Raw genomic sequence first — 57,345 nt, 5'->3', positions numbered from 1 at the left:
GATAAAGCGCTATCAAATCCTCATCCACTTCCACCACTTGATCCACTAAGGTTTCATGAGCGGTCTTGACATCTGAAATCAGTGTTGGTGTTTGATATTGAGGGGTGAAAAAACAGTCGATTACTTGGCTGCCATCGGCAGAGGGAAGATTGATAGGCAGGCAATGGCTGCCAAAATGTTCTTCAATTTGGCGCAGCAGACGGCTGAGCGCTTTGTCGTTGTGGTCGATTTTATTGATGATGATCATCTGGCATTTTTTCCGCTCACTTGCAAACTCAAATAGCCGATCGGAGATTTGAGTCAGCGGCGTGTGCGGATCCAACACCAGCGCAGTGGTTTCGACGGCCGGAAAGACGCTGAGCGTGCGCCCCAGCAGCTCGCCTTGTCCGGGGGTGTCGATAATATTAAGGCGGTGGTTCTGCCAGCGCAGTGTCACCGGAGTGGCTTCAATACTGTGCTGATATTGGATTGATTGAGTATCAAAGTCGGTGACGGTATCGCCTTTCTCGACGCTGCCTAAGTGCGTGGTAGCGTCACAGGTAAACAGCAGTTTTTCGATGAGCGTAGTTTTGCCGCTGCCCGTTTGGCCGATGAAAGCGATGTTGCGGATTTGGTTGATAGGCATAAGAGCTCCTTGCAATGAATGGAATAGACGTAACATCCTGAGCGGGCGGGGTTACCGCCTGCCCGTCTTCCAAGTCATTTTGCGCAGATCTCCATACATAGGCTGTCTCGACACGACATGAATACCAGCAAGAGTGTGTACCCATCGCCTCAAATTTTATGTGATTCAATTCATACTGAGCGACATCCACCCGGACGCGCACGACAACTTGCTCAATTTGTCGCACTGATCAACGCGTCAAGCCCTCAGATAGTCGCGCTGCAAAATGTACATGCGTTTCACATCCTGATATTGACCGTTGATAAAAAATTCTTCGACCAAGAGCCCCTCTTCGATGAAACCGCATTGCTGATACAGATGGATCGCTTTTTTGTTGCTCAGCGCCACTTGCAGATAAACTTTGTGCAGGTTGAGGATCGAGAATGAGTAGTCGAGTGCTTTGTGAATCGCTGTGGCGGCAAAACCTTGGCCTTGAAAAGCGGGAGCGATAATGATCTGAAATTCGGCGCTGCGATGGATGTAATTGATCTCAATTAGCTCGACCAAACCAATCAGTTGGCTTTTTTCGTCCACGACGACAAATCGGCGCTCGGTGTCGTCGTGGATGTGTTTCTGATAAAGCTCTTCGAGCTCATCATAAGACTCATACGGCTCTTCGAACCAGTAAGACATGATGTTGCGATTGTTGTTGAGCTGATGAATAAAACGCAAATCCGAGCGTTCCAGCGCCCGAATGGATAAGTGTTTGCTCATGGCAATACTCCCAAGTTTTGTTCTTTGAGTGTATCTCTCCTCTGTCTGGCGTCGAGTCTGGCAGCGATTGAATGTGCTCACGGCCAGACTTTTTACCCCGTTTCGGCTCTGATTTTGTGCTCAATTGCTCGCCGCGATCGAGACAATACGGCGGATCACCTCATCTTCAGAAATTGGCTGATTGCGGAAAAAACGGAAGATTTCCGAGTTGATCGCTTGCTGCGTGACCGGGTTGACCGCCATGGAATCGGTCATGCTCGGTATGGCAAGGCCATGGGCGGAGGCAAACAGAAAGTCGTGGTACGAGCGTTGCTGACACAGGTTGAACTGGCTAAGGTCGATATCGTTTCGCACCGGAATCGAGCCTTTGACTCGGTTGAACTCGGACTGAAAATCCTTATCGGCCAAGCGGTTGGCGACCCTTTCTGCTTGTTGGGCTGAGAAGGTTTTGCTCGCCATAAAGATCAGGCTATCCATATTGTAGAGGAAGGTTTGTCGCGACTGAGGCGCGGGCTGACAACTGATGTGTTCCGGCACCGCAACCTTGTGTGCAAGCAGATCGCCCAAAATCCAGTCGCCGCCAATTTGAAACAGTGCCTTGTCTTGTGCCAGAGCTTGGGTGGCGCTGTCCCAGTTTTGGTCGGGTAACGGATGCGAAGTGAGAAGGCTGATGTGGCGTAACTGGCTGAGCGCCAGACGCATCTCCGCCGAATCGATGTTGCGCTTATCGAGTTCAACCAAGGCGCTTTGATAGAAACTGACGCCTCCTGCGGCGATGACGAGACTTTCGAACAATTGCGCGATCTGCCAAGGTTGATCGCCAATCGCCAGCGGAATGAACCCTTGCTGATGTGCGATTTCCATCGCTTGAAAAAGTTCAGGCCAGGTTTTGGGTGGTGTGAGTTGCAACTGCGCTAGTAAGCGCTGGTTGGTCCACAGCCAGTTGAGGCGATGTAAGGTTAATGGCAGCGCCACATAGCCGTTGTCGGTTTTGTTGATCGCTTTGGCCAGTGGGTGCAGCACCTCGTCCCAATGATGTGTCGTGGCCGTTTTGTTGATGGGGTGCAAAATGCCAATCGCATCCCATGACTTGATGCTTGGCCCTTCAATCTGCGCAAAGCTCGGCGTGTTGCCGGCTAAAGCGCGTGCTTGCAAGACCGTCATTGCGCTGTCTCCACCGCCACCGATCACTGGGGCAGGCTTGAGCGGAATATCCGCTTTGGCCAGTTCATTCTCTAGCCTCTTGAGCGCGTTTTTCTCGCCAGCGGAAGTCCACCAGTGGAGAAATTCCACCTCGGCAGCTTGGCTGGCTCCGCTGCACAGCAGCAGCGACAAAAAGAAGGTTCTCATAACATTTCTCTTGGGAAGGATAAAGTGGCGATTAACCCGCCTCGCATTGACAAACGCAGCTTCAGTTCGCCGCCGTGTGCTTTGACAATGCTTTGCGAAATGGTCAGCCCGAGCCCGTTCCCCTCTGTCAGCGTGTCGGCGCGAAAATAGGGTTCACACAGGCGTTCCAACTGCAGCTCGCTAAGCCCGGCGCCGTTGTCTTCAACCGTCACGTAGAGATGGTCGCTATCGCTGTGGATGCGCACTAACGCGCGTTGACCGTATTTGAGCGCGTTGTCGATGAGATTTTGCAGACAGCGTTTGAGCGCCAGTGGTTTACCGGAAATTGTGCACTCCTCTTCGCTTTCGAGCTCGATGCGGCTGCCGTCAGGATCTAAACCGCTAGCGATGTGCTCCACCAATTTACTTAAATCAACCGACTCGATCTCTTCGTGAATGTCGGTGGCTTTGATGCATTGCAGTGCCCCTTTGACCATCAAATCGAGATCGTTGGCTATTTTGCTAAAGCGTTCGCGTTCGATTTCGTCATCCAACATATCGGCCCTCAGTTTTAAACAGGCAATCGGCGTTTTGAGATCGTGCGAAATTGCACTGAAAAGCATCTCACGCTCTTTGATGTGGCTATCGATACGTCGATTCATTTTGTTAAAAGCGCGAATGGCCGCTTTTAGTTCGGTGCTCCCGGCCTCTTTCACTTGCGGCACTTTGAGACGGCTCGACATCAAGGTTGCGGCTTTAGCCAGCTCGCGAATCGGGCGGATTTCGCGCCTGACCACCAACCAAGTGCACACCAGCAGCAAGAGCGCCGAAAGCAGTAAAGTGAACCATTCGCGAAGGGCAAAATAACTGGTTTCCAAATGGATGTAAGGCGCTGGCAGAACCGCCGCCAGATAGAACCACTCGTTTTGCGCCACTTCCACTTGCATCACTAGTATCGGCGGGTTGAGGTCACCGTAAGAGAGCGAATAGTGCGCCCACAACATTGGCAGTTCATCAATCGGTAGCTCGTTGTTAAACACCCGCAAATCGTCACGACGGGTAAAATCGACCAACATGGTTGGGCTGCCCGTCAGCTCACGATTGAGCACTGATGTCACTTCGTTAATAACCAGCGTTTTACGCGCGCTTTGTGGCAGCACATCGACGGTGATCGGGTGATTGTTGAGCGAGACAAAAAAGCGTGTGCCGCCCATGTTGCGCAGTTGATTGAGCACCAAATGGCGGTATTCCGCAGGCAAAGTTTGGAAGAAAGAGATGGTGGATGAGGCGCTCATGGCGAGGCTGCGCACTGTGGTGATGAGGCCCGTTTTGTCTTTGTCGCTGGCGTGTTGATACCAGATAAGCCCGGCGAGGATCTGCGCTGAGACAATCACCACTAACAAGAACAAACTGGTGCGCATCGCCAGTGACTGCAGCGGCAACCTAATTCTCATAACGCACTCCGGCGGTAAGCATGTAGCCTTTGTTGCGCACGGTGAGGATCAAGGAGCGATCTTTATCTTCCAGATGGTGCCGAAGGCGGCTGATCTGTACGTCAATTCCCCGTTCAAACGGGTCGGCATCTCGTCCCCAAATTTCGCGTGCGATGTCATCGCGCGACAGAATCGATTCGGCGCGAGAGAGAAATAGCCCAAGCAGTGATAGATCGGCGCCGCTGAGTTGCTTAATTTGCTCGCTCGGCAGGTGGGTGAGTTGACGTGTCACGGTATCCAGTTGCCAATCGGCGAAACGCACGCGGCGTGTCAGGCGGGCCTCGCTGCTGTTTTGACTACGGCGTAAAATAGTTTTAATGCGTGCGAGCAGCTCGCGCGGGCTGAAGGATTTGGTGATGTAGTCATCTGCGCCCATTTCCAACCCCGCCACGCGATCAGCTTCTTCTGCTACGGCGGTGAGCATAATGATGGGCACGTCGGAGTGGCGCCTGAGTTTTTGGCACAAGCTAAACCCATCTTCACCGGGCATCATGATGTCGAGCACAATCAGATCGGGCTGACACTGCTGCAACTTCTGCCACATTCGCTGGCCATTTTCCGCACCAACCACGGCAAATCCCGCTTTGCCCAGGTAATCCGATAAGGCTTCGCGCAAGTCGCGATTATCGTCCACTACCATGATGAGTTTACTGTCCATAGTTCACTACCACCGCTTATTTATCGTGCCAACATGATGCTACGGCCTTGCGGTGAACTCAATTCACGCTCTTGTAATTTGCTGCTTACAAACGTGGTTTTTTGTAAGTGTCTGCTTACAAACTGCTAGCGCTTTGTAACCTTGAGCGTTTGCAACTTGGTTAAGCTGACGGTGATGGTTATTGCCGGCTGCGCAACGCGGCAATGTGGAAGCTTAATCTCCAATGAGGAGGGAACATGTTAGGAACAGTTTTTGGACAACTGCAAAAAATTGGCCGCTCTTTGATGCTGCCAGTGGCGGTATTACCCGTTGCGGGTTTGATGCTCGGAATTGGTAACGCGGGGTTCGCTTTTATTCCCGAAGCGCTGAGCAAGGTGATGCTGGCCGCTGGGGAAGGGGTGTTTGGTAACATGCAATTGATGTTTGCTGTTGGTGTCGCACTGGGTCTGTCGAAGGGGAATGACGGTGCGGCAGCGTTGGCGGGGCTGGTAGGCCTGATCATTATGAACGCGTCTCTGGGGATTGTGACCGGGCTGCGCGGGCTGGAAACCGATGCCACCATTATGGGGGTGACAACTTTACAAACGGGCGTGTTTGGCGGGGTGATCATTGGCGCGGTCGCGGCGCTGATGTACAACCGCTTCTACGCGATCCGCTTGCCGGAATACCTCGGCTTTTTTGCGGGTAAACGCTTTGTGCCGATTGTCACCGGGCTTTCAGCCATCGTGGTTGGCGGCGTGTTAGCGTTCGTTTGGCCACCAGTGGGTCAAGCGCTCGACGCGTTTTCCCATTGGGCGGCGTACCAAAATCCGGTGTTGGCGTGGGCGGTGTATGGCGCAGGTGAGCGCTCACTGTTGCCTGTCGGTTTACACCACATCTGGAACGCGCCTTTCTTCTTCGAAGTAGGCAGTTACATTGACCCGCAAACGGGCAAAGAGTTTACCGGAGAACTGACGCGTTTCTTCGCTGGCGATAAAACCGCTGGGTATTTGTCCGGTGGCTTTATGTACTCGATGTGGGCTTTGCCTGCGGCGGCGTTGGCGATGTATCACTGCGCAACCCCTGAACGTAAGAAGCTGGTGGGCGGTTTGATGATGTCGGCAGCTCTGACTTCTTGGCTCACTGGTATCACAGAGCCGATTGAGTTCACTTTCCTGTTTGTTGCGCCAGTGCTGTATGTGATCCATGTCTTTTTAACCGGCATCGCTTTTGCTATCACCGCTTTTCTTGAGATCAAACACAGTACCGATTTTGCGCACGGCGCGATTCAGTTTTTCCTCTACTACCCGATGTCGACCAACGCTTGGATGTTCATCATCATAGGTCCTTTGTGGGCGGCGCTTTACTACGGTTTATTCCGCTTCTTGATCGTCAAATTGGATCTCAAAACACCGGGCCGAGAGAGCGATTTCAAGGAAGTGCAGATTGCTGGTCAGCCAGCCGAAATTGCGCTCGATGTGATTGCCGCGCTCGGTGGAAAGGAGAATATCAAATCGGTCGATGCGTGCATCACTCGCTTACGAGTCTCAGTCAAAGAGATTGCTCACGTAGACGCCAACCAGCTCAAAGCGCTAGGCGCAAGAGAAGTGTTGATCATTGGCGACAGTCTGCAAGCCATATTCGGTACGCAATCGGACAACATCAAAAGCGAGATCCACAGTGTGTTGGCGATAGCCTAGTCGAGATTCAATCTTTTACCAGCTCCTGATCCCCCCCGATTTGTCTGGTAAGTCAGCCAACCTCAAGCGAGGTTGGCTTTTTTAACTTCTGACCGACTAAATGGCAGAGCGTTCCGGTGCGCTGGACATCAACGTGGCGTGAGCGTTTCGGCGCAGCAGCCAAATCACCAGTGTTGCCACCGCCAGTACCAAGGCCGCAATGGCAAAGCCACTTTGGGTTGATTGATAGTGGTTGAGCATGGCAATCAACACGTAACTCAAACTTTGCACTAGTGTGGAGAACATACCTATTCCCCCATCCACCCGACCGCGCTGCTCAATTGGGATGGTGTGGTGCATCCAATTGATACGAGCGATTCGGTTTAACGCATTGAAGAAACCAAAACCAGCCGTAAAGAGCAGAATGAATGCGGGTGAAGCGGAAAAACTCATTCCAACCAAGGCTAAAGCGGCAGCGCCAAGTGAATATTGGATGATGGATAACGGGCTGGTTAAAGCCAAAATGCGGCTGACCAACAAGCCCGTAATAAGGGAGCCTAAGCCAAAAGCGATGTTGTACCCTGCAAACCAGTCACCGGAGATCTGTTGTTCGGCAAACCAAATCGGCACGAGTTTGCTAAGAAACGTCAGCACCGGATACGAGAGGCACGAGAGCAAAATGATGGCGTAAAAGCGTGGGCTGGCCGAAAAAATGGTTTTACTCTCAGCCATTTGTGTCCAAAATCGGCTTGGTTGATGCAAACGTAATTGACGTCGGTAAGGTGTGAAGCAATAACTGAGCGTGGCAAGGGCCGAAGCGAAGGCGGCAAACAAGGCAAATTCCACCACTCCCCAGCATTCCAGTAACACGACACCAAGCGCCCCTGCACCTAACGTGGTACCCTGCATCACCACTTCTTGTTGGCCTGAAATGGCCGCGTACTCGTGGGCATCGTAGTTTTCTTGAGTAAAGGCGTTGTTGGTACTCCAAGCGAGGTTGCTCGAAACCCAGAAGATCAATTGCGCGAGGGCGAGCAGCAGGTGAGAGCCCAAACCGAACAGGTACGCGAGCGCAACCAAAGCGGCAGTGCTGGCTTGAAGCACCTGATTGAACACTAGGATCTGCTTGCGCGAGTGGCGGTCAACCAGAGTGGAAAAAAACGGGGTGAGTACAAAGGAGATGGCAGTACAGGCCAGTGCTGTCATCGCCACAAAGGAGCCCATATCGGGCGTTTGCAGCATAATCCACGGCAGTGCCATCATAAAAAGACCGGAAGAGATCCCATCAAAAAAACGTCCGGATAAGTAAGGCAAGGTACGATTTTGCGTTCCAGTTCGCAAGTTCATGTTTTTTCTCCATCTAGATAACCAACTTGCGGTTACTGTAGAAGCTCAACTTAACTTGAGGTAAAGCACTTTTTATCGCCAGAGGAGAAATAAGATGGAAATGAGTGTCGGCGACGTGGCAAAGCGTGCCGGAGTCAAAGTCTCTGCATTGCATTTTTACGAGCAAAAAGGGTTGATCAGCAGTTGGCGCAATGCGGGCAATCAGCGCCGATATCATCGCAGTGTTTTACGTCGCATCGCGGTAATTAAAGCGGCGCAGCAAGTGGGTTTATCGCTGGAAGAAATCGCTGAAGCGCTGGCCGAGTTGCCCAAACACCAAGCGCCAACCAAGCAGCAGTGGGAAGTGATGGCAACCAGTTGGCATGACAAGCTAGAACTGCGCATCGCCCAGCTAAAAGCTCTGCAACAGGAACTTGGTGGGTGTATTGGCTGCGGCTGCCTATCGTTAGAAAGCTGCAATTTACGCAATCCGAAAGATGAAAAAGCGGCCCAGCATTGCGGAGAAAGCCTACTGACCAATCCGCAAGATGAAGATTTTCAGTAAAAAAGCGTACTCTACAAGCTCTCTAGATGGATCAAATAGTGCTTGGCCGTTTCCAGTATCGCTTGCTGTTCATGTTCGGGCTTGGTTAACCAGTTACGATACACCATGCCAAGACGAGGATGTTGGCTAAACAGCGCATCATGTTGATGAACAAAGTGCCAATAGAGGCTGTTGAACGGGCAAGAACCCGTGCCGCTGCGCTGCTTTACCTGATAGTGGCACTTTTTGCAATAATCACTCATCTTGTCGATGTATGCGCCGCTGGCAGTGTAGGGTTTAGTACCGACAATTCCGCCATCGGCAAACAGCGCCATGCCGCGAGTGTTGGGCATTTCTACCCACTCTAATGCGTCGATGTAGACGCCGAGATACCACGCATCCACTTCATCGGGGTGGCACTGGCTAAGCAGCGCAAAATTGCCAATCACCATCAAGCGCTGGATATGGTGCGCGTAGGCGTGTTGCAGAGATTGCGTCAGTGCGTGTTGCAGGCAGCGCATTTTGGTTTTGCCTGTCCAGAAATAACTCGGGAGCGGACGCGAAGCTTGCCAGTAATTGAGCGTCGCGTAGTGCGGCATATTGCTCCAGTAAACCCCGCGCACGTACTCGCGCCAGCCAAGGATCTGGCGAACAAAGCCTTCAATCTGCGCGATGTCGATGGCCCCTTTGGCTTGATGATAAGCGCGAATGGCCGCGTCAATCACCTCTCGGGGCGAGAGTATTTTGCTGTTAATCGCAAAGGAGAGTCGACTGTGGTATAGGCTCCACTGGCTCTCATGCTCGCCCGTCATCGCATCCTGAAAATAGCCAAATCTTGGCAGACAGACTTGGCAAAAATGCGCCAGCAAGGTAAGCGACTGGGCGCGGTTGATTGGCCAGAGCAGCCACGGGTCGGCTTGACCAAAATGGTCGACCTGATGTTTTTCGAGCAGCGATAAAATCGGCCGAACGTCGTTGCGAAACTCAAGCGGTTTGGGCAGTTCGGCAATATCTTTGGCGCTTAGTTTACGGCGATTTTTGCCGTCGTAATTCCATTTGCCGCCTTCGGGCTTTCCATCCGTATCGAGTAAAATGCCGCTTTGCTTGCGCATCTGACGGTAGAAATGCTCCATCAGTCGATGTTGACCGGGCTTAAAATGGTTTGAAATATCGCTAAACGGCAGCAAAAAGTGTTCGCTATCGATGCAGCGAAGGCTCTCTACCGGCAAAGCTAATGCAGCGAGCTGTTGATGCAGGCGGTACTCATCTGGCTGCTGATATTCAAAATAGCGAATGGAGTGCGAATCACAAAGGGCATGCAAGAGCGCAGGCAGATCGGCGTAAGCCGCCGATTCATCAAGAGTGAAATAGCAGACGTGGTGGCCAGCCTGTCGCAGCTCCTGCGCGAAGGCGCGCATCGCCGCGAAAAAGGCGCAGATTTTTTGCACGTGATGCTTCACGTAGCCCGTTTCCTGAGCAAGCTCAGCCATCACATATAAAGTGTTTTCATTGGGCTGCTGAAACCAGGAGTGTTCTCGATTGAGTTGATCACCCAAAATCAGGCGTAGCGTGTCAAATTTCATTGGGCGTGCGTCTCGGTTTTTAGCCTGCTTGTACGCGCTCTGCTGGGCAGAAGATCACTCGCTGCCACGCGGGTTTTCTGCCCGCGATGGCTGGATGAGCGATAACTATTTACCAATACGAGTGTAGAGACGAGATTTGCTTTTGGTTTTGGCAGGCGCAGACAGTTTGAGCACCCCTTTTTGTAAAATCAGGTTATTCGGGTAGGTGATGACGGTGCCCGATTCATGCTGGATCAACACATGGAACATGGTGATATCAATGATTTTGCCCCGCACATCTTCATCTTTTTCCACCACTTTAATCAAATCGCCGACGCGATAAGGAAAAACGAAAAAGATCAGAAAACTGGCGGTGATGTTGCTGAGAATCGACCACTGCGCCACCAAGGCCACGCCAAGCACGGCGAAGATCGAAGAGAGAAACAGCGACACATCGCCATAACCGACGCCGGTAGCGATAAGGTACAGCGAGGCAAAAACGAACAGTAAGGCGATATTGACGCTGCGCAGAATGAACGCGGTGCGTGAAGCATGCGCCTGTTTGGTGTTGGCGAGCGCGACAATCGTTTTGCCTATCAGGTGCTTGAACAGGCGGTAGATAAGATACATCACCACCGCCAATACCACTTTATGTATCAGAGATTCTGAGACGTTGAGGTCAAATATCTGCATGGTTTTCTTTTAACTTAGTTTGGGTGTACAGGAAATGTGATCATTAACCCAATCCAGTTGAACTGTCTAGTGCCAAGCGCAGTGGCCGCAGTGGGCGGCTAACTTGGCAGCGTTTTGAGGTATTCACGCGGCGTGAGACCAAAACGCTGACGAAAGCGTTGGGTGAAACGTTCGGTGGATTGATAACCACACATGAGAGCCAGTTCGCCACTAGAACGAACCCCGTTTTGCATCAGGTTAAGCGCGTGGCCAAGCCGGACGTTAGTCAGCACTTGGCGATACTGAGTACCTTCCTCTTTGAGTCGGCGAATCAAGGTGGCTTTACTCAGGGCAAAGTGGTGGCAGGCATCCTCAATCTGATGATTTTTTCCGGGTTCGGCAGCGATGAACTCACTGAGCTTTTGTTCAAAGCGCGCCGCGCCGAGTGGAAAGAGAAGGTGCAATTTCCCCGCTTCTGCAAGTTGCTGGTATAGCCCTAACAGCCAATAAGCCTGTGTGGCTAAAGTGAGTTCTTGGGTGTTGAGCGAGGCAAGGATATCCAAGCTGTGCAGAATACTCGGCGAAGTTTTGCGCACCGGTCCGTCTGATGTCGCCCGCGTTTGACTGAGCTCTAACATCGCCGGCTCGGGCAAAAGAGAAAAGCTAAACTGTCGTGAGGCAAATTGTCCGTGTGCGGGTAAATTTTCAAAAGTGAGCTTTTGCGACGCTGGGCAGTAGAGCAAATGGCGCTGGTTGAGCTCCAGCGTGCTTTCCTGCCAATACAGCCGTTTGCTGCCTGTGCGTACCTGAATGATGCTGGGAGAGAGAATGGCGACATTACGCAGCATTTGCAGTTTGTTGCCGCGGTAATGGGTGATAGCAAAGTGCGTGTTCATTCTCTCTCCCGATGTTAGGGTCTGTTTAGCGCACGTAAGTGGCGGTTAACGTGGCTTTGCCAAGTGTCATGCTATTGAGCATAAAACCAACTAACGCCGCAGAGCTGTTTTCATCTAGTGCCAGTTTCTCTTCAGGCAGTGCCCAAACGGTGAACTGGTAGCGATGCATTCCATGGCCTTTGGGTGGACAAGCGCCGCCGAAAGCGTGTTGGCCGTAATCATTTCGCATTTCGCGTGCCCCGAGTTTGGTCATATCCGCACCGCGAGGCAATGAAGCCAAACTGGCGGGCAGGTTGATCACCGACCAGTGCCACCAGCCACTGCCTGTTGGTGCATCGGGGTCGTAGGCGGTGATGGCGAAGCTTTTAGTCCCTTCTGGAACGTTTTGCCAGCTCAACTGAGGTGACAGGTTATCGCCTTGGCAGCCAAATCCGGCGTATTCGAAACTGCGGTGCATCTTGTGTCCTTCCGCAATATCTTGGCTGGTTAAGGTAAAGGTGGCTGCCATGGCACTGGCTGAACAAAAGGCGCTGACGGCTAGAGCGGTTGTAAGTAACGTTTTCATCATAGTGTTCTCCTTGAAGTGGTGAACACCATTCTAGGTTATCCTTGGGTGCCTATTTTGCCTGAAAGTTTCAATGTTGGCTGTATTTTTGAAGACTTTGAAACTTTCTGTTGCCTTGGGGGTTGTTGAAATAGCCCATGTTGCTGCAAGCGGATTAACTCTTGTAGCGCGGTGTTGTCGGCTTCGGTGTCGGCGGCTTGGTTATGTAAAGGAGTCCAGAATACCGATTCGGCCTCATGGCAGCTCAGTTCTCCTTGCCAGCCACGCACCACGTAGTAATGCAGCAGTTGCAGCTCAGAGGTCGGATGGTAGAGGCTGCAGAGATAATCGGCTTGCGTGACCTTGACGCCCAGCTCTTCGGTGACTTCACGCTCGAGCGTCTCGATTTGGCTTTCGCCCGCTTCCATATGCCCGCCGGGAATGGCGACCATGTTTGGATCGCAAGCTTTCTCTTTGGCGCGTTTCTCAAGCAAAATTTGATTATCTTTCAAAAGGATAAATGATACGCACGGGTGAACTTGCATGTTAAAGCCTCTAAGATTTATTCGATTTTCCAGCACGGCCAAACCGTGGAGCATAGTATGGCATCGCAGCTTGAGTCGTGAACAGATAAATGTGGTGAATTTTGGTCAATTTCACTGTTAGAACGCAGAGGTATTGTCGTGGTTTATTTGTAACTATATGTAAAATATAAATTTATTATGTGGCACTTAATTTGCTATCAGAACGCCAAACGAGTTAGGCAATATTTTTTACAGTGTTTTTTATTGGTCGGGGATATAAATTGTCGATTCTTGGTCTGAGTTTTATGAAAAATATTGATAGTTTGCGTGAGAACTGTTCGCGAAACATTAAATGAGCAGAGCCAGGTCGAAATCACGCTGGAAGCGTACATTACAATAAAGGATGCATATGTTACACAAATCCGTTCGTTGGCTAGTCCCAGTCGCTCTGCTGGGTAGCTCCTATCTTGGTTATCAGGCTATCGCGGCACATGGTCCGGTGGTTGAAGAGAAAAAAGTCGAATCAAAGCAACCGACGGTTGAAGTCGCAGGTTTGTTTCCCACCAATCATCGCGTGCTCATTACCAGCCATGGTGAGTTAGTGCCGTTTGAAGTTACTCGACTCTCGGCACAAGTGTCGGGCGAGGTGACCTCGTGGCATGCGAACTTTGTCAGCGGTGGCATCGTCAAGCGGGGCGAAGTGCTGTTCACCATCGAAAGTGACAACTACGAAGCGGCTGTGTTACAAGCCGAAGCGGCATTGGCCAGCGCACAGGCTACGCTGATTGAAGAGCGAGCCAAAGCGAAAGTTGCAGAGAAGCAAGCGAGTAAACTGAGTGATAAGCAAGTTTCCGACCTCTACTTACGCAAACCGCAATTGCTCAGTGCTGAAGCGCAGGTGAAATCCGCACAGGCGGCATTAAAACGCGCCAAGCGCGATCTGCAAAACTGCAAAGTGATTGCGCCATACGATGCGTTAGTCGTGTCACGTAACTTAGGTGTCGGCCAGTTTATTTCGGCGGGCAGTGAGGTCGCGGTACTTAACAATATCGAAGCTGGCGAAATCCACTTACCGATTGCGGGGTTCGACAGTGCCTTTTTGCCGGAGAAGCTTTCTGATCTAAACGCTTTGGTGACGTTGGATGGTATTCAAAAAACGCAGCGCGAAGGCAAGGTAGTGCGCGATCAAGGCTTGATCGATTCAGCCACGCGGATGACCAATGTGGTGGTGCGCATTAGCGATCCCTACGGGATCAACAGTAAGCAGCCAGCGATCAAATTTGGCTCTTACGTTGAAGTGAACTTTGCGGGTAAAGAGCTCAAACATATTTACCGCTTGCCTCAAGAGTTGGTCAACAATCGAACGGTTTGGGTGGTTAATGAAAACAATGAGTTACAACCAAGAACGGTCAATGTATTACGCGCTGAAGGGGAGTTCATGCTCATCGCCGAAGGCATTGAACAGAGTGACCAACTGGTGTTGACTGTGCCTGAATATCCGCAAAAAGGCATGACGGTAAAGTTATTGTCCGCTGAGGCCGACAGCAACGACAAGCAAGGTTAAAAGGAGCCGTCATGGAATCGACCCAGCAACGCGGGCTCATCGCCTATTTCGCTCATAACTCCGTGGCCGCAAACTTGCTGATGGTGTTCATCATCATCATGGGGATTGTGAGCTTCTTCTTCATTCAAAGGCAGATGTTTCCCAACATCGAAGTGAACTACATCAACGTCAGTGCTTCTTATCCCGGCGCGTCACCACAGGAGATTGAAGAAAGCATTTTGATCAAGATGGAAGAGTCGCTCAAAGATGTCACAGGCATAAAAAAAGCCGTCTCCACCGCCTCGCGTGGCAGTGCGCAGATTGAGCTGGAAATTGATGTCAAAGCGGACATCAAAGAGGTGCTCGACGATGTCAAACAGCGTATCAGTACCATCGCCACCTTCCCCAAAGGGATGGAGCCGGTCAACATCTATCAATATGAGTTTCGTCAAGATGTGATTGAAATGTCGCTGGTGGGCGATCGTTCACTGGAAGAACTCAAGCCGATCGCCAAGCAAATTGAAGATGAACTGCTGCAATTGCAAAACGTGATGCTGGTCGAGCTCAGTGCGCCGGAAGAGGAGATCGCGATTGAGATAGACCCGCTGGTGTTGCGTAAATACGACCTCACCTTAAACGATGTGACCAATGCGATTCGCCGTTATTCGGCCAACTATTCTGCCGGTGAAGTCACCACCAACGCGGGCATGATAGCGGTTCGAATTGAAAACCAGTACTACAAAGGCGAAGAGTTTCGCAACATTCCGGTGAAACTGGGTGCCAATGGCGCAAAAGTGCTGCTGCAAGATATTGCGACGATTAAAGATGGCTTTACCGAGGCAGAACGTTACTTCCAATTTTCGGGGCAAAACGCGATTTATCTGTCGGTAAAAGCGACCAAAGAGCAAGACATGATTCCGGTAGCGGAATCGGTGAAAGCGTACATTGAGCATAAAAATGCTCAGTTACCTGCCGATCTTAAGATCAAAACACTGGTGGATATGACCTACTATCTGCAAGGTCGCCTCGACATGATGCTGAAAAACTTACTGCAAGGGGCGGTATTAGTTGCTCTGATGCTGAGTATTTTCTTGCGTGTACGCTTGGCGCTGTGGGTGATGATCGGTTTGCCAGTGTGTTTTTTAGGCGCAGTGATGCTAATGCCGTTCTTGGGTGTCACCATCAACATCGTTTCGCTGTTTGCTTTCATCATGGTGCTGGGCATTGTGGTCGATGACGCTATTGTTATTGGTGAAAGTGCCTACAGTGAGATTGAGAGTAAGGGTGGTGGCGTTGACAATGTCATCAAAGGCGTAAAGCGGGTCGCCACCCCTGCAACCTTCGGTGTTTTGACTACCATCGCCGTTTTTGCACCGTTTTTGATGTCTTCAGGCCCTGAGCGTGCGTTCTTTTTTGGCATCGCCTCGGTGGTGATCCTGTGTCTGACTTTCAGTTTGATCGAATCGAAACTGATTTTGCCTGCACACTTGGCACACACCCATTTTAAACCGATTGAACCGGGCAGTTGGCGTGAGCGTTTCAACGCCCGTTTCTTTGGCTTTATCAATGGTCCTTACAAGCGTTTTGTGGTTGCTTGCACCCACTGGCGTTGGAGTGTGATGGCCTTTTTTGTCGGCTTGTTGGTGATAAGCATTGCGCTGATGACATCCAACCATGTGCGCATTGTGATGAACCCGAAAGTGCCAACGGACTTCCCGGCGGTGGTGTTGGAAATGAACGATAACGTCTCCAGCGCACAAACCATTGCGACCTTGAAAGCGATTGAAACGGTCATCAAGGACGTTGAGCAAGAAACGGTGGCAACGCATGGGCGTGGAATGATTCGTGACATGCTCTCCTACAATCGTGGCCGTACCAAAGGACGAATTGTGGTACCGCTAGTGGATGAAGAACTCAGACCATTTAACACCTTCGAACTTTCGCGGATGTGGCGTGAGCGCATGCCAGAGCTCGCTGGGGTGAAAAGTTTAACCATTCGTGACGCGACCAACAGTGGTGATGGCGGCGATGAGTTTGGTTATCTGCTCTTTGGTTCGGACATTGCGCAGCTTAACGAAGCCGGGCGCTACTTGATCACCCGTTTACAGCAGCAAAATGGCTTGTTTGATATCTCCTCCTCGATAGATTCAGGCAGTAAAGAAGTGTTGTTGTCGCTAGCGCCAGTCGCCTATGATTTGGGTTTAGATCTCACCATGATCGCTGAACAGGTTGGTGGCAGTTTTTACGGTGGTGAAGCGCAGCGGATTATTCGCGATGGTGAAGAGCTTAAAGTGATGGTGCGCTATCCCAAATTGACGCGTGAAGCCTTTGCCTCACTTCGCTATGCGGTGATCACAACGCCATCGGGTAAGAAAGTGATGTTGGGCGATGTGGTGAACATTACCGAGCAACCGGGGGTGACCAGTATTCGCCGCGAACAGGGTTATCAAACGGTTTACGTTTATGGCTCAATTGACGAAGAGCTGATCGAGCCGAATGAGGTGGTGAACAACATTCGTGACAATCTACTGCCAGAACTCAAAGAGAAGTTCCCGGGTGTTCGTACCGAATTGGGTGGCAGTATCGAAGAGCAGCAGGCGCAGCGCAATGAACAGATCATCTTCTTTGTCGCTGGCATGATCATCGTCTACATTCTGCTGGCCGTACCGCTTAAAAGTTATACTCAGCCGCTGATTGTGATGTCAGTGATCCCATTTAGTTTAACCGGCGCGATTTGGGGCCATTTCTGGCTTGGGCTCGACATCAGCATGATGTCCACCTTTGGCTTAATTGCTGCTGCTGGCGTGGTGATTAACGACTCGTTGGTCATGACAGACTATGTGAACCAAGTGAGAAAAGAGGGGATGTCAATCAAACAAGCCGTAGTTGAAGCGGGCTGCGCACGTTTTCGTGCCATCACACTGACGTCAATCACCACGTTTGTCGGGGTGTTGCCGATCATGTTTGAAACCAGCTTGCAAGCTCGCTTTGTCATTCCCATGGCCGTTGCATTGGGATTCGCTGTGCTGTTTGCTACGCTGTTAACCTTAGTGCTCGTACCCTGTTTATATCTTATCTTGGAAGATATTAAGCGCGGATTAAAACAGCTTTGGCGTGGCGTGACCTACCCACTGCGCTGGTTTGGGCGGCGTAAACTTGCTTCCTCTTAGTGAAGTCAAAGTTAAGTCAAACACCAATGAAAATGCAGCTTTCGGGCTGCATTTTTTATCCATCCTTAATGCCGCTTAGCTCGAATGGTCTGAGCTCACCTTCGCTTATCATGCCTATACTCAATAAGTGATGAGTGGTGACCCAGAGTGTGTGATGCCGTTGGAGCATGTGCTCATTATTCATATTGTAAATATTTGGTAAAATTTACACATACTTTGTAAATGTCGCCAAGTTGCGTATCTATATCTAAGTGTTTTGCGTTAACTTATTGATTTTAAATAAATAAAAAATTGGCACGCTAAGTGCTATATAGAGTTCGTTGGTTGATTATTCATTTACACGAGGAACTTAATATGCGCCGTTCAATTCTATCTACTGCAATGCTTCTATTGGTGATGACGTCTGCTGCGAACGCAAACGCACTGGACAACTCTTCACTGAGCAGTGATCTCAGCGCCGAAATGGAAGCGATGAAACAAGAAGCGATGACTCAAGTACAGCAAGAAAACGTTAAAGCGATCGCAGATAAGGACGCGTTGTTAGTGAACTACATCAAGCAAGAACAGTCTCAATTAGTGAATTTGAAATGCCAACAAAAAGGCAATGAAGAGTCTTAATCTGCGCATCGTTTTGGCTTTGCCAGAACCGCTTGTCACTGCCCTGTAACAGATCGAATTTAAAGTTGAGGCAAATGAGGTGATTCTTTCCGTTGTGAAATACGCCTTGTTTGCCCCGTTCGCCAGGTCTCCTATGTACCTGGCTTTTTTCTTTTCAGGACATTGAAAAAAGAAAGCCCGTGTATAGGCTGATACACGGGCAAAAAGGGCACCATATTGGTGTGTCTATTCATTTTGGAGATGGTCGCAAAAGATCCATTTTCTTTTACTGTAAAGAAGCTTTCCCGGGATTGGATGGCTTCAAGTCAGTGTGACCAGCGGGAAGTAAAGTAACACTATTGTTACCATTGTTAAAATGTGAATTGGGTAATCATAGTTTGCACAAATATCGTCATTATGCTTACGAAGTCTGTGGGTTTTACGTTTGAATTGACGAATTTTGTCCCTGGTTTCGTCTTTTACCTTTTGACGTATTGCTGTTTTCTTCAACTTAAAATCAGGATGAAAAAGGTAATGTTAACCATCACGTTACCAGTTTAACATTCTTCACAATCTTGTGGTTTTATGGTCCAGGTACCGCTAGAGTGGCTCTAGTCAGTGGGATAAAATTGTTTTACTTCTTTAGGAATAATGAGTTACAGGAGACTTAATGCTTTCCTCCCTTCGTTATGAGATTAATCCGTCTAAAGAACTGATAGATTGTGCCGAGAGATATCTGAATACCTTACCTAATGCCAGCCGTTTGCTGCGCAGCATTGATCTTGCCAGCGACTTTTGTGTGGTGGTGGCGATGGATGGTGAACAGTTAGTGGGAGTCGCGACCATCAAGAGCTTAGTGCAGGGAAAAAATGGCGAATTAGGCCACTTGTTTGTACTGCCAGAGTATCAAAGGCAAGGTATCGCCAAAGAACTCACCCGGCTGCGGATTAAGTACGCCAAGGCTCATGGTTTGGAACTGCTGTATGCGGTGATCAAAGAACATAACGAGGCTTCGGCGAACAATCTTGTGCAGCACGGTTTTGTCCGTTACGGGCGTTTTTATAGCCTGAGCAACAGCGGGCTGAAGTTTGCTTGGTATTTTATGACGTTAGCCGAGGGGTTGGATGCTGAAGTGGTCATGCAAACGCTCACCCATCCACGTCGTCGATGTGAATAACGCTTTTGAGCGAAATGAGAAAACAAGCCAGAGCAAAGTGCTCTGGCTTGATAAGTTGCAGTGGTAAGTTGAGTGATATTCGCTACTTACAGCTGCGCGTTGATGCTGGCAATCTCCTCTCGCCATTGCTGTTGTAACTGTGGTTTCTGATGCTTGGGCTTTCGCCCGAGATCTTCTTCCAATAAGATTTCCAACTGCAAAAGACGTTCAAGCAATTGTTCTTCATCGCTCACGTTCACGCTTGAATGGGTTTGACCTGCCTGCAACGCTGTGCTTTGCTCTGTGTCAGCATTGAGATCGAGTTCAGAGATGTGATGATAAATCGCTTCAACGCTGAGGTATTCGGTCAATGCGCCATCGTGAATATACCAAAAGCGGTTGCAGCTTTGCTCAATCAGCGTTCTATCGTGGCTGACCAAAAGAACCGCCCCCGCAAAGGTATTTAATGTGGCGATCAACTCCTCCTTGCCTTCCATGTCCAAATGGTTGGTCGGCTCATCCAAAAACAGCAGGTGATAGTAGGCTAGGCTCAGCCCGACAAACAGTAAACGGGCGCGTTCACCGCCACTGAGTGACGCGACTTTCTGTTGGTGTCTCGCGTACTCAAATCCGGCGCTGATCAGAGCGCGTTTACATTGCTCATTGCTAAGGCGAGCAAAAGTGAGTAGGGCGTCACTGAGCGAGTCGTGATCACAAAGTTGCTGCTGTGATTGGTCGTAATACCCCAAACGGCAGCGGTCATGAAAAGTCACCGTCGGTAAGTCGCGGCGTAGAAATGACGCATAAAGTGCATTGAGCAGGGTCGATTTACCACAGCCGTTACTGCCGAGGATAGCAATGCGATCGCCGCTTTTAACCCGTACTTCACTCATCGCGAATAGAGTGGCATCCGTTAACCTTGGCTTCACGGAAAAAGGCAAGATTTCCACCAGCCGATTGGCAGGCAGAGCTTCTCCTTTGAGGCTCAAACACCAAGGTGCTCCTTCGCTTAACTCGGTTTGTTGCTCCTCCAAACGCTCTTTACGGGCAAACATGGTTTTGGCTTTGCGCGCCAGATCTTCGTTGTCATACACCTTGCCCCACTGCGCAAGACGCTTGGCACTTCTCTCAATTCGGTCGATCTCTTTTTGCTCACTTTGATGACGTAGTCGGTCGGCCTGATCTTTCTCATCCAGTGCAGCTCTTGCCAGTGGGCATGGCAGCGCGAAGTGGTGCAGGGTTTTATCACGCATAATCCAAGTGGTATTGGTCACTCGATCGAGCAGCATTTGATCATGGGAGACCAAAACAAATGCCCCTTTCCAGCGAGATAAAAAGCCCTCCAGCCAAATCAGCGACGGTAAATCGAGGTGGTTGCTTGGCTCATCCAAAAGCAGCAAGTCCGGCTGATGAATGATGGCCCGGGCCAACAGTAAACGCATCTGCTGACCGCCACTGCAGTGGCTGACTGGCATGTGCCACTCTGTTGGCGCAAAGCCTAACTCACCCAACAGCACTTCAGCTTGCCAAGTGTTTTCTGCGGCTAAATGTTCAGCGAGGGCTTGCATCACACTCATCGATTGCACGGCAAGCGGCAGAGACTGCTCGACATAGCGCATCAAGCATTGTTTGGCTCTCATTACTTGGCCGCCACTGGCTTCCAACTCGCCATTAAGCAGTTTGAGTAAGGAGCTTTTGCCACAGCCGTTATGACCAATCAGGCCGATTTTGTCGCCGCGTTGGATGGTAAAATTTAACGCATCAAACAGTGCGTGTGAGGTGTGAGACAGGGTTAGTGATTGTGCAGTTAAAAAAGTACTCATAATGTTCTCAAGAATTTTGGGCGCAAAAGGCCGTTGTCAGGGCTGACAATAATTCTTCGAGCTTGAGGGAAAGTACTCGGATTGGACGCTAGTCGTCGTGGTTGATGTTTCGCTCAAGTCGAGATTATCGCAGCGCGATATCTAAAACTCTTGAGCGAAGCTTAATACCAAACAAACGTGGGTAGATGGCACACCACATAGACATAAAGATCCTCCTTATATTTCGTTGGGAAAGTACTGGGTACTCTCGGGTTAAACCATGCTCGCTATTCTAGCGTTGCCGATAAAGATGTACACAGTCTGAGCCTCTTTTGCGTCGACTTTTTGCCTAAAGTGAGCCGCCGATCGTGCTTGGTCAAAAGCCAAGAAAGGAAATTTCAATGTAAATTTGCTTAAAGAGGCTAGGCGCTTTACTAGGAGGTTGCTAGTATAAATGCAAAAGAGAATGATTATCGAGTAGAGAAATGAATAGACCCGCGCCACAAGTACTGACTGTCGTATCGACGCAAACTCTGACACCCAATATGCAACGCATTGTTTTTGAGGGTGATTTTCTTAAGCAATTTCTGCAAGAGTGCGAAGGCGGCTATATCAAACTGCTGTTTGATACTCACGGTAATACCGATTTAAGCCAGCTTGCGGAAGGTGAACGTCCGGTGATGCGCACTTACACCATTCGCCGTTTTGATGCCAAGCGTGGTGCAATCGAAGTGGATTTTGTGCGCCATATTACCTCGGACGCGCATTGTGGTTTTGCTGCGCGCTGGGCGATGGCAGCGCAGGTCGGTGACACTATTTCGATGGTCGGCCCGGGGACAATCGCGCCGATAAACACCGACGCAGATTGGTTCTTCATGGTGGCAGATATGACCTCGTTACCCGCACTTTCGGCCAAAGCGGCACGGTTGCCACAAGAGGCAAAAGGGTACGCTGTAGTCAAAATTACCGAAGCCTCTGACCAACAGACGCTTGAGCTACCTGCTAATATGGAGTTGATTTGGCTAACCGGCGAAGAGACGTTGGCACAAAAAGTGACCCGCTTGCCATGGCTGGCGGGCAGAGCATCAGTTTGGTGTGCCTGCGAGTTTGATTCCATGCGCCAACTGCGTCAATACTTTCGCAATGAGCGCGAGGTGGGACGCGAACATATCTATATCAGTAGCTATTGGAAAAACGGTGTATCGGAAGATGGGCACAAAGTCCTTAAACGTGAGGATGCAGAAAGTCACGCCGACTAACGGTGTCGCTCTTTAGCTGATCGCGGGTTTGCTCTATAATCGGCCCGCTTTCATCTGGGACAAAGTCAATGATTTCGAAAAACCAATTAAAACTCCTGCGTGCGTTAGGACAAAAGAAACAGCGTAAAGCGCATGGCCTTTTTTTAGTGCAAGGTGAGAAAAACGTTCTTGAACTCGCCAAGAGCGCACTCGCGGTTCAACAGATTTTTGCCACTGAGGAATTTCTCGCACAATATGGCAAGGAGTTGGCGAGCTTTGAATGCATTGAAGCCTCGTTGGATGATTTAACCAAAGCAAGCACCTTGGTGAGTAACAATGCCGCCATTGCTGTGGTTGAGATCCCGCGTGTTGAAATCCCGCCAGCGCAAGGCTTGATGATTGCTTTAGATGGCGTTTCTGACCCCGGTAATTTGGGCACCATCATCCGTGTGGCGGATTGGTACGGGATCAAACATATTGTGGCAAGCAGCGATTGCGCTGATCCATACAACCCGAAAACCATCAGCGCCACCATGGGCAGTTTTGGCCGGGTGCAGGTGAGTTTAGTTGACCTGCCAAGTTATTTGGAACAGGCGAATGTACCCGTTTATGGCGCTTTCCTTGAAGGGGAAAGTGTGCACAAAACGGCTTTCTCAGCGCAAGGTATTTTGCTGATGGGCAGCGAGTCCCACGGCATTCGTCAGCACGCTGCTAAGTTTGTCACCGATAAGATCACCATTCCTGCGTTTGGTGGGGCAGAATCACTCAATGTGGCGATGGCAACAGGCATCATTCTAGACAATATGCGTCGTCAGCATAGCTAACGTTAGCGGCTGATTTAAAAACAAAAAAAGCGTGCGCAGTAAAATCGGCACGCTTTTTCTTAGGTTCGATTGGCTTTTTAGCGCTCGAGCATGTCCAGCTTATTGGGCACCCCATTCCATTTCGCCGCTTCATCCATGGCGGGTTTCACTTCGGTCTGATTTGGCCAGATTTCCGCAAGCTCGGCGTTGAGTTCAACAAAGATCTTTTGCTCGTCTTCTAACTCATCTTCCTGAAAAATCGCTTGCGCATCGCACTCTGGCACACATAAGCCGCAGTCGATACATTCGATCGGATTGATCACCATGAAGTTTGGCCCTTCATGGAAAGCATCTGCCGGACACACCGCCACACAGTCGGTGTATTTGCATTGAATACAGTTATCGGTTACGACAAACGCCATGGCAATCCGCTCTTAAAATCAGTCAAAAATTGAAGAAAGGGGATGATACTGATCCGAAGCGAAAATTCAACATTCCGCACGGTGAATCTTCGCTCTTCTCCTTTCGCTTCCCGGATTTAGTATGACAGACAAGGCAATTTCTCGTAAAATGCGCGCCATTGTGAGCGGGCCTAACTTGGTTGGGCTTCGCTATGACACCAACTGCAACGAGACATCCAATGATACGTTTAACTGAAATCAGACTTCCGCTTGATCATGAGGAAGGCGCGCTATTCGACGCGATAACCCGCAAGCTCTCCATTCCGGCCGATCAGGTTCTTTCTTTTAACATGTTTAGACGTGGTTACGATGCTCGCAAGAAAACTCAAATTCAACTGATTTACACCTTAGATGTGGCGGTGGCGGGTGACGAAGCCGCGTTGCTGGCTAAATTCAGTAAAGATCAGCATGTACGCCAAACGCCGGACATGGATTACAAATTTGTCGCCAAAGCGCCCGCTAACCTGACTGAGCGTCCAATCGTTATCGGTTTTGGCCCGTGTGGTTTGTTTGCTGGTTTAGTTCTGGCGCAAATGGGCTTTAACCCCATCATTGTGGAGCGTGGCAAAGAGGTGCGTGAGCGCACCAAAGACACTTTCGGCTTTTGGCGAAAACGCACCCTCAACACAGAATCGAACGTGCAGTTTGGTGAGGGCGGCGCAGGAACCTTTTCGGATGGCAAACTGTATAGCCAAGTGAAAGATCCTAATTTCTACGGCCGCAAAGTGATCACCGAGTTCGTTGCAGCGGGCGCACCGGAAGAGATCCTGTACGTTAGCAAGCCGCACATCGGCACCTTTAAGCTGGTGACTATGATCGAAAAGATGCGCGCGAAAATTCTTGAGCTCGGCGGTGAGATCCGCTTCAGTACTCGCGTTGATGACATCCATATGCAAGATGGGCAAATCACGGGCGTGACCTTGTCGAACGGCGAAGAGTTGAAATCTCGTCATGTGGTGCTCGCGGTGGGTCACAGTGCGCGTGATACCTTTGAGATGCTGCATGAGCGCGGTGTTTACATGGAAGCTAAGCCATTTTCTGTCGGTTTCCGTATCGAGCACAAACAATCAATGATTGATGAAGCGCGTTTTGGTCCAAATGCGGGCAATCCAATTCTAGGCGCGGCAGATTACAAACTGGTGCACCATTGTAAAAATGGCCGTACGGTGTATAGCTTCTGTATGTGTCCGGGTGGCACTGTGGTTGCGGCGACGTCAGAAGAGGGTCGCGTTGTCACTAACGGCATGAGCCAATATTCGCGTGCCGAGCGCAACGCCAACAGCGCCATCGTGGTGGGTATCGACCCTGAACGCGATTATCCTGGCGATCCGCTGGCAGGTATTCGTTTCCAGCGTGAACTGGAGTCGAATGCTTACCGATTGGGCGGTGAAAACTACGATGCGCCAGCACAGAAAATTGGTGACTTCCTAAAAGGTCGCGATCCAAGTGCACTGGGCGATGTTGAACCATCCTTCACGCCGGGGATCAAGTTGACCGATCTTTCAAAAGCACTCCCCGCTTTTGCTATTGAAGCGATTCGTGAAGCAATTCCTGCGTTTGACAGCCAAATCAAAGGTTTTGCAACAGCAGATGGTCTATTGACTGGGGTAGAAACTCGAACCTCTTCGCCAGTGTGCATCAAGCGCGGCAAAGATTTCCAAAGCATTAACTTAAAAGGCTTCTACCCAGCAGGTGAAGGCGCAGGTTATGCGGGCGGTATCCTTTCTGCGGGTATCGACGGTATTAAAGTGGCCGAAGCAGTGGCTCGTGATATCGTCGCACAGTTAGAAAGCGCGTAATTAATACGATATTGATCAAGGGCTCGTAAGAGCCCTTTTTTGATCCTGTACGCACCGTTTACCAGTGCCATTATTTTATGCCCAAGTCAACGTAACCCACTTGGTTTGCTTACTGTAAGCTTCCAATTGCGGGCAAGGGTTGACCAGATAAGTGACGTCCGCGTATTGGCATAAAGGGAGATCGTTGATCGAATCGGTGTAGAAGTGGATCGTCGCATCACTTCTATTTTCTGCCTTAAGCCACGCTTTTAAGCGCGTCACCTTACCTTCTCGATAGCTGGGTATGCCGCTGATTTGTGTGCTGTAGCGATCGCCGTTGAGTTGTAAGTCGATGCCGATGGCTTGTTTAATTCCCAAACGTTGTGCCACCGCTTTAACCAAAAAAGAGACGGATGCGGAGATGATGAGCATGTCGATGCCTTCACGCTGCAACTGGGTGATCAGCGTTTTGGCCTGCGAGAACTGCTTGGGCAAGATGTCGCGTTCGACACACTCTGCGGCCAATGCGTGAACTTGTTCAATCGGCAAGTGGGTGAGCGGGGCGATGGTGAAGGCGAGATAATCTGCCATGTTCATTTTGCCTTGGTCGTAGAGCGCCATGAGCCTTTGATCCTCTTGGACAAAATTGGCGTCGGTGGCAATGCCTTTTTCCGCCAGAAAGGCGTTCCAAATCATGGCACAGTCACCATTGATCAGGGTCTTGTCGAGGTCAAACACGTACAAAGGATTGGCCATTTTAAGCTCTCACTGGTTGAATTTCGTTAAGGTTGAACAGCAGTTCCAGTTGGCTGCCGCTGGCCAGTAGCCGTTCTGATGAGCGATTGAGCAAATCGACCGTGAGCTCACACTGGTTGACGTTCACCTGATAGCGGATCACATTGCCGAGCAACTGGTGACTTTTAATCACCCCAATTTGCGGCGCAGAAATGTGTTGGCCGTACTGTCGTCCGGGCTCTTTAACATAAATCGATTCAGGGCGAATCGCCACTTTCCATTCGGTGTCGAGATTAAACAGGCGTTTCGCTTGGTTGGCATCGACCAGATTATAGTGGCCCATAAATCCGGCGACAAATTCATTGACCGGATGAGTGTAAATCGCTTCCGGCGTGCCTGCCTGCACTATCTCGCCTTTATTCATCAGGAAAATGCGGTCTGAGAGGATCATCGCCTCTTCTTGATCGTGAGTGACAAAGATGGTGGTCAGGTTCATCTCTTTCTGAATATCGCGGATCTGCTGGCGCAAATGTTTGCGGATTTTGGCATCCAGCGCAGAAAGCGGCTCATCGAGTAACAGAATGCGGGGTTTGACCACTAAGGCGCGCGCCAGTGCCACGCGTTGACGCTGCCCACCGGAGAGTTGATGCGGGTAGTGTTGCTCTTTGCCATTGAGCTCCACTAGCTCAATCACTTTCGCCATTTCACGTTGGATAGCATCAGCTGGCATCTTCTGCATTTTCAAACCAAAGGCGATATTGCCGGCAACAGTCAGGTTGGGGAACAGCGCATAGGATTGAAACACCATGCCGATACCACGCTGCTGCGGCGTTTGCTGAGTGATGTTTTCTCCGTTGACCCAGATCTCGCCATCATCCAGGCTTTCTAAGCCAGCCAAGCTGCGCAACAAAGTCGATTTGCCACAACCACTAGGGCCAAGCAGAGTGACAAACTCGCCTTGTTCAATCTGAAACTGAATGTTTTCAAACACCTTGTTGTCAGCAAAATATTTGGTGAGTTGATTGGCGGAAACGTAGCTCATGAGTGAGTTCCTCGGCTAAAACGACTGGCGAGCCAAGTCAGCAAAAAGATAAATAGGAAATAGGTCATCACCAGCGCGGAGGTAAAATGGCCGCTGGTCTGGCGCATGTTGTACAGATAAATCTGCAAAGTTTCATAGCGGGTGCCCACCAAAATATTGGCAAAGACAAACTCCCCCAGCAGGAATGAAAAAGAAAGAAACAGCGAAGCCATTAATCCTTTCTTGAGATTTGGCAATACCACCAACAAAAACGCTTGCGTGGTGCTTGCGCCGAGCAGGTGAGCGGCGTCCATCAGATCGCGCAGATGGATAGCGGCGAAATTATTAGCGATGGCGCGATACATAAAAGGCAGCGCTATGGTGAAGTAAGTGCCCACTAAAATCCAAGGCGTGCCAACCAGTGCAATCTCGCTGTCCGCATAGAGCTGCAAAAGACCGACAGAAGAGACTACCGGAGGCACAGCAAAAGGCAGCAAGATGAGCATATTCATCACCTTGTCGAGTTTAGGAAAGTAGTAGAACACCACGAAAATCGCGGGTAACACTAACACCACACTTAATAGTAGTGCTGAGAGACAGATAAAGAGCGAACGGCCAAAAGCATCGAGAAAACGCTGATCGCTGAGCAGCTTAATGTACCAGTCCAAGGTAAATCCGTCCGGCAAAATGGTCGCTCCCCAGCGTGATGAAAGCGAGTACACTAAAGTCGCGACAATCGGGATCAGCATCAAACCGACCACAGTGGTGACCACGGCTTGGTCAAAAGTGCGCTTATGCTTGTGCATCTTGCTTTCTCCCTAGGTAACTTTTGCTGATCAACCACTGGTTGATGACGGTAATCAGCGCTAAAAGCACCATCACGAGCACTGAAATGGCCGCCGCGAGATTGGGCTCAAGAAACAGATCGCCCGACACTAAGCTGGCGATGCGGATGGTGATCAAATTGTAATTACCGGAGGTGAGCGCATATACGCTGGCGTATGCGCCAATCGCGTTGGCGATCAGAATAATGAAAGTGCCCAGCAGCGCAGGTGACAGGACCGGCAGCGCTATTTTGAGCCAATATTGCCAAGTTTTTGCTCCCAGCAGAGCGGCGGCGGCCTGCCAATCGTCGCTCAGTGCGTCGAATGCGGGGTAGAGCAGTAAGGTCGCAAGGGGGATCTGAAAGTAGATGTAAATCGCCAGCAATCCCCATTTGCCGTACAAGTCAAACTCGCCCAGCAAGCCATATTGTTTCAGTAGCAAAGTGAGCGCGCCGTTGGTGCCGAGAATAATGATGAAAGCGAAAGAGAGCGGCACACCGGCAAAGTTACTGCTCATATTGGTAAAGGCGATCACGCCATCGCGTAGCACACTGTTGACTCGGCGCAGTGAGGAAACCAGCAGAGTGGCGATGGCTAAGCCAATCAGGCTAGACCAAAACCCCAACCAGATACTGTTGCTAAAGGCCTGACGCATGAACGCCGAATCAAGAATTTCAACATAGTTCTCTAGCGAGAGGCTTTCATCGTAAATAAAGCTGTTACAAAGCACCCAAATCATCGGGGCCAGTTGGAACAGATAGAAAAACAGTGCAAATGGCGCCAACCATAATGCGGGTTTAAAACGAGAAAATCGGCGAAGCGTGGCCTGCTTGGTGGCGGATTTACTCTGAGGAATAACGGAACTGCTCATAGTGCCAATAGTGCCTGTGGATAAGGTTTTTGGTGCTCAAGGCCAAGTAACTGGCAGACGGCACCACAAAGCTCGGTTTGTTGGATATCACACTCGCGGTGGCTAAAGTGCTCACCAATCACAAACAAAGGAACTTCACGCTCCTCGCGCAAAATACCGCCGTGGGAGAGATCGTTGTTCATGCCGTGATCGCTCGTGATGAGGACTTGATAGCCCTCGGTGAGCCAAGTATCGAGGTAATGGGAGAGATAACCGTCGGCCATGCGTGCACTGTTACGGTATTGGCGTGAATCCAAACCATGTTTGTGGCCCATGTCGTCAATATTCATTGGATGGATCAACAAGAAATCGGGCTGATAGCGGCGGCGCAAATAGTCACCATCGAGAAACAAAGCTTCATCAGGGTAGTGATCCCAATGATAAAAACAGCCGTGCTGGATGTTGAGGTTATCATCGTGGGTGAAGCGATCGCGCACAGCATCATAAGGAGCACGGTTGTACAGTTCACTGACCCAGTGATAAGCCGCCGCTGCGGTTACTTTGCCCTGATTTTTCGCCAAGCTGAAAATCGATTCCTGCTGCGAAAGGCGCACAATCTGGTTATGCACGATGCCGCTGTCGACCGGGCGAACGCCAGTGAGTAAGCACTCGTAGAGCGGGCGAGAGAGTGACGGGAGTTCACAGTGCAGTTTATAAAGCGTTGCGCGTTGCTGTTCTATCAGGCCATTCAGGTAGCCCATGCAATCACGGGCTACCTGATAGTTGAGTCCATCTAGAACAACCAAGATCACTTTGCTGTTCATGAAAAATGGTCTCTTATTGCTGGTGGATCAGAACGCTTTCTTGCCATTGACGCGGCAGTTTGCGCGCCGATTTTTCCCACGCATTGAAATCTTGTACTGGGTGCACGTTGCTGTACTGATCATTTGCAATCAGCTTATCCTGCACCGACTTTGGCAGAGTCACGTTGCTGCGAATAGGGCGTGCGTAGCCTTCGGCAAGGTTGATCTGGCCCTGATCACTGAAGATGTACTCACGTGCCAACTTGGCGGCGTTCGGGTTTTTCGCATACTTGTTGATGATGGTGGTGTAGCCGGAAATAACCGAACCGTCTTGTGGAATGTTCACGCTAAAGCGTGAGCGGTCAATTTGGTCACGGTAGTTGAGCGCGTTGAAGTCCCACAGAATGGCCACTTCCACTTCGCCTTTTTCAAGGTTGGCAATGCTTGGGTCGGTAAACGATAAACGCCCTTGTTTGGCCAGCTTAGCGAAGAAGTCCAGCGCTGGTTTGAGGTTACTTTCGTCACCGCCGTTGGCAAACGCCGCCGCCAATACCGCGTTGTTGGCTTGTGCTGCAACACCGACGTCACCAACCGTCACTTTGTAATCCCCTTTTAGGAGATCATCCCAAGATTTTGGGGCATTTTTCACCAAGTTATTGTTGGAAATAAAAGAGATTGTGCCGGTGTAAGCCAGAGCCCAGTGACCGTTTGTGTCTTTCGCCCAGTTTGGAATGTCGCTCCAAGTGGTCGGTTTGTAAGGCTGAGTGACGCCCTTTTTGACCGCAACACGAGCAAAAGCAAAACCGACATCACCGATATCCGCGGTGGCGTTTTTCTTCTCTGCTTCGAACTTGGCGATCTCTTGCGCCGAGCTCATGTCAGTGTCTTGATGTTTCAAGCCATAGTTGGCCTTTAAGTCTGTCCAAGTGCCTTTCCAGTTGGCCCAACTGTCTGGCATCCCGACACTGTACACCGCCCCTTCTTTTTGTGCGGCTTCAATCAGAGATTGCAAATCCGCTTGTTTTGCCATGGCGTGCGTCGATAGCGAAGCGGCGATCAGCGTAACCGATACCGCCGTAGAACGACTAAGCAAAGTTTTCATTGTCTCCATCCTTTTGGACTAGGTCAGTAAGTTCGTTTTTTATCCTAAGGAGGGAGTGTGACGATTTGGCGCAAGTTGTTTGACAGTTTTGTGTCGTTTCGGTTGCGCTAACAGGCTGAGAGGAAAGGGGGATTAAATGCAGCCCGTTGAGCGCTTTCAATGATGGAGCAGCTTAACCAAGCGTCATATTTCTGTTATCTGCTCGCTTTACCTTGTTAAAGAAAAATGCAATGGACTAGATCAGCAATGAGCACTCAAGAAACCACTCAGCTAGGCAGAATAAAAAGTACGATTCGCGCACAGATCAACGCCGGAGTATGGTTTCAAGGGCAAAAGTTGCCTTCAGAGCGTGAACTGAGTGGGCGCTTTGCTACCACGCGTATCACCATCAAAGACGCTTTGGTCTCACTGGAAACCGAAGGGTTGATATACCGTGAAGAGCGTCGTGGTTGGTATGTCTCACCGGAGCGCATTTGCTACAACCCTCTTTCCCGTTCGCATTTTCATCAAATGGTGCGAGATCAGCATCGTATTGCTGAAACCCGTTTGCTGCATGTGAGCAGCGAAAGAGCCAGTGGTGAGTATGCCAATGTGCTTGAAATTGAGGCAACGACGCCAATTTACGTGATTGAACGGCTGCGTTTTATTGACGGTCGTGTGGTGCTGTTTGTGGAGAATGTGCTCAAAGCAGCGCTGTTCCCCGCCATTTTGCAGGAGAATCTGACAGGCTCCTTAACGGGGCTCTATCGGCAAAAATATGGTTACGAGACTCGCCGCTCACGCTTTGAGGTGGTGCCGACTTCAGCGCCAGCCCACGTAGCTAAAGCGCTCAATTTGGCGCAAGGACAGCCTGTACTGAAGATATGTCGAGTTAACTATAAGCAAGATGGTGAGCTAATCGACTGCGAGTTTGAATATTGGCGGCCCGATGCGGTGATGATTCGCATTGATAGTCTGAATGAGTAGTGGCGAAATTTAAGTGTCAGCCCACTAAAACCAACACTTGGATCTCTTCTCGCTCTATTTGGCGGGTGTGGCGTATTTTTCTGCGAGTAGCTGTGCACTGATTGGCCTTTCAATCAAATAGCCTTGCAAAATATCGCAGCCATACTCTTTGAGCTTCTGGCGCTGAGCCTCGGTTTCTACCCCTTCAGCGACCACGCGCATGTCTGAAGAGCGGGCAATGGCGATAATTGCTTTCACCAAAGAATCGCTCTGTTCAGAATTGAGCATTTTGTCGATGAACAGGCGATCGACCTTGATTTCATCAAGAGTGAGGTGACTCAGATAGCTCAGCGAGGAGTAGCCAGTACCAAAGTCGTCGAGTGAGATGGTAAACCCGAGTTCTTTGAGCTGCTCAATGATCGGTTTGACTTTTGGCATGTCATTGATCAGCACGTTTTCGGTAATCTCCAGCGTAATGCGATGGTTGGCAATTTGGTAACGCGCTGCGGCTTCGGTCAACTGTGTGATGAAAGCGTCGCTGATCAGTTGCATCGGCGAGATGTTGATCGACAAGGTTAAGTCAGAATCGCCATCAGGGAAAAGTTGGCTCATCTCTTCGCAGGCGCGATGGATGACAAACTGTCCCAATTGGTTTATAAGGCCAATTTCTTCAGCCAGTGAGATAAATTCAATCGGCGACACATGCCCTAACTGCGGATTGTGCCAGCGAAGTAAACTTTCCACACCATGCAACTTACCAGTGTCGGTTGCGACCTGAGGTTGGTAAACCACATACAGCTCACCGCGCTCTATTGCGCCGCGCAATTCACGCTCAAGTAAGAAATCATGTTGGACTTGCAAGTTGATACTGCTATCAAAAAACAGTACATCGCCTTTTTGCCGCGCCTTGGATTTATAGAGCACGATGTCGGCTTTGGAAATCAGCTCTTCAGGGTCGTGGCCGTCGGACGGGTACATAGCAACGCCAATCGAACAACTGGTGAACAGGACTTTGTTGTCGATGACGAATTGTTGTCGGAAAACCTGTTTGATTTTTTCCACTTTTTGTTGGGTTTGCGCCAAGTTGTCGAGACAAGGGAAGCAGAAAATAAACTCATCACCACCAAAACGTGCGACAAAATCGCCTGGTTCGAGGAACGCCTCAAATTTCTTGCCAATTTCGCTTAACAAGCGATCGCCTGCTGAGTGGCCGTACAAATCATTCACTTTCTTGAAATCATCCAGATCGACGAACATCACCGCCAATTGACAGCATTGCTGTTCTGATTTTTCAATGCCTTCACGAATGCGCTCATGGAGCAGAGAACGGTTTGGCAGCCCGGTCAACTCATCATGGCGGGCGATGTATTCCAGTTGGTCTTTGGTCTGTTTCAACTGTTTGAAATCTTGATTGATGCGCCGCTGGAAACGCTGGAAGCGTTTGGCTATCACACGGCTTAACCCCAGTGAAAACAGCGCAACAATCGCAATGGTAGCACTGCCCAGTGTCGCCATTTGCCTAAAAGTACTTTGCCCTTCACTTTTCGCTTGTAACTCTCTTTGCTTGAGGTAGTTGTGGCTGACTTGCTCGTACACGCCGGAGCCTATGGTCCAGCCCCATGCTGGGATTTGAATTGCGTAACTGGTTTTGGTTTGATCATCCAAACCCGATGGCAAGTAGGCCGCTTGATAGGTAACAAATTGGTGGTCGGCTTTGGCAAGACGCGCTGCATCCGATGGGCTTGCTTCGCTCTCCCCTTGCAGGGCATTACGACCAATCAAGTTCGTGTCGATGTGTGACAAGACTGTGCCTTTTTCGTCCATCACAAACACGTAGCCATAATCGCCAAAGCGCAGATTGTTTATCCATTTGAGAACAGTGGCTTTGATGTCGTTTTCCACATCGACTACATAATCGCCGGTACCGATGAACCAGTCATAAGGTGCGAAATACTTACCAAAACCGATCTTCTCAAACTCGTGATTTTTATTGTCGGGTTTGACAAACCACCAGCGGTAAAAGGCTTCGTCATTCGCCTTCACCTGTTCACCCATGTCACGCACGATGTAGCTGCCACGCACGTCTCTAAAATCCCACAAAGAGGTGCCTTCGACTTTAGGCAGCAGCGGGTGCATGATGCTCATGCCGTCAATTTTGTAGATGAAAAAGTAGCCCCGGCCTTGATTGAAGCGAATGTCACGCAGTGCATCGGTGATCATTTTCGTCACGGTGGCTTCAGGGAGATGGCGGTTGCTTTCGTAGATGCGTGTGGCAATTTTGTGCGCTTCGTAAATACGTTCACGGATGGTGTTTTCAAGCTGTTCTTCGGTGAGCTCGCGTGCGTAGTCGACTTGCTGAGCGACGTATTCGACCTGACTGGTGAGCTGAGTGCTTTGTCGTTGTTGGAAATCGGCACGCAGAGAAATTAATTCCTGCTCGGAATGCAACATTACATCGCGAACGGACAATGCCGTCCATAGCAAGGCAAAAACAGCGACAATGGCGGCGGGGGCATAAGTGATGAGGGTCAGCAGTTTTTTATCCGTGAGCTCTGCCATGTACCATCCTTATCTCAACAAAGCGGGTGAGTCATATTAACAAAGTGATTAGAAAATGCGTTATTAATAATGAGAATATTCGCTTCAAAGTTGTTAAGATCCAGTTTTTATTCAATAAATACATTTTATTACAGTGAGTAGTGTGCGATTAATGTAGGCAATTTTGCACATATTTATTTTATGGATGAACGTCTAAGGGGATGAATCACCAGTCCTTTGTTTGCAGTTGGCGATGAGGAATATCGAGTAGACTTTTGCTGAAGTGAGTATCGATAAAGTCGATTTAATCGTTCCACACCAACTCGCTTGCGGGAGTGGAACGAAAACCATGTTAAGGTTTAGCTTTTTCTTTGTTCGCGACCAAACCGTAGGGAATAGAGGAAAATACCTTTGGATTGCTCGTCACTGTTGGCGCTGCATTGACTTGCTGCCAATCCAGCAGCATGATGGCCAACACATTGCGATGCTCGCCACTTCTCAGGTCGAACTCACCGGAAACTGAGGGAATCATGCCTTTCTCGCCATTAATTGATGCTTGAATCGCTTGGCGGGTCTTTTCAACCACAGGGTCATTTTCGAGACCAGCGAGTAGAAAACTGATACCGACTTCGGCGATGATGTCCTCTTTCGCCCGGAGCAAAATGGTGTCAATATTGGCGCGAAAATAGTCGTAAATCCACTGATGTTGCTTCTCATCGACTTGATGTTGGTAATACTCAGAATCGGCAAAAATAATGTGCGTCATGCCATACAACTTGTTGCCATATTGCTGAGGCGTGAGTTTTTTGTCACTTGTATCTGGGTAAGTACGGCGAAATGCTTGAATAAAATCATTCACCACATCTTGCTCACCAAGCTGCTTTAACCAGTAAACTTGATTTGCTAGCTGCGCAGCCCAAGCCTTAATCATGTCTGAGTCGGTGGCATATTTCTTAAAATCATAGCGGCGGATCACTTCACGCAATTTGTCGTCTTGTCGGTGAGCTAATCCATATTCGTCAGCGCGAGCCATTGAGCCGATGAGATCGACGCCAAGATAGAGATATTCTGGCATATGCTTGGTTGCGGTATAACGTAATCTGCTGCGCTCATCGGTTTCGTCCATATAGCCAGTCAAACGTTTCTCTGCATAGAGAATAATTTGCTCAGGTGTGTGCACCTCTGCAGCAAAGTAGTTGAGTCGACTGGCCACTCTGGCTAAATCGCTCCAAACCGCGGCAGCGTATTTGCTGTCTAAGGTTTGGCGAAACATACGCAGACCGTAATGGCCTTCGACATAAGCGGGTAAGGTATAAAGTTGGCTTTCGTAGGTTGTTTTGATCTGCTGTGCTGACTGTTCAAAACTCAGTGGAGTAACTTCTTCACTCGCGTAGGTGTGTAATGCAACACAGGCCGATACCAACGCAGCCAAATATCCGATTTTAAAACGCATAACCTAGTCCTGTTATCACTTTGATAAATTGAACTCTAGCAGCTATGGTTTGGGTTAATGTAATTGCTTGGTCAATAAACGGTAGGATTGACGTGGCGAAACGTCAGGTTGATGCGTTCCGCCTTGGATTTGGCCGTTTTCGGTACGCAATGACGCCAATAGGTTTGTGTTGTGCCTGCCATAACAAGCAAAGAACCCGCTTGCAGCTCAAACTCGATTTTTTCTTTGGTCTCGATGTGCTGCAACAGAAAACGTCGTGATTCGCCCAAAGTCAGCGACGCAATAATCGGCTGTTTGCCTAACTCTGGTTCGTTATCTTGATGCCAGCCCATGGAATCCTGACCGTGACGGTAGAGGTTGGCGAGCACGGAATTAAACTGTGCCCCAGATGCCAGCTCGCAGCGTTGTTTGAGTTCCAGTAGACCATCCGTCCAAGGGGAGGGTTGCATGGTTAAACCGGAATAGCGATAGACGGCATCCCCACACCAAGCTTGCAGACGGGGTTGCAGGACTGGTTTGCCAAACAGAGTAATCGCTTCTTGAGCCCAAGGGAGCTCGGAGCGTAACTGATGAAAATAGCGCTGGGCCTGACGAGGAGAAAGGAATTGCGGATCCCAGTACAAGAGCCCAGCCGATCGAATGGCAAGCCATTTATCGTTTTGGAACAGGGAGGGTTGCTGCGTCATAAGTTGTCCGAAAATTCACACCCGTAAAATATGCTTACTATTATTAACCAGATTGGTTTATTCTTATACATATCAACTTTTTTAACAATAATAACGATTTATTGATTATTTTACCTATCTCTTAGGCGTGGACAGGGGCTTAGATGAAGTACACGTTCGATAAACAGTGGGGCATAAAACTGCTGTTTTTCCTTTTTGTTGTGCTCTCAGTAGGTGTGGTTGAAGTACTCAATCGCAACCAGTTGCAAGTGCTAGAAGAGCATTTACAGCGAGAAGCAAAAGATCAACTTTCAGCGATTCGATCTAAGCTGGAAGCAACGATTGTTTCTGACATTTACATTGTCAGCAGTTTAGCGACGCTGGTTTCACTCCATCCTAGCAGCAATGTCCAGGCACTCGATGAAGCGTCATCAAAAATCATTCGCAAAGGACGCCACATCAAAAACGTAGTGTTAGCCAAAGATGACGTGGTGAATTACGTTTACCCCTTGTCTGGCAATGAGCAAGTGCTTGGCCTTGATTACCATACGGTTCCCAAGCAGTGGGCCTCTATTTTGAAAGCAAAAAACATCGCTGAGATCTTTATTGCTGGTCCAGTGAATTTGGTTCAAGGTGGCAGAGGCTTGATCGCCAGAGTGCCTATCTTCAGCGATCCGCCGCTCAATACTCAGTACTGGGGGGTGTGTAGCGCAGTTTTAAACTTCGATTCCCTGTTCACCGATGTGGGCTTAGTGAGTTTTGCTTACAAGTACAAAGTGGCGATCAAAGGCTATGATAGCCAAGGCGCAGATGGTGATATTTTCTGGGGAGAGCGAGAGACCTACGACTTAGCGTTTGTTCGCGAAAAAGTGAATTTTCCTTATGGCGGCTGGGTATTAGCTGTGGCAAAAGATGAGCAATTTTTGGCGGGTGTGCCTTGGTATCAACTTAATATTGCGCGTTTGCTGGGTTATCCAATTCTGCTTTTGCTTGGGCTGGTTTTTATCACCATCTATCGTTTGTACGACATCGCTCGCATTCGCTCGTTGCATGACGAGCTGACAGGTTTACCCAATCGGCGTTACTTCATGTACTCACTGGATCGCTATTTCAGACACGCGCAAAAATTAGGTAAAGACGAGACTTTTGCGGTGATCAATTTCGACTTAGATCGCTTTAAACACATTAACGATACGTTTGGTCATGCGGCGGGGGATAAAGTGTTGCTTGCCTGTGCCGAGCGAGTAAAAAGTACGCTGCGTTCCACTGATATCATTGCTAGGATTGGCGGCGACGAATTTTTGATTATTTTGCCGCGAATTCAAAAGCAGGAAGACATTGCACAACTGATTGAAAAGTTAAAATCTGCGCTGTGTGCTAACCCGGTGGTGTATGAAAGTGAATTGATCTATCTGCACGTCAGTATTGGTTATGCTTTTTTTCACCATGACTTACGCAATTATGATGAAATGCTCAAAGAAGCGGACGATCGTATGTATCGAGAGAAGAAGCTGCAGCGTGAAGTGGTTAATTCTCTGCTCAGTTAAAAACCAAGGCCCAAAGCTCGCGAAAGCGAACTTTGGGCATTGGTACTAAAGTTTGAACGCGCTGAGTTGCGTTTGCATTTCCTGCACTTCAGATTGATATCCTTTGACTATCTCATTCAAGCCATTTGCCTGATTTCCCGTTTGATGAGCGATTTCGGCGAGTACATCGACATCTTTATCAACCATCTCACTGGCTTTCGACTGTTCAATCGTGGCGCTGGCAATGCTGCTGATGTGTTGATTAATTTGTTCAATCGCGTTTTCTAGATTTTCAACACTTGAGCGCACCACATCGACTGAGTGGTAGGTGTCGTTGCCAGCCGTTTGGCTTTTGTCCATGTTTTCGACCGAACGTTTGGTGTTGTCGCGGATTCTGTCTAACAGTTTGGTGATGTTTTCTGTCGCTTGTTGGCTACGTTGTGCCAAATCACGCACCTCTGAAGAGACCACGGCAAAGCCACGACCATGTTCGCCAGCGCGCGCGGCTTCGATTGCAGCATTGAGAGCTAAAAGGTTGGTTTGATCAGAAACTGCACTGATGGTGTCGACAATCTGGCCGATGCTTTGCGTATCTTTGTCCAGTTCACGCATGCAAGTTTGCGTGGCTTCAATTTGTTCCATTAAGGCTTTTACCGAATGGAATGAGAGTTTACTCTGATTCTGGCACTCCAGCACTTGTTGGTTCATGGTGTTGGCATCTTCGGTTGCTCTTTCAGCTGAATGGGCAATTTCAACGCTGGATTGGGAAAGCTCGGTCATTGCCGTCGCGATATTGTCACATTTCGCCATCGTTGTCTGACTACTGGCTCCAAGGCTTCGCGCTGAATCCACAATGGTATTCAGTCTGTCGGTACTGTGATCGTTGGCTTGCTGCACATTGTCGAGTAGGCCGCGTATCGCATGGGTCAACTGGTTGATACTGGAAGCGATCGACGCGATTTCATCTTTTCCGGATTGATCAAGATCGAGCGACAAATCGAAGCGTTTTGCCATGTTGCTCAGCGTGTTGGTCAAATGACCGACGCGTTGGCGTAGGTTTGTGACGCTTGCTATCACCACCCAAAGCAGCAGTAAAGAGAATGCCAGTGAGACAAAACCGAGTAGATTGCGTGTGCTGGTGGTTTGGATCGAACGCTGCTCTGAGAGGGCATGCATTTCGGTTTGTAACGCATTGCGAATCTGGTTGATGAGCGTGATGCGTTGGGTCGCCATCTTAAACCATTCCCCTGAGTTAGGGCCGTTAATGTTGTTGAGCTGTTCTTTTTGTGCGAGAAAGCTTTTTTGAATGCTTTCAACTTGTTGCCAAATGGGATCGCGTTCTTGATTGAGAAGCTGTTGTTCAAATGCGGGTGGCAATTCCAGTAGGGCGCTACGTTTGGCATAGTCACCTGAACGAATATAGTTATCAATACTGGCGAAGATGGCCGCAGTCGCACTGCCGCGAGCAAAGACCCCATTCAGCGCTCCGCGAACTTGGCCTGCTCGCTCTTTCATGATGATTATGGACACCAAAGCTCCCCCAAGAGCTGATAACTGTTCATTGCCCACTTCCGACATCATTAGGCGACTGTTATCTATCGCGAGCTGATTAATGTGCGAATAGTAAGCAAAAGGCGCGATGCTAGGGGCTAGCTCATCGACGCCAGCTCGCACGGTGTTAAGTTGATTTAATGAAGACTCGATATCGGCGGTCAAGGGCGCTATCAAACTGGAGCTGAGTTGTTCCGCTTGATAAGCAAGCAGTGATGCGATTGCTTGATCCGATTTTACACGCTGTCCTTTGAGTGCGGCGACCTGATCGGGGTTGCCTTTGCTACCGAGCACACCAGCGGTAAGTCCGCGTTCAACTGCCAGATTGTGAGCTAAATTATCAAACAGGATCACTAACTTTATTACTTCTTGGTCAAGGCGTGAGGTTTGCGCTTGGCGATCCAAACTGAGAATAGTATTGGCAGCAAGCACAATACCAAGAAGTAAAGGAATGCCCGCAACCACGGTAACAATATTGTAGAGTTGGAACTGACGTAGAATCGAATGCATAAGCGTCTCCAAGGCATTCTCTGTTATTGATTAATAAGCCGATTGGTGAATTTTGAGCTGCCTAGTCAGTATAGGTGACGTTAAAAGGCTGTTGTGTATGGAGAAGGGAGAACGTCGTTAATGTCACACATTTCCAGAATGAAATAAGACGAGTATAACAATACGATTAGCTAATAGTTTTAACTATTAATAATGCACTTGATGGCATAATGCGTTGTTTTTGCAAATTGAGAATGCGATATGCAAATAATATCTATAAAACAACGATATTCAGCACAAAAATAGACCTTTTAGACAATTATTTTTTTGGCATACATCGTGCTTTACCTAATACGACCCTTCTTAAGCCGAGGGTCACCTAGCCAACTGACGTTGTTAGTGGACACAGATTGTTCACACGTATAAACGGCCAAACACCTTGCTTGTGTTTGGCCTCTTTTTTATCTGCAATTTGCAGATTTGCTTAAAATTATTCCTCACCACATTTTGCGTAGCAGCTTGGCTGACGCGGACACACGGCTCCGCGAGAGCAGATCAAACGCGCAGGTGCGTTGATGCCACGCTCTATCCACTTGATATTGAGTATTTTGGCAATCGTTGTTAGGTCTTTCTTTATATGGTAGGGAACTTCGCTACTGCCACCATGGCTGACACACAAACGTTTTAGCTCTTCTGCGATTTCAATCGCATCACCACCTTGTGCGTTGATAGCCGGGTTGAGATCAATACCAGCACAAAGCACGCGATTATTGCCCGCGGGATCAACCACATTCACCGATTCGCAGCAGTACAACCTAGGCTCATTGCCAACATTAAGAATGGAAAGCTGAGCAGAGCTCCCCGGTTGTGATTCAGACAGCTTACGAAACACCGCCCAATGCTGACACGGATCGTTTACCGTGCGCATGTTTCCCCAAGGCAGCGGGATGCCGTTACCGCGATACACCGCTTTGAGTTTACCGGGGCCATACGCATCGAAATAATGCCAGTGAGGGTAAGGCGAAACCACCGTCATGCGGCGCATGGCAACAGAGGGCGAGACTCCCGCTTTCTTATGTACGTCGATTTCGTAGCCGCTCCGATCGAGCAATTGGCGGAACGGAACTTTCGGGCAGAGCAGTGCCCCGGCAAAAAAGCTGGATTCAAAATCACGCCACGCCAGCAGAATATCTTGGGAGTTGAGGTCGGATGTCGGGGAGAGATCGTCGGCTTGGTCCCAGTGGTTTTGATGACCAATTGAGAGAACGCTTTTCACGCTGTCGGCACTGTGTAAAATGCGATGGCCAATGTACACCGCTAAATCGTATTTTAGCCGAGTCGGATACTCTTTCATCATGCTGTTGAGATAAATGGTGCTCGGCGGCTCCATAAAGGACGTCACCAACTGTTTGGCGTTAACGCCCAGCTCGTCAACCACATCTTTTGGCGTGCGGTTTATCCAGCGGATATCCATGCCCAAACTTTTGGCAATATCAATCAGATCTTCCACCGACATATTGAGGCGTTTTTTTCCGATCTCTTCCGCGGCACGTTCCAGATCGGGGAAGTGGTTTTGGTTCGCTTCCTGATGAGCGCGGATCAGCAGATGAGCAAACTGCCGCCCAGTGATGCCCGTTTGCGAGAGCATCTCCGGAATCGCGATTTGTAAAATGTCATTGGAGAACAAAAAGCTGGGCTCAAGCGCCATGCCACTTAACCCGCCACGATTGCCTTTGTTGGGCGTGATCGCTTCTAATTCGGGCTCGTCATCTAAAAACCAAGCGGGATCTTTTTGAAACACTTCGGCAATGACTTCCAGCATATCGATGCTCGGAACCCGTTTTCCGCGCTCGATCATCGAGAGGTAGGAGACCGATGGCGCGTATTCAGGGTTGATACGAATACAGCGTGCAGAGAGATCTTCCATAGTTAAATGGTTGTTTTTTCTTAGGTTCCTAATTTTGGTTCCAAGAAAATGCGATTGGCGAATCAAGCTTTTTGACACAGACATTTTGTAAAATTCACATTGTAAAATTTTTGTTGTGAAATTGTAGTAAAAAATTCGCTAGTCTACATAGTGAGCAGGCAAGGAAAAAAACCTTCCACTTCACAGAATTGTTAGAAACCAAACGCAAGTTTAAAGTTTTTGCTCCAAAAGCAAAAAAGGAATGAGATTTTCTAAGAGGGAAAGACGATGAATATGCTTAGATTCGATAAAAATGATATCCAACAACAACACCGCCCATTTATCGCAGAAGCCGTCTTTGCCGTCGAAGCGGTGAGCTCAAGCGAACAAAATGAGAAGCAACTGAAAGCGAAACAACTGCTTGATCGCCTTTTCCCGCTGGAAAATGGTTCACACCAAGACGTCACCAGTTACGTGATCGATTATCGCCACCTGATGGCTTATTTTGCGGACGGTACGCACAGTGGCTTGCGCTCTCCCAAACACTTTGTCGCTTTTACCGGTGGAAAAGAAGATCCTTGCTCTATTCTGCTGCGTGATGAAACAGGCAGCCATGTGGAAGTGATGCTGGGTTATCACAAAGGAACTGGCTGTGTTGAGCTGATTGAAATTGATGACATCCAACTGGAAACGCGCACCACATTCAGTCCGTCGTTAACGGGCGATGCGCCCACCGCGATGCGTCACTGGATTAGCCTTGTGAAAGGGGATGTGAATGGCAAGCCAATGGCAAGCAGTGAAGATAAAGAGTACACCGCGAAAAATGGTGAAGACTACATTCTGAGCTACTGCTACAGCATCTAAGTATAAAATGAGAAAACCCCGGAAAAGTGTGCTTTTCCGGGGTTTTTTGTCTGAGCAGAAAATCGCTGGTTAGAGTACTGAGCAGCGTTATTTCACTGGCGTAATAAGTAGTAACGCGATTAAAGTAGTGATGTGCCTAAAGTGGCATCACCCGATTTCGGCCAAGTTGTTTTGCTTCGTAGAGCAGTTTATCGGTGCGATCGATAAAATCGTCTGGCGTTTCTCCCGCTTTCCATTCAGCCACACCGAACGACGCGGTGATGTTTTCCACCTGCTTTCCGGAACGCTTATCTTTGACTTTCAGTTTTTCGACATTGCGCCGCAGTGATTCGGCGAACTGTCTAGCGATACGCAGCGATTTGTTAGGAGCGATCAGCGCAAACTCTTCACCGCCAAATCGGTACGCGGTAATCCCTTCGCGGCAGCTCATTTGCAGGCGTTTAGCGATGGCGCGGATCACCGTATCGCCAAACAGATGGCCGTAGTTGTCATTGAATGATTTGAAATGATCGATATCCAGCAAGATCAAACTAATGTTCTGCTCGGCATTCACCAAAGCACGCAGATCGTTGTTGAATGCGCGGCGGTTGTAGAGGCTCGACAAGCCATCAAATAGCGCGTCTTTTTGCACTTCGGCAAGCTGCTCTTTGAGGCGCGAGATCTCAGTGCTGGCGTTATTGAGCTGGCTGCTAAGAAATCGGGTCGAGTGGCGAATTTCCCGTGATTCAGAGACCAGTTCTCGAATCACTCCCATCACTTCTTCAATGCTCAGTCCTTCATCTTCGACTTTCTCCAGTTTGCTGAAATTTTTGTCCACCAAGGCGGTAAAAGAGGAGGTATCGGAGAGAGTATCCGACATGGAGCTGGCGATCTCACCGAGTAAAATCTCGATGCTGTCTTTGAGCTCTCTCAGGCTAGTCTCGGTTTTGCTGGCCACATAACTGTGGTAGAGCTGTTCGCTGGTGGCAGGTGGGCAGATGCCGAAGTTTTCCAACACCGTGTCTAGCTCTTGGTTTAACTGAGGAATAGCATTGTCGACGTAGGTATACCAAAGCGCGTAATTAGCAGGCGTTGCTGCTACATGATTTTTAATCATCAAGGGGACCGCTTTTTTGAGATTGGCGGTGGATTTCTTAAAGTCGTCGCTTGTCATTCTAGTTATGCTTTTACGATAGCTAAACAATCATACTGCTAAGATTAGCGGATGAACGATTGAGATGCTGGAGTTTTTGCCATTTTTTGAACAGCGATTATTAAAAATATTGCTGACTCAATCAATGTATTTTATGACTTTGTGCACAGGTAATGCATTGCCTTAACAAAATGTGCAGTGAAGATAGAAGAGTTCAATAATTTCCCGTACCAGCACCGCCAGAGCGAGTGGGAAAATCGGCGGTCAGGCAACAATAAAAGACGCACCTGACCGCTAATCTGTCATTTCAGCAACAAGGACTTACTTTTCAAACAGTGCCGCGTATTCTCCATAGCCGCTTGCTTCGAGTTCGGCTGCTGGGATAAAACGCATCGCCGCCGAGTTCATGCAGTATCTTAAGCCAGTTGGCGCTGGGCCGTCTTCAAACACATGCCCGAGATGGGAATCACCGTAGCGGCTTCTGACTTCCGTGCGTGGGTACACCAGCTTGTAGTCGGTTTTGGTGACAATATAAGCGGGATTGATCGGCTTAGTGAAACTTGGCCAGCCCGTACCCGATTTGTATTTGTCGGTGGAAGAAAACAGTGGCTCTCCGGTGACCACATCCACATAGATACCCGCTTGTTTATTATCCCAGTACTCATTTTGGAACGCGCGCTCTGTGCCGTCTTCTTGCGTTACGTAGTATTGCAGCTCGCTCAGTTTGGCTTTGATCTCTGCATCCGACGGTTTACGGTAGGGCTTGGCGCTTTGGATCTGCTGGTGTTCATCAATCAGTTGGCGAAGCGTTTTCGGCTGCTCATTGCGCTCATCACCAAACACCTCGTCCAAGTACTTGTCGCGGCCAGAAGCGTAGCGGTAATACTTGTACTTCAAGCTGCTCTTTTTGTAGTAGTCCTGATGGTACTCTTCTGCCGGATAGAAGATTTTGTACTTAATCAGCTCAGTTTTCAGTGGCGCGGGATAGATGTTGGCTTCATCGACCTCTTTTAAGAAGCGCTGGGCAATGCGCTTTTGTTCGGCATTGTGATAAAAAATGGCCGGACGATATTGTGGGCCGCGATCAACAAAGGAGCCTTTGTCGTCGGTGGGGTCAATGTGGCGAAGAAAGTAATCCAGCACCGCTTCGTAGCTTACCACTTGCGGATCGTACTGAAACTGGATCACCTCTAAATGGCCGCTTTTGCCTGAAGAGACTTGGCGATAGGTTGGATTGACCACATCGCCGCCGGAATACCCCGAGACAACATCGTAGACGCCATCAAGTTTCTCCATATCTGATTCCGTACACCAAAAACAGCCGCCCGCCAGTGTGGCGGTTTGCAGTTTGCCGTGGGCGTCATTTTTCATCGTATCGGCCACGCCGATATTGCTGTAGCCGATGAAGAGGAGTGAAAACATCACCGGCACCAGCCAAATGAATTTAGTCAACTTTTTCATACTTACCTCAGGGTTTTCGCTTGTTGTACGTAATAAGAACGAAGAGGCAGCAAAAAAATTACAGCGAAAAGAAAATTTCGATTGCCTTCACTGACCAGCTAGCTAAATTAGGCCGTTGTAACGTCACGATAAAAAAGAGGAAGCCATGCAAGCTGAAGTGAAGTGGATTGAAGATCTAAAATTTGTTGGTAAAACAGATAAAAATCAAGAGATTACAATGGCGAGTGGTGACAGCACTTATTTCTCACCAATGGAGATGGTGTTGATGGCCGCTGGTGGTTGCAGCTCGGTGGATGTGGTCGATGGCCTGAAATCGGCAGGGCAGAAAGTGACCGCGTGCAGCGCGAAGCTTACGACCGAGCGCCGTGACACCGCGCCGCGCATTTTTACCGCGATCAATATTCATTTTAGCGTTTCGGGTGAAGCGCTAGATCCTGCATTGGTGGAAAAAGTTACCGCCGACTCGCTGCAAAAATACTGCTCTGTTTGCCTGATGCTGGGTGCTGGTGTTGAGATGACGCACAGTTGGGAAATCGTCTGATCGCCAAGCGTGCCACAAAATCATAAAGAGGAAGAGAAAAGCGGCTGCTTTTCTCTTTTTTCCTTTATAGGGCTAAGTAGGATAAAACCGTTGGTTAATAAGGATAATCTGATGACAGAATTTGAAAAAATGATGAGCGGTTTGAGCTTTGATGGAGCGGATCGTGAGATTGATGCCATACGTAGCCGGGCGACGGAGCTTTTACTGCGTCTGAATGTGACGACGCAAGGCGATCAGCGTGCCATTTTGCAGCAGCAGTTATTTGGCCATGTAGGGGAGAGTTTTATTCAATCGCCGTTCATGTGTGAGTTTGGCCAAACTATTCATATTGGCGAGCAGACTTTTATCAATATGAATGTGGTGATGCTTGACGGGGCGAAGATCACCATTGGCGATCACGTATTGATCGGGCCGAGTTGTCAGTTCTATACCGCATCTCACTCGCTCGATTACCGCAGTCGCCGCCGCTGGGAAACATTCTGCAAGCCAATTGTGGTCGAGGATGATGTATGGATCGGCGGGAACTGTGTTATTAACCAAGGTGTTACCATCGGTGCCCGCTCGGTCATTGCTGCGAATTCGGTGGTGAATCACGACGTACCGCCTGATTGTTTGTATGGCGGAACGCCAGCTAAACTTATCCGCGTGCTCAGCTAGTGTGGTGGCACGCAGTGCGCCAGATAGTAAGACAAAGATTTGCTCTCGCTGGTGGTAAAGGTTTCATCGCTAACGGATAACGATTCGATTCGATCGAGGCGAAAGTGGCGATAATCGTTGCGCAGTTCGCACCATGCCACCAGTGTCCAATGTTTCCCCCAAAAGATTTGCCCGAGCGGATGCAGGCGGCGTTTGGTCACTGACCCTTTTTCATCTTGATAGCCGACATCAACAATAAACTGGCTATCGGTAGCGTGGCGAAGTAATAGAGCACGCTTGGCGGTGTCGGATTGGATGTGATAATCGGGCACTAGGATAGGGAATTCTTCCACCTGCCGTTTCAGTTTATCGGGCAGCACAGAAAGAATTTTGGCCGATGCCGAGTGTGAGGCTTGAGCGAGTTCGGCATCGGACCACGCCCTGACCATGCGCATGCCAAGTTCAAGTGCCACCATCTCTTTTTCGCTAAACATCAATGGTGGCAGGTGTGAGCCGTTTTGTAGCAGATAGCCTACCCCCGCCTCGCCGCAAATAGGAACCCCGGAGCTGAGCAGTGATTGAATGTCGCGGTAGATGGTACGTTCACTGACGGCCATGGTTTCCGCAAGTTGCTTGGCGGTCACCGCATAACGCTTCGAGCGCAACAAGGTCAACAGTTCAAACAGACGTTCCGATTTGCTCATGGGGTTCCTTTTTTGGTCTTTGCGTTTAGCTGTTGCAACTGCTCATTTTGATCAACTGATGGCGCATGTCGACTGAGTTTGGTTCAATTAACGCCATCAGCGGTTGGCAGTCCGCGTGGCTCTTAAACTGTTCGCCCGCTTTCTTTGCTGCCTCCATATCTTGCCAGTAAACCACATCCGTCCAACTGTCGCTTGCAGCATCGTGGCTCAGCGAGCGGTACAAAAAGCCGGGTTGGCTGGCGACAAAAGCTTGGCTCTGCTCGCTGGCTGCGATGTAAGTTTGTGCTGACGTACCTTCAATCAGTTTGAAGCTGACCATTTCAATAACTTGTTCCATGAGATTCTCTCCTGTTGTGTGAGTTCATGGAAAGCATAATGCGTGGCTTTGTCAGAAGATGTCAGTAGCCTAATCCCAGTACGGCGTATCGCTGCCAAGTTTCTCGCTGAGAAAGTCAATAAACATTCTTACTTTCAAGGGCATATGTTTACGCTGCGGGTAGACAGCGTAGAGAAAATGTTCTGGTAAACGATACTCTGGCATAAGATTGACCAACGCCCCGGAGCGCAGCTCCTTGCCAATAATGAAGGTAGGCATCTGCGCCACGCCAATGCCTGCGATGAGGGCGCGGCGAATGGCCTCGCTGTTATTGACGATGAAATTGCCTCTTGGTAGCACCTTAAATTCTTGCTCTTGGTGGAGAAATAGCCACTCATTGCCGCCGCGAAAATAACTGTAGCGCAGACAGTTGTGATCCGCGAGATCAGCCGGTTTTTGCGGCGCACCCATCTTCGCGACGTAACTCGGTGATGCGCATAAAACGGTGCGACATGGCGCAAGGCGTTTGGCAATCAGGTTGGAATCGGGCAAGTGGCCGATACGGATGCCGAGATCAAAACCGCCCTCCACCAGATCAACCATTTTGTCTTCCAGTTGCAGATCGATTTCCACTTCAGGATAGCGGCCAAGAAATTCGCTGATCAGCGGCGCGACATGCAAGACGCCAAACGTCATCGGCGCGGTGATTTTCAAGCGACCTTGCGGAGAACCATGCAGCTCAGAAACGGCGTCGACTCCACGTTTGGCAAGGCTCAGTGCTTGCGATGCATAGTCGTAGTAGCGTTGCCCTGCTTCGGTCAGGCTCAGCTTGCGGGTGGTGCGGTTGAGTAAGCGAATACCCAAGCCATCTTCCAGATGACTGATGCGTTTACTCACCGCCGATTTGGTCAGGTTGAGCTGTTTCGCTGCTTGCGAAAAACTGCCGCAGTCGACCACAGTGACGAACACGGGCAGATCGGCAAATTGATTGATCATAAGTAAAATTGTTGAGCAGATGGATACAATGTTTTTCTATTGAGAGAGATTATATTCATATTAAAAACAATCTAAACTACCCCGGTAATAAAACGCAGTAGTGGACACAGAAATGAAATACGATTGGATATGGTTTGACGCCGATGAAACCCTTTTTCACTTTGACGCTTTCAAAGGCATGCAGTTGATGTTTGCCCGTAAAGGGGTGGATTTTACCGAGCAAGATTTTCACCACTATCAAAAAGTCAACAAGCCGCTGTGGGTCGACTATCAAGACGGCAAAATCACCGCCGATGAGATCAAACATCGCCGCTTTAAGGAGTGGGCCGAGAAACTCAACACCACCACGCAGGAACTCAATAGTGCGTTTCTTGAAGCCATGGCCGATATTTGTACCTTGTTGCCTGGGGTCAAGGAGCTGATGGAAGCGCTGCACGGTAAAGTCAAAATGGGCATCATCACCAATGGTTTTACCGAGTTGCAGGCGATTCGTCTCAAGCGCACCGGCATGGCGGGGTATTTTGACAAGGTGGTGATCTCCGAGCAGGTGGGCGTGGCAAAACCGGATCTGGCGATTTTTGATCACGCGCTACAAGTGGCTGGGCAGCCGTGTAAAAGCAAGATTTTGATGGTTGGGGACAACTTGCATTCCGACATCCTCGGCGGTATGAATTTCGGCATCGAGACCTGTTGGTTGAACCATCAAGGCAACCCGGCCGATGAACGTATTGCGCCGAGCTATACAGTCAGTTCCATGGCTGAACTGCATGCCATTTTGCTCGCTTAAGCGTAACGCAGAAAACAGTCCGCTAAGGTTTGCATCAGGCTCTCGATAGAGGGCCTTTTTTGCAGATGAGAAAAGAGTGGCGTGTGAACGTCGGCTTTTATCTCTACGTCACGCTGGCTGAGCCGATTACACAGTTGTACTGGCTGTACAATTCGCGCCATATCGGCATCAATCAAAATGCACGCTTGCGCCAGTATCACTTGCCCGCCCTCTTTTTTCAGCAGCACTCGCTGTGCGGTGCCAACCACTTTTTGTCCGCCTATGTTGAGGTTGTAATCGCCATCGCAGTAGGAACCCGGCGTGGCGTGGACATCGACCTCTAAGCCATAGTGGCGAAAGAAGTGGCGTAAGATGTCACACAGTTTTAAGTACGCACTGCGGATGTCATAGGCTTGATCGTGCGGCCAATGATAGAGGTGCGAAAGGTTAATGATGCCGGGCACTTGTGGCACTGGTGCGCCACCGGTTTTTCTGGCCGTCAGTTGCCAGCCCAGTTGGGCCAGCTCTCGGTGTAACTGCTCGCTTTGTGGCCACTTGTTCCCCGCTGGCAAGACAAGCGTTGGCTGTTTGACCTGCCACAGCAGCAGCGCTTGCTCTAGTTCACCCGTTTGCACTTGTTTGATCAACGCCGCCTCGCGTTGGAAAAGCTCGTCAGCCTCGATGCTGAGATAGCGGATGAGTTTGTTTTTAGCTGCCACAGGTCACCTTTTAGCGCGTATAAAAAACCGCCCGAAGGCGGTTCATGTCACTGTATTTTAATGGGATTGACTTAAACCAAGGCCAGTTTAAGCCCTTCGGCCAATCGGGTCACGGCTTCTTTCAACTGCTCTGGGGTCGCGTTAGTAAAGTTGAGACGCAGCGCGGCAGGTGCAGCTTGTCCGGCCGGGTAGAAAACAGGGCTAGGCACTACGGCCACACCATTGCTAAGCAGCGCCTTAGCCAATGCGAAGGTATCGCATGGTGGCAAAGTGACCCAGACAAACATACCGCCATCGACGGGCTTAAGTTGGCAGTTTGCTGGGAGCTGCTCTTGTAGCGCTTGCGCGAGCACTTGATAGCGAGCGTGGTACAGGGTGCGGATTTTTTGCATATGTTCAGGGAACTGCTCATGCTGCAATAAGCCAAGCAGCAGAGCTTGCATTGGTACGCTGGAGTGCAGATCCGCGCCTTGTTTGACTTTGATAAGTGGTTCTAAATAGCTGGTTTTGCCAGTGACAATACCGATACGCAGACCCGGAGAGGCAATCTTGGAGAAAGAACGCAGCACGATAGAATCTTGCGGGCAGAAGTCCGATACCAGCGGCAGAGCTTCCCCTTGGAAGCGTAGCTCGCGATACGGCGCATCCTCAATAAAGGCGACTTTATGCTCAATGCACAGCTTAGCCACTTGCTGACGTGTCTCGAGCGACCAGCAGACCCCCGTTGGGTTGTGGAAATCTGGTACTGCGTAAAACATCTTCGGCGCGTGTTGTTTGAAACAGGCTGCCAACTCATCGAGGTTTGGCCCGTGTTCGTTTTGCGACACGGTGACGATGTTCGCGCTCACTAAGCCAAAGACTTGCATCGCGCCGAGGTAGCTTGGCGCCTCCATCACCACGCTGTCACCCGGATTGATGTAAGCACGCGCGATCAGATCCAACCCTTGCTGCGAGCCTGTGCACGCCATCGCCATGTGTGTCTCTGGCAGCGCCATGTATGTTTTGAGAAAGCGCAGCAAAGGTGCATAACCCGCCGTTGCGCCATACTGGAACACTTCAGGCATCTCAGACAATTGTTCCAAGGTCGGCTTCATTAGCTCAATTGGAAAAGTCTGCTCGTCTGGCAAACCGCCAGCAAGAGAGATCACACTAGGGTCGCTGGCAGCGGCGAGGATTTCGCGAATATAGGAAGATTGAATCTGTTGTAATGAGCGAGCGATTTCCATGGGTTTTCCTGTCTGTGCTTTGATTTTGTTATTCGACTGATAGTACATCCGGTTGTATTTTATAGTTTGTCCATTTATGCTGTTGAATATGTCCATTTATGCTATTTTCGTTAGCAAGGCCGCTTTTTCGTCATGAGTAAACAGCACATTTCGCGCATCAATGATGTGCTTTACTACATTCATCAAGACATTAGCCGTGAGCTGTCTGCTCGCGAGTTGGCTGAAATCGCTGCGTATTCGGAGCAACATTTTCATCGTGTGTTTAAACAGGTGGTGGGGGAGTCGATTCACCAATATATTCGCCGCACTCGCATGGAATATGCCGCTAATCAATTGATGTTTGATACGCGCTCATCGGTGCTGGATATCGCCAATAAGTGCGGGTTTACGTCGCTTTCCTCTTTCAGCCGCGCATTTAGAGCCACTTTTCACATGGCTCCGGGGGAGTGGAGAGGTCATGACCCGCATGTGTCGGACAAACCCTATCTCAAAGATCCAGAAGTAGCGGCGGGCTACCATCGGGTAGCGAAACGCAGTTTGCCTGAGCCGAAAATTGTAGAGGTGCCGCAAAGATTGGCTGCGTATGTGCGCCATGTCGGCTATAACCGTTCAATCAAGAAGTCGTGGCTAATTTTAAAAGCGTGGGCGAGCGCGGAAGGGCGCCCTTTTGTGGCGCAATTTGGCTTGCATCACTCCAATCCAGCTTGGGTCGAACTGGATAAATGTCGCTATGTTGCCTGTATCGGCATCGACAAACCGCTGAAATATCGAGGTATCGTCAACCAAATGGTCATTCCTGGCGGGCTGCATGCGGTCTTTCGTTTGCACGGTGTGTATGGGGAGTTGCTACCGCAAATCAGTCAAGTATTGGAAAAATGGCTGCCAGACTCGGGCTTTAAACTGCGTTCAACTCCGGCCTACGTGCACTATCACCGCAACCATTTTGTCGATGAAAACGAAGCGTTTGAACTCGATTTCTATCTGCCAATCAGCTTTTTCTAAGCCACGTCACCGCAGTACAAACGGTTTTTCAATATGAACTGCCCGTCTTTTTGCCAGCACTGCTCGATATCGCTAGCTATTTGTTTGTTAATGCATTAGCCACCACTTCTGCGGTAGTATTCTTCTACTTAGCCAACACCGTTCCCGCCTCTGGTAGCCATGGCGAAAAAATAAGGACACGCAGTGCAATACGTAAAAATTAAAGATGCCATCGTAGAGCAGATTGAAGCGGGCATGTTGTCACCTCGGCAGAAACTGCCCGCAGAGCGTAAACTGGCGGAATCGTTTGACACCACGCGCGTGACTCTGCGCGAGGCGCTGGGCCTGCTTGAAGCGGAAGGGCGCATCTACCGCGAAGATCGCCGAGGCTGGTTTATCTCACCTGCGCCGCTGCGTTATGATCCGACGCAAGCGCTCAATTTTACTAATATGGCTTTGGCGCAAAATCGTCAACCGAAAACCGAACTTCTGCTGGCAAAAGCCATCTTGGCCAATAAAGTGGCCTCACGTCTGCTGAATTTACAGCCGTTCTCCGATGTTTATCGTGTTGATCGTGTGCGTTATCTTGAAGATCGCCCAGTGGCGTACGTGACTAACTATGTGCGCCCAGAGCGCTTTCCTAGTCTTTTGGATTTCGATTTGTCGCAATCGCTGACGGACATTTACCGCGATCACTTTGGTGTGGTGTATCAGCAAACTCGTTACCGCATTACCACCAGCAGTCTATTAGGTGATGTGGTTCAAGCGCTGCGCGCTACATCGGGTACGCCAGCGATGGTGGTTGAACGAGTCAACTACAGCCAGCAAGGCGAGTTGATTGATTGCCATATTGAGTATTGGCGCCATGATGCATTGTGTATTGAATCGTTAACACAACTGTCTCATCATAAACCTAAGGCGGGTTAGCAAGGCTCCTATTTGGGAGCCTTTTGTTTAAGGAGAGTGAAGGGATTTTTACCTGAGGAGCGGTACTGATCCTACTGGGATTTCTTCTCTCGCTTGGTTTGGGCTAACCGTTAAATGGCCAGATAGCTCTCGTTGGGGGAAGATGGAGAGCTACCTAGCCTATCTCTTAACCACGCTGATCTCTGAATGATAAGAGGTTAAAAGCGCACTTGAGCGCCAACCATCACTCCGCCAGAAGAAAAGTCGCTGTTTTTGGCGTAGTTGTATTCGAGGTTTAAACCGAAGTGTTTGTAAGCCCAAGCGACACCCGCCGCCGCTTCACCACCAAGGCTTGATTCTTTATACTCTTTGCTCTGACCACTGGTTTCCACTGTGTAGCTGAGTGTGTAGTAAGTGAGGCCGCCTTTTCCGTAGAGCTCAAAACCGGCTCCCAGTGGGTAACTGGCGTAACCACTCACTCTCTCTCCGCCATAGCTGACATCTTTCACTTTGCTGAGTGGGCTTATCAGCGTGGAACCAATGCCATTAAACGCCCCTTTTAAACCAGGCTCGATGCCAAAGTACTCATTGAACATATAGCGGTAGTAGATATCGCCAAGAAACATATCGCCATCTTGGTCGCCAACTTTGGTGCTATAGCTAACGTCACCATAGCCCAAACTACCACCAATCACGTGCTTGTTGGGCGCAGCGTGCGCTACTAAGGAAAAGAGAGACAGCAAACCAGCGAAAGCGTATTTATAAGACATAAGATCTCCGAATTCTCGAATAATTTAATTATGCAGCGTATGTTGGCTCCACGTCGTTGTGTTGCTATCTAGCATGACTGCCGATTGTCCTTTTCGAATGACTTGATGATGAAAGCCATGTTTCGCCTGTACGGTTTAAAGCATAAGCGTAAATTTCGAACGCTGTTCATTTTCTTATTTTATGAGAAAAAACACGGAGGTTTTGTATGGATTTGTAAGGAGCGGAGCATAGAACAGAGCGAGTTTCGATTTTTAACTAACAGTTCAAATAGTTAATAGTGAAATGGTTACTTGTGAAAAAGTAAAAAGCCCGCGGAGCGGGCTAGGTGTTAATAGAGGTAAGGACAGATCAGCTGTGCGCTTCCAGTTCAATACTTTCTGCAGGGGTTTGCTTAGCCTCTGCTGCTTGCAACATTTTGCGAATCACCAGAGACGCGCCAAGTGCCACACCAACCATCACGACGGCCAATACGGTGAGCAACTGGAAGTAGTCTCCATACACAGTGTGCACAATTTCTTGGGTGATGGCTTGGCCTTTCTCCAGCGCTATTGAGGTGGAGAACACCGCACCAACAATACCGCTTAGCGCAATCGCCACCGAAAAGAGACTGACCGAGAAGTTTTCGATCTGTTTCGGCGCAACCGAAAGGATAAAGGCGACCACCATTGAACCGACAATCACTTCAGCAAAAGCTTGGAAGAAGTGAATGGCTAGGAAAATTTCAGGGCGGATCAGCACATCTTCACCGACAGTGGTCACTGCCAAAGTTAGAATGCCAAAGGCAATCGCGGTGAGAATAAACGAGAAGCCGACTTTGGTGGCGGTAGAGAAGTTGATGTTGCGTTTTTCAAGGCTAGAGAAAAACAGTGCGATCACGGGACCTGCCACCATACACCAAAGTGGGTTCATCGCCATAGCTGCTTCTGGTGCAACCGGAATAAAACCAAACAGATCGCCGCGCATGGTGTTGATCGCCACCATGTTCATCGAGGTCATCATTTGGCCGTAGTAGACAAAGAAGCAGGTGGTGAGGAAGGTGATGATTAAGATGGTCCCCATCTTCAGTGCATCGCTCTTATCCGATTTCAGCATCAGTGATATGAAATAGACGATTGCTGCGGCGCCGATGGCGTAAACGATGTTCTGTCCTATCGCCATGTTGGAGAACATGAAGAACACTAAGCCGATCATGCCGGCAGATAAGGCGAGAAAAGCTGCCCAGTGTTTGCTGCTGACGGGTTGCTGGTCGATTTCCGCGGCTACATCACGCAGCCCTTTATGCATCACCACTAAAGTGATTACGGCAGAAGCGGCCAACACCGCTGAGAGCATAAAGCTGCCGTTAAAGCCAACGACCAACACAAACATCGGGAACAGGTATTGACCGAGGAAGGCACCAATGTTGTTGACCGAGTAGTTCACTGGGTAGCCGTTTTCAAAGTCTTCCTGAGAGTTAAAAGTGCGCTTGTATAAACTGGGATAGGAAGGAGACATCAAACCGCGTGAATAGCTCGCTAAAGCGATACCACTGAGTGCCATCGGTACATTTTGCGTTGTGGCGCCAAGCACCAACAAAGTGTAGCCACTGGCGAAGCCGAAATAAGCGATAGTCAGAGCCCGATAAGCACCGAGGAACTTGTCGGCAATGAAGCCGCCCGCAATGGCAAACAGCGGCCCGATGGCGGAAAAAGCACCGACCACCATCATGGTGTCCGCTTCGCTGTAATTTAGCTCTTCGAGAAAAAATCGGGTCAGGATGACCATCACGCCGTAGAAGGATAAGCCAAACATCATTTGGCAGAACATCATGGATTTATTTAGTTTATTCCACATAATTAATTGCTCATATTTGATTTATAGGCAGTGTTTATAACTGCTTTTATTTTACTTAACTGGTTAGTAATATTTTGAAACAATTGTCGCAGAAAAAATACGCCTTTCACTACATTTTCTAATGCGAAACGATTGCTTTGCTAATGCGTTGTTCTAGATCAAAAGTTCACAGTGATGAGAGATTGAGTGAACTAATCGCTGGTTAAACTCAAATCAGTTGAACGTGTGAAATTTGACGAATGAGCAAGAAAAAGGGCAGAAATTCTGCCCTTTAGTGGTGTGAAGTGCGTCGATAAAAACTATTCGCATGGTGGCGCCATGTGGATTAACGCCAATCCACCGAGTGAAGTCTCCCGATACTTTTTGTTCATGTCTTTGCCGGTTTGATACATGGTATCAATAACTTTATCTAATGATATTAGGCATTTGCTGGTGCGTTTTAAGGCCATGCGTGAGGCGTTGATCGCCTTCATCGCGCCCATAGCATTACGTTCGATACAGGGTACTTGCACTAAACCACCTATCGGATCGCAGGTCATGCCGAGTGAGTGTTCCATGGCGATTTCCGCGGCAATGCAGATTTGCTCGTTACTGCCACCGCGCAGCGCGGTTAACCCGGCCGCAGCCATCGAAGAAGAGACGCCGATTTCGCCTTGGCAGCCGACTTCTGCTCCAGAGATGGAAGCGTTAGTTTTGTACAAGATGCCAATGGCGCCAGAAACGGCGAGAAAATCTTTGAGCTGTTTTGTATCTAACTCTTTGATGAATTTATGGTAATACATCAGAACAGCAGGAATAACGCCAGCCGCGCCATTGGTCGGGGAGGTCACCACTTGGCCACCCGCCGCATTCTCTTCGCTGACCGCAAAGGCAAACAAGTTGATCCAGTCCATGATTTCCATCGGGTCATTTTCAATCGCGGCATTGGCTTCAAGCTTTTTCAGCAGGTTAGGGGCGCGGCGCGTGACGTTCAATCCCCCTTCCAAAATGCCTTCGGTGTCAAAGCCGCGTTTCATGCACAAACTCATCACCTTCCAGATCTGCTCTGCTTTGGCATCAATGGTGGCCATATCATGGAACGCTTGTTCATTGCGTAGGATCATTCCGCCGAGGCTCAGGCCATTTTTTTCCGCCAGTTCGAGCATTTCCTCTGCATTTTTGAACGGAAAATCGACAGCGACACCTTGTTCTTTCTTGCCATTGAGGAGTTCATCGGCGGTGGCAATAAACCCGCCGCCAATCGAATAGTAAGTCTCGAAGGCAATCCGCTCACCCTGCGAGTCAAAGGCACTGATGGTCATGCCATTTTCGTGTAACGGCAGGTTGTCGCGATGAAACAGAATGTCGCTGGCAAAATGGAAGGTGATAAAACGTTCACCGCTGAGTGAAAGCTGCCCCTCATTAATCGCTTGATGCAGCGCGAGGTTAGCACTGGTCATGCGAATGGTGTCTGGCCGATTGCCCAGCAAACCAAGAATCACCGCTCTGTCGGTGTGGTGGCCGCGGCCCGTCAATGATAGCGAACCGTAGAGATCCACCTGAACGCGATGAACTTTGGCAAGATCCTCGCCCAACAATTGGGTAAACTGATACCCGGCAATCATAGGGCCATTAGTGTGAGAACTTGAAGGCCCGACGCCGATTTTGAAGATATCGAAAATTGACAGCATGATTAACGTCCTATTGACAGTGCTCAAGATGGATTAGTGTGATTCACCAACACCACCACAGTTTTAATGTTGTTATTTTGTTAATGGCTTGTTGTGTGGTGAAAGTAGCGCCAAAAAGGCGAAAAGTACAGCAGCTCGTGCAGCGCAAATGAAAAAATCCAGAGCCAGAGAAAAGATGAACGCAAACCACGTGGTGATAGTCCTCGGTAAGAGACTGTTTGCTAACCAATTAACCGAAGAAGGGCGCAGTCGCGTCGAGGCAATAGTGGCCGCGCTGAGCGAA

51 protein-coding genes and 2 pseudogenes (2 of these 53 running past the window's edge) are annotated in these 57,345 nt (G+C 49.4%); 19 read left to right on the top strand and 34 right to left on the bottom strand.

Features of this window, described 5'->3' with window-relative positions; genetic code table 11:
* From fusA to EA26_RS13465, 5 genes are all read right to left on the bottom strand, one after another.
* On the bottom strand, positions 1-625 hold the 5' portion of the coding sequence (gene fusA / locus EA26_RS13485; protein ID WP_039428400.1) for an elongation factor G. 1,388 nt of this gene lie to the left of the window's left edge; 625 of the gene's 2,013 nt are visible here — the first part of the coding sequence; it begins with the start codon at positions 623-625; its stop codon lies beyond the left edge, outside the window.
* A 237-nt stretch (positions 626-862) separates the two neighbouring features.
* Positions 863-1,378: a spermidine N1-acetyltransferase gene (gene speG, locus EA26_RS13480; protein WP_039428398.1), complete on the bottom strand. Its 516-nt coding sequence runs from the start codon at positions 1,376-1,378 to the stop codon at positions 863-865.
* Positions 1,379-1,498: 120 nt separating this feature from the next.
* Positions 1,499-2,728 carry an ABC transporter substrate-binding protein gene (locus EA26_RS13475; protein WP_039428397.1) on the bottom strand — a complete coding sequence of 410 codons (1,230 nt, stop codon included), beginning with the start codon at positions 2,726-2,728 and terminating at the stop codon, positions 1,499-1,501.
* A complete protein-coding gene (locus tag EA26_RS13470) occupies positions 2,725-4,161 on the bottom strand; it encodes an ATP-binding protein (RefSeq protein ID WP_039428394.1) in 1,437 nt (478 codons plus the stop codon). The genes EA26_RS13475 and EA26_RS13470 overlap by 4 nt, the downstream gene beginning before the upstream one ends.
* The gene (locus tag EA26_RS13465) at positions 4,151-4,858 is read right to left on the bottom strand and encodes a response regulator transcription factor (RefSeq protein ID WP_039428392.1); all 708 of its coding nucleotides are present in this window, start codon (positions 4,856-4,858) and stop codon (positions 4,151-4,153) included. Before EA26_RS13465 ends, EA26_RS13470 begins: the two co-directional genes overlap by 11 nt.
* A gap of 236 nt (positions 4,859-5,094) precedes the next feature.
* Between EA26_RS13465 and ptsG the strand changes: the two genes are divergently transcribed.
* Positions 5,095-6,537, top strand: coding sequence for a glucose-specific PTS transporter subunit IIBC (gene ptsG, locus EA26_RS13460; RefSeq protein WP_081946374.1), 1,443 nt, complete (start codon positions 5,095-5,097; stop codon positions 6,535-6,537).
* A 96-nt stretch (positions 6,538-6,633) separates the two neighbouring features.
* Here ptsG and EA26_RS13455 read toward each other — a convergent pair whose 3' ends face one another.
* Positions 6,634-7,863 (bottom strand): MFS transporter, encoded by a 1,230-nt coding sequence (locus EA26_RS13455; RefSeq protein WP_052079760.1) that lies wholly within the window; start codon positions 7,861-7,863, stop codon positions 6,634-6,636.
* 94 nt (positions 7,864-7,957) lie between these two features.
* Between EA26_RS13455 and soxR the strand changes: the two genes are divergently transcribed.
* On the top strand, positions 7,958-8,407 hold the full coding sequence (gene soxR / locus EA26_RS13450) for a redox-sensitive transcriptional activator SoxR (RefSeq protein ID WP_039428390.1): 450 nt from the start codon (positions 7,958-7,960) through the stop codon (positions 8,405-8,407).
* An 11-nt stretch (positions 8,408-8,418) separates the two neighbouring features.
* Here soxR and EA26_RS13445 read toward each other — a convergent pair whose 3' ends face one another.
* The 5 genes and pseudogenes from EA26_RS13445 to EA26_RS13425 all read right to left on the bottom strand — a co-directional run.
* Positions 8,419-9,969, bottom strand: coding sequence for a cryptochrome/photolyase family protein (locus tag EA26_RS13445; RefSeq protein ID WP_039428388.1), 1,551 nt, complete (start codon positions 9,967-9,969; stop codon positions 8,419-8,421).
* A gap of 105 nt (positions 9,970-10,074) precedes the next feature.
* On the bottom strand, positions 10,075-10,641 hold the full coding sequence (locus EA26_RS13440; RefSeq protein WP_039428385.1) for a mechanosensitive ion channel family protein: 567 nt from the start codon (positions 10,639-10,641) through the stop codon (positions 10,075-10,077).
* Between the two features lie 98 nt (positions 10,642-10,739).
* The gene (locus tag EA26_RS13435) at positions 10,740-11,516 is read right to left on the bottom strand and encodes an AraC family transcriptional regulator (RefSeq protein WP_039428382.1); all 777 of its coding nucleotides are present in this window, start codon (positions 11,514-11,516) and stop codon (positions 10,740-10,742) included.
* 25 nt (positions 11,517-11,541) lie between these two features.
* Positions 11,542-12,081 carry a YbhB/YbcL family Raf kinase inhibitor-like protein gene (locus EA26_RS13430; protein ID WP_039429133.1) on the bottom strand — a complete coding sequence of 180 codons (540 nt, stop codon included), beginning with the start codon at positions 12,079-12,081 and terminating at the stop codon, positions 11,542-11,544.
* 146 nt (positions 12,082-12,227) lie between these two features.
* Positions 12,228-12,605: pseudogene (locus tag EA26_RS13425) on the bottom strand (NUDIX hydrolase); the annotation flags it as partial.
* Between the two features lie 388 nt (positions 12,606-12,993).
* On the opposite strand from EA26_RS13425, the gene EA26_RS13420 reads away from it, so the two are divergent.
* The 4 genes from EA26_RS13420 (at position 12,994) to EA26_RS13405 (ending at position 19,071) form a co-directional block, all read left to right on the top strand.
* A complete protein-coding gene (locus EA26_RS13420) occupies positions 12,994-14,148 on the top strand; it encodes an efflux RND transporter periplasmic adaptor subunit (protein WP_039428380.1) in 1,155 nt (384 codons plus the stop codon).
* Between the two features lie 11 nt (positions 14,149-14,159).
* On the top strand, positions 14,160-17,297 hold the full coding sequence (locus EA26_RS13415) for an efflux RND transporter permease subunit (protein ID WP_039428379.1): 3,138 nt from the start codon (positions 14,160-14,162) through the stop codon (positions 17,295-17,297).
* 354 nt (positions 17,298-17,651) lie between these two features.
* Positions 17,652-17,915: a hypothetical protein gene (locus tag EA26_RS13410; RefSeq protein ID WP_039428377.1), complete on the top strand. Its 264-nt coding sequence runs from the start codon at positions 17,652-17,654 to the stop codon at positions 17,913-17,915.
* A gap of 649 nt (positions 17,916-18,564) precedes the next feature.
* On the top strand, positions 18,565-19,071 hold the full coding sequence (locus EA26_RS13405; RefSeq protein ID WP_039428375.1) for a GNAT family N-acetyltransferase: 507 nt from the start codon (positions 18,565-18,567) through the stop codon (positions 19,069-19,071).
* Positions 19,072-19,157: 86 nt separating this feature from the next.
* Here EA26_RS13405 and EA26_RS13400 read toward each other — a convergent pair whose 3' ends face one another.
* The gene (locus EA26_RS13400; protein WP_039428372.1) at positions 19,158-20,873 is read right to left on the bottom strand and encodes an ABC-F family ATP-binding cassette domain-containing protein; all 1,716 of its coding nucleotides are present in this window, start codon (positions 20,871-20,873) and stop codon (positions 19,158-19,160) included.
* A 464-nt stretch (positions 20,874-21,337) separates the two neighbouring features.
* On the opposite strand from EA26_RS13400, the gene EA26_RS13395 reads away from it, so the two are divergent.
* Positions 21,338-22,111 (top strand): siderophore-interacting protein, encoded by a 774-nt coding sequence (locus tag EA26_RS13395; protein ID WP_039428370.1) that lies wholly within the window; start codon positions 21,338-21,340, stop codon positions 22,109-22,111.
* A gap of 68 nt (positions 22,112-22,179) precedes the next feature.
* A complete protein-coding gene (locus EA26_RS13390; RefSeq protein WP_039428368.1) occupies positions 22,180-22,914 on the top strand; it encodes an RNA methyltransferase in 735 nt (244 codons plus the stop codon).
* 77 nt (positions 22,915-22,991) lie between these two features.
* Here the strand turns inward: EA26_RS13390 and fdxA are convergent, their stop codons facing one another.
* A complete protein-coding gene (fdxA, locus tag EA26_RS13385; protein ID WP_039428366.1) occupies positions 22,992-23,315 on the bottom strand; it encodes a ferredoxin FdxA in 324 nt (107 codons plus the stop codon).
* 218 nt (positions 23,316-23,533) lie between these two features.
* On the opposite strand from fdxA, the gene EA26_RS13380 reads away from it, so the two are divergent.
* Positions 23,534-25,153, top strand: a complete 1,620-nt coding sequence (locus EA26_RS13380; protein ID WP_039428363.1) for an NAD(P)/FAD-dependent oxidoreductase — start codon at positions 23,534-23,536, stop codon at positions 25,151-25,153.
* 75 nt (positions 25,154-25,228) lie between these two features.
* Here the strand turns inward: EA26_RS13380 and EA26_RS13375 are convergent, their stop codons facing one another.
* Genes EA26_RS13375 through EA26_RS13350 form a run of 6 tightly spaced genes read right to left on the bottom strand, consistent with a single transcriptional unit; the run spans position 25,229 to position 30,467 of the window.
* Entirely contained in the window at positions 25,229-25,888 is a 660-nt protein-coding gene (locus EA26_RS13375; protein WP_039428360.1) for an HAD family hydrolase, read from the bottom strand.
* Between the two features lies 1 nt (position 25,889).
* Positions 25,890-26,909 (bottom strand): ABC transporter ATP-binding protein, encoded by a 1,020-nt coding sequence (locus EA26_RS13370; protein ID WP_039428357.1) that lies wholly within the window; start codon positions 26,907-26,909, stop codon positions 25,890-25,892.
* Positions 26,906-27,694, bottom strand: a complete 789-nt coding sequence (locus EA26_RS13365) for an ABC transporter permease (protein WP_039428355.1) — start codon at positions 27,692-27,694, stop codon at positions 26,906-26,908. Before EA26_RS13365 ends, EA26_RS13370 begins: the two co-directional genes overlap by 4 nt.
* A complete protein-coding gene (locus tag EA26_RS13360; RefSeq protein ID WP_039428352.1) occupies positions 27,681-28,583 on the bottom strand; it encodes an ABC transporter permease in 903 nt (300 codons plus the stop codon). Before EA26_RS13360 ends, EA26_RS13365 begins: the two co-directional genes overlap by 14 nt.
* Positions 28,580-29,386, bottom strand: a complete 807-nt coding sequence (locus EA26_RS13355; protein WP_039428349.1) for an alkaline phosphatase family protein — start codon at positions 29,384-29,386, stop codon at positions 28,580-28,582. Before EA26_RS13355 ends, EA26_RS13360 begins: the two co-directional genes overlap by 4 nt.
* 13 nt (positions 29,387-29,399) lie before the next feature.
* Positions 29,400-30,467: an ABC transporter substrate-binding protein gene (locus tag EA26_RS13350; protein ID WP_039428347.1), complete on the bottom strand. Its 1,068-nt coding sequence runs from the start codon at positions 30,465-30,467 to the stop codon at positions 29,400-29,402.
* 246 nt (positions 30,468-30,713) lie between these two features.
* Here EA26_RS13350 and EA26_RS13345 point away from each other — a divergent pair, with 246 nt between their 5' ends.
* Positions 30,714-31,433: a UTRA domain-containing protein gene (locus EA26_RS13345; RefSeq protein ID WP_152593691.1), complete on the top strand. Its 720-nt coding sequence runs from the start codon at positions 30,714-30,716 to the stop codon at positions 31,431-31,433.
* A 54-nt stretch (positions 31,434-31,487) separates the two neighbouring features.
* On the opposite strand, the gene EA26_RS13340 is transcribed toward EA26_RS13345, so the two are convergent.
* From EA26_RS13340 to EA26_RS13330, 3 genes are all read right to left on the bottom strand, one after another.
* Positions 31,488-33,971, bottom strand: coding sequence for a bifunctional diguanylate cyclase/phosphodiesterase (locus tag EA26_RS13340; RefSeq protein WP_039428342.1), 2,484 nt, complete (start codon positions 33,969-33,971; stop codon positions 31,488-31,490).
* A 331-nt stretch (positions 33,972-34,302) separates the two neighbouring features.
* A complete protein-coding gene (locus tag EA26_RS13335) occupies positions 34,303-35,403 on the bottom strand; it encodes a DUF3541 domain-containing protein (RefSeq protein WP_039428340.1) in 1,101 nt (366 codons plus the stop codon).
* A gap of 71 nt (positions 35,404-35,474) precedes the next feature.
* Complete coding sequence (locus EA26_RS13330; RefSeq protein ID WP_039428338.1) at positions 35,475-36,089, bottom strand: alpha-ketoglutarate-dependent dioxygenase AlkB family protein; 615 nt, start codon at positions 36,087-36,089, stop codon at positions 35,475-35,477.
* Positions 36,090-36,232: 143 nt separating this feature from the next.
* On the opposite strand from EA26_RS13330, the gene EA26_RS13325 reads away from it, so the two are divergent.
* Positions 36,233-37,615, top strand: coding sequence for a diguanylate cyclase (locus EA26_RS13325; RefSeq protein ID WP_039428337.1), 1,383 nt, complete (start codon positions 36,233-36,235; stop codon positions 37,613-37,615).
* A gap of 45 nt (positions 37,616-37,660) precedes the next feature.
* Here EA26_RS13325 and EA26_RS13320 read toward each other — a convergent pair whose 3' ends face one another.
* Positions 37,661-39,655, bottom strand: coding sequence for a methyl-accepting chemotaxis protein (locus EA26_RS13320; protein ID WP_039428335.1), 1,995 nt, complete (start codon positions 39,653-39,655; stop codon positions 37,661-37,663).
* Positions 39,656-40,124: 469 nt separating this feature from the next.
* The gene (locus EA26_RS13315; RefSeq protein WP_039428333.1) at positions 40,125-41,645 is read right to left on the bottom strand and encodes a DUF3612 domain-containing protein; all 1,521 of its coding nucleotides are present in this window, start codon (positions 41,643-41,645) and stop codon (positions 40,125-40,127) included.
* A 183-nt stretch (positions 41,646-41,828) separates the two neighbouring features.
* Between EA26_RS13315 and EA26_RS13310 the strand changes: the two genes are divergently transcribed.
* On the top strand, positions 41,829-42,404 hold the full coding sequence (locus tag EA26_RS13310) for an aldolase/citrate lyase/malate synthase family protein (RefSeq protein WP_039428331.1): 576 nt from the start codon (positions 41,829-41,831) through the stop codon (positions 42,402-42,404).
* Between the two features lie 136 nt (positions 42,405-42,540).
* On the opposite strand, the gene EA26_RS13305 is transcribed toward EA26_RS13310, so the two are convergent.
* The gene (locus EA26_RS13305) at positions 42,541-43,557 is read right to left on the bottom strand and encodes a GGDEF domain-containing protein (protein ID WP_039428329.1); all 1,017 of its coding nucleotides are present in this window, start codon (positions 43,555-43,557) and stop codon (positions 42,541-42,543) included.
* 300 nt (positions 43,558-43,857) lie between these two features.
* On the bottom strand, positions 43,858-44,997 hold the full coding sequence (msrB, locus tag EA26_RS13300) for a peptide-methionine (R)-S-oxide reductase MsrB (RefSeq protein WP_039428327.1): 1,140 nt from the start codon (positions 44,995-44,997) through the stop codon (positions 43,858-43,860).
* A gap of 145 nt (positions 44,998-45,142) precedes the next feature.
* On the opposite strand from msrB, the gene EA26_RS21995 reads away from it, so the two are divergent.
* Positions 45,143-45,538, top strand: a complete 396-nt coding sequence (locus tag EA26_RS21995; RefSeq protein ID WP_039428324.1) for an OsmC family protein — start codon at positions 45,143-45,145, stop codon at positions 45,536-45,538.
* A 111-nt stretch (positions 45,539-45,649) separates the two neighbouring features.
* Positions 45,650-46,195 (top strand): sugar O-acetyltransferase, encoded by a 546-nt coding sequence (locus EA26_RS21990; protein ID WP_039428321.1) that lies wholly within the window; start codon positions 45,650-45,652, stop codon positions 46,193-46,195.
* Here the strand turns inward: EA26_RS21990 and EA26_RS13285 are convergent.
* The 3 genes from EA26_RS13285 to EA26_RS13275 all read right to left on the bottom strand — a co-directional run bounded on the left by EA26_RS13285 (position 46,192) and on the right by EA26_RS13275 (position 48,190).
* Positions 46,192-46,878: a helix-turn-helix transcriptional regulator gene (locus EA26_RS13285; RefSeq protein ID WP_039428319.1), complete on the bottom strand. Its 687-nt coding sequence runs from the start codon at positions 46,876-46,878 to the stop codon at positions 46,192-46,194. The two genes, EA26_RS21990 and EA26_RS13285, sit on opposite strands and share 4 nt — an antisense overlap.
* A gap of 25 nt (positions 46,879-46,903) precedes the next feature.
* A complete protein-coding gene (locus tag EA26_RS13280; protein WP_039428317.1) occupies positions 46,904-47,215 on the bottom strand; it encodes an antibiotic biosynthesis monooxygenase family protein in 312 nt (103 codons plus the stop codon).
* A gap of 69 nt (positions 47,216-47,284) precedes the next feature.
* Positions 47,285-48,190, bottom strand: coding sequence for a LysR family transcriptional regulator (locus tag EA26_RS13275; protein ID WP_039428315.1), 906 nt, complete (start codon positions 48,188-48,190; stop codon positions 47,285-47,287).
* Between the two features lie 112 nt (positions 48,191-48,302).
* Here EA26_RS13275 and yjjG point away from each other — a divergent pair, with 112 nt between their 5' ends.
* On the top strand, positions 48,303-48,977 hold the full coding sequence (yjjG, locus tag EA26_RS13270; RefSeq protein WP_039428312.1) for a pyrimidine 5'-nucleotidase: 675 nt from the start codon (positions 48,303-48,305) through the stop codon (positions 48,975-48,977).
* Here yjjG and EA26_RS13265 read toward each other — a convergent pair.
* Together EA26_RS13265 and EA26_RS13260 are read right to left on the bottom strand one after the other, a co-directional pair.
* The gene (locus tag EA26_RS13265; RefSeq protein ID WP_039428309.1) at positions 48,974-49,675 is read right to left on the bottom strand and encodes a lipoate--protein ligase family protein; all 702 of its coding nucleotides are present in this window, start codon (positions 49,673-49,675) and stop codon (positions 48,974-48,976) included. The two genes, yjjG and EA26_RS13265, sit on opposite strands and share 4 nt — an antisense overlap.
* 71 nt (positions 49,676-49,746) lie before the next feature.
* The gene (locus EA26_RS13260) at positions 49,747-50,901 is read right to left on the bottom strand and encodes an aminotransferase-like domain-containing protein (protein WP_039428307.1); all 1,155 of its coding nucleotides are present in this window, start codon (positions 50,899-50,901) and stop codon (positions 49,747-49,749) included.
* Positions 50,902-51,033: 132 nt separating this feature from the next.
* Here EA26_RS13260 and EA26_RS13255 point away from each other — a divergent pair, with 132 nt between their 5' ends.
* The 3 genes and pseudogenes from EA26_RS13255 to phnR all read left to right on the top strand — a co-directional run bounded on the left by EA26_RS13255 (position 51,034) and on the right by phnR (position 52,809).
* A complete protein-coding gene (locus EA26_RS13255; protein WP_039428305.1) occupies positions 51,034-51,903 on the top strand; it encodes an AraC family transcriptional regulator in 870 nt (289 codons plus the stop codon).
* 35 nt (positions 51,904-51,938) lie between these two features.
* Positions 51,939-52,055, top strand: a pseudogene (locus tag EA26_RS22600) (ABC transporter permease); the annotation flags it as partial.
* A gap of 31 nt (positions 52,056-52,086) precedes the next feature.
* Positions 52,087-52,809, top strand: a complete 723-nt coding sequence (gene phnR / locus EA26_RS13250) for a phosphonate utilization transcriptional regulator PhnR (protein ID WP_039428303.1) — start codon at positions 52,087-52,089, stop codon at positions 52,807-52,809.
* Between the two features lie 197 nt (positions 52,810-53,006).
* Here phnR and EA26_RS13245 read toward each other — a convergent pair whose 3' ends face one another.
* The 3 genes from EA26_RS13245 to EA26_RS13235 all read right to left on the bottom strand — a co-directional run bounded on the left by EA26_RS13245 (position 53,007) and on the right by EA26_RS13235 (position 57,062).
* A complete protein-coding gene (locus EA26_RS13245; RefSeq protein ID WP_039428300.1) occupies positions 53,007-53,558 on the bottom strand; it encodes an outer membrane beta-barrel protein in 552 nt (183 codons plus the stop codon).
* A gap of 349 nt (positions 53,559-53,907) precedes the next feature.
* The gene (locus EA26_RS13240; RefSeq protein ID WP_039428298.1) at positions 53,908-55,392 is read right to left on the bottom strand and encodes a peptide MFS transporter; all 1,485 of its coding nucleotides are present in this window, start codon (positions 55,390-55,392) and stop codon (positions 53,908-53,910) included.
* A gap of 299 nt (positions 55,393-55,691) precedes the next feature.
* Entirely contained in the window at positions 55,692-57,062 is a 1,371-nt protein-coding gene (locus EA26_RS13235; protein ID WP_039428295.1) for an L-serine ammonia-lyase, read from the bottom strand.
* A gap of 175 nt (positions 57,063-57,237) precedes the next feature.
* On the opposite strand from EA26_RS13235, the gene EA26_RS13230 reads away from it, so the two are divergent.
* Positions 57,238-57,345, top strand: partial view of a YdcF family protein gene (locus EA26_RS13230; RefSeq protein ID WP_039428293.1) — the 5' portion only. 759 nt of this gene lie beyond the right edge of the window; only the first 108 of its 867 coding nucleotides appear in the window; it begins with the start codon at positions 57,238-57,240; its stop codon lies off the right edge, out of view.

Origin of the sequence: Vibrio navarrensis (genome assembly GCF_000764325.1) — a bacterium.
In the GTDB taxonomy this organism is placed as follows: Bacteria; Pseudomonadota; Gammaproteobacteria; order Enterobacterales; family Vibrionaceae; genus Vibrio; species Vibrio navarrensis.
The sequence above is the reverse complement of the archived record's forward strand: the minus strand, read 5'-3'. Positions and strand labels throughout refer to the sequence as shown.

What these genes read in the sequence shown, in the direction of transcription:
- speG (WP_039428398.1), bottom strand. Translation starts at nt 1,378, where the DNA reads ATGAGCAAACACTTATCCATTCGGGCGCTGGAACGCTCGGATTTGCGT.
- EA26_RS13475 (WP_039428397.1), bottom strand. Translation starts at nt 2,728, where the DNA reads ATGAGAACCTTCTTTTTGTCGCTGCTGCTGTGCAGCGGAGCCAGCCAA.
- EA26_RS13470 (WP_039428394.1), bottom strand. Translation starts at nt 4,161, where the DNA reads ATGAGAATTAGGTTGCCGCTGCAGTCACTGGCGATGCGCACCAGTTTG.
- EA26_RS13465 (WP_039428392.1), bottom strand. Translation starts at nt 4,858, where the DNA reads ATGGACAGTAAACTCATCATGGTAGTGGACGATAATCGCGACTTGCGC.
- ptsG (WP_081946374.1), top strand. Translation starts at nt 5,095, where the DNA reads ATGTTAGGAACAGTTTTTGGACAACTGCAAAAAATTGGCCGCTCTTTG.
- EA26_RS13455 (WP_052079760.1), bottom strand. Translation starts at nt 7,863, where the DNA reads ATGAACTTGCGAACTGGAACGCAAAATCGTACCTTGCCTTACTTATCC.
- soxR (WP_039428390.1), top strand. Translation starts at nt 7,958, where the DNA reads ATGGAAATGAGTGTCGGCGACGTGGCAAAGCGTGCCGGAGTCAAAGTC.
- EA26_RS13445 (WP_039428388.1), bottom strand. Translation starts at nt 9,969, where the DNA reads ATGAAATTTGACACGCTACGCCTGATTTTGGGTGATCAACTCAATCGA.
- EA26_RS13440 (WP_039428385.1), bottom strand. Translation starts at nt 10,641, where the DNA reads ATGCAGATATTTGACCTCAACGTCTCAGAATCTCTGATACATAAAGTG.
- EA26_RS13435 (WP_039428382.1), bottom strand. Translation starts at nt 11,516, where the DNA reads ATGAACACGCACTTTGCTATCACCCATTACCGCGGCAACAAACTGCAA.
- EA26_RS13430 (WP_039429133.1), bottom strand. Translation starts at nt 12,081, where the DNA reads ATGAAAACGTTACTTACAACCGCTCTAGCCGTCAGCGCCTTTTGTTCA.
- EA26_RS13420 (WP_039428380.1), top strand. Translation starts at nt 12,994, where the DNA reads ATGTTACACAAATCCGTTCGTTGGCTAGTCCCAGTCGCTCTGCTGGGT.
- EA26_RS13415 (WP_039428379.1), top strand. Translation starts at nt 14,160, where the DNA reads ATGGAATCGACCCAGCAACGCGGGCTCATCGCCTATTTCGCTCATAAC.
- EA26_RS13410 (WP_039428377.1), top strand. Translation starts at nt 17,652, where the DNA reads ATGCGCCGTTCAATTCTATCTACTGCAATGCTTCTATTGGTGATGACG.
- EA26_RS13405 (WP_039428375.1), top strand. Translation starts at nt 18,565, where the DNA reads ATGCTTTCCTCCCTTCGTTATGAGATTAATCCGTCTAAAGAACTGATA.
- EA26_RS13400 (WP_039428372.1), bottom strand. Translation starts at nt 20,873, where the DNA reads ATGAGTACTTTTTTAACTGCACAATCACTAACCCTGTCTCACACCTCA.
- EA26_RS13395 (WP_039428370.1), top strand. Translation starts at nt 21,338, where the DNA reads ATGAATAGACCCGCGCCACAAGTACTGACTGTCGTATCGACGCAAACT.
- EA26_RS13390 (WP_039428368.1), top strand. Translation starts at nt 22,180, where the DNA reads ATGATTTCGAAAAACCAATTAAAACTCCTGCGTGCGTTAGGACAAAAG.
- fdxA (WP_039428366.1), bottom strand. Translation starts at nt 23,315, where the DNA reads ATGGCGTTTGTCGTAACCGATAACTGTATTCAATGCAAATACACCGAC.
- EA26_RS13380 (WP_039428363.1), top strand. Translation starts at nt 23,534, where the DNA reads ATGATACGTTTAACTGAAATCAGACTTCCGCTTGATCATGAGGAAGGC.
- EA26_RS13375 (WP_039428360.1), bottom strand. Translation starts at nt 25,888, where the DNA reads ATGGCCAATCCTTTGTACGTGTTTGACCTCGACAAGACCCTGATCAAT.
- EA26_RS13370 (WP_039428357.1), bottom strand. Translation starts at nt 26,909, where the DNA reads ATGAGCTACGTTTCCGCCAATCAACTCACCAAATATTTTGCTGACAAC.
- EA26_RS13365 (WP_039428355.1), bottom strand. Translation starts at nt 27,694, where the DNA reads ATGCACAAGCATAAGCGCACTTTTGACCAAGCCGTGGTCACCACTGTG.
- EA26_RS13360 (WP_039428352.1), bottom strand. Translation starts at nt 28,583, where the DNA reads ATGAGCAGTTCCGTTATTCCTCAGAGTAAATCCGCCACCAAGCAGGCC.
- EA26_RS13355 (WP_039428349.1), bottom strand. Translation starts at nt 29,386, where the DNA reads ATGAACAGCAAAGTGATCTTGGTTGTTCTAGATGGACTCAACTATCAG.
- EA26_RS13350 (WP_039428347.1), bottom strand. Translation starts at nt 30,467, where the DNA reads ATGAAAACTTTGCTTAGTCGTTCTACGGCGGTATCGGTTACGCTGATC.
- EA26_RS13345 (WP_152593691.1), top strand. Translation starts at nt 30,714, where the DNA reads ATGAGCACTCAAGAAACCACTCAGCTAGGCAGAATAAAAAGTACGATT.
- EA26_RS13340 (WP_039428342.1), bottom strand. Translation starts at nt 33,971, where the DNA reads ATGGCAGAGCTCACGGATAAAAAACTGCTGACCCTCATCACTTATGCC.
- EA26_RS13335 (WP_039428340.1), bottom strand. Translation starts at nt 35,403, where the DNA reads ATGCGTTTTAAAATCGGATATTTGGCTGCGTTGGTATCGGCCTGTGTT.
- EA26_RS13330 (WP_039428338.1), bottom strand. Translation starts at nt 36,089, where the DNA reads ATGACGCAGCAACCCTCCCTGTTCCAAAACGATAAATGGCTTGCCATT.
- EA26_RS13325 (WP_039428337.1), top strand. Translation starts at nt 36,233, where the DNA reads ATGAAGTACACGTTCGATAAACAGTGGGGCATAAAACTGCTGTTTTTC.
- EA26_RS13320 (WP_039428335.1), bottom strand. Translation starts at nt 39,655, where the DNA reads ATGCATTCGATTCTACGTCAGTTCCAACTCTACAATATTGTTACCGTG.
- EA26_RS13315 (WP_039428333.1), bottom strand. Translation starts at nt 41,645, where the DNA reads ATGTCTGTGTCAAAAAGCTTGATTCGCCAATCGCATTTTCTTGGAACC.
- EA26_RS13310 (WP_039428331.1), top strand. Translation starts at nt 41,829, where the DNA reads ATGAATATGCTTAGATTCGATAAAAATGATATCCAACAACAACACCGC.
- EA26_RS13305 (WP_039428329.1), bottom strand. Translation starts at nt 43,557, where the DNA reads ATGACAAGCGACGACTTTAAGAAATCCACCGCCAATCTCAAAAAAGCG.
- msrB (WP_039428327.1), bottom strand. Translation starts at nt 44,997, where the DNA reads ATGAAAAAGTTGACTAAATTCATTTGGCTGGTGCCGGTGATGTTTTCA.
- EA26_RS21995 (WP_039428324.1), top strand. Translation starts at nt 45,143, where the DNA reads ATGCAAGCTGAAGTGAAGTGGATTGAAGATCTAAAATTTGTTGGTAAA.
- EA26_RS21990 (WP_039428321.1), top strand. Translation starts at nt 45,650, where the DNA reads ATGACAGAATTTGAAAAAATGATGAGCGGTTTGAGCTTTGATGGAGCG.
- EA26_RS13285 (WP_039428319.1), bottom strand. Translation starts at nt 46,878, where the DNA reads ATGAGCAAATCGGAACGTCTGTTTGAACTGTTGACCTTGTTGCGCTCG.
- EA26_RS13280 (WP_039428317.1), bottom strand. Translation starts at nt 47,215, where the DNA reads ATGGAACAAGTTATTGAAATGGTCAGCTTCAAACTGATTGAAGGTACG.
- EA26_RS13275 (WP_039428315.1), bottom strand. Translation starts at nt 48,190, where the DNA reads ATGATCAATCAATTTGCCGATCTGCCCGTGTTCGTCACTGTGGTCGAC.
- yjjG (WP_039428312.1), top strand. Translation starts at nt 48,303, where the DNA reads ATGAAATACGATTGGATATGGTTTGACGCCGATGAAACCCTTTTTCAC.
- EA26_RS13260 (WP_039428307.1), bottom strand. Translation starts at nt 50,901, where the DNA reads ATGGAAATCGCTCGCTCATTACAACAGATTCAATCTTCCTATATTCGC.
- EA26_RS13255 (WP_039428305.1), top strand. Translation starts at nt 51,034, where the DNA reads ATGAGTAAACAGCACATTTCGCGCATCAATGATGTGCTTTACTACATT.
- EA26_RS13245 (WP_039428300.1), bottom strand. Translation starts at nt 53,558, where the DNA reads ATGTCTTATAAATACGCTTTCGCTGGTTTGCTGTCTCTCTTTTCCTTA.
- EA26_RS13240 (WP_039428298.1), bottom strand. Translation starts at nt 55,392, where the DNA reads ATGTGGAATAAACTAAATAAATCCATGATGTTCTGCCAAATGATGTTT.
- EA26_RS13235 (WP_039428295.1), bottom strand. Translation starts at nt 57,062, where the DNA reads ATGCTGTCAATTTTCGATATCTTCAAAATCGGCGTCGGGCCTTCAAGT.